The following is a 53,734-nucleotide window of genomic DNA, read 5'->3' as shown; positions in this document are numbered from 1 at the left end:
GGGAGGGCGCCACGAGCACGCCCACGCGGCGGTGCGCCCGGTCGAGGTCGCCGCCGTCGAGCACGCCGGGCAGCCGGACGCGCTGCCCGAACGGCTCGGCCGCCACCGCGACCCGCGCGGCGAAGGCGGGATCGGTTGCGCGCGAGCCCGCGAGCGTGAGCGTCCAGTCACCGTCCACCTGCGCGAGCGCGTCGAGCAGCACGTCCTGGCCCTTGTGCGGCGCGAGCACGCCGACGCACAGCAGGTCGCGGTGACCGACCGGACCGACCGCCGGCGGGCGCTCGTGACTGCCCGGCACGGCGACGATGACCCGCGAGCGCTCGACGAACCCGCGGCGCACGAGCTCCGCGGCGGTCCAGCGGCTCGTCGCGATGACTCCGGCGGCGGCCCGGAACGTCCGGCGCTCGGCCTCCACGGCGTCGGCCGTCGCGCCCGGGAACGCCGACGCCACCATGTGGGCCAGCACGACCGGATGCCCGCGCCGCGCCGCCGACTCGACCGCGGCGGGCGCCCATCCGGCCACGAGCCCGTCGACGAGCGCCACCCCGCCGCTCGGCAGCCCGTCGAGCGCCTCCGCGACCTGCTCCGCCTCCGCGGCCTCGGCCGTGCGCACCGCCCACCCGTGCCGGCCGAGCCCGTCGCGCACCTCCCGGTCGTACACGTTGCCCCCGCTCACCCGCGCCGGATCGTCGAGCCCCGCCGGCACGACGAATCGCAGCGCGCGCGCCGCGCCGGGCACGCTCACAGCGCCACCTCGTAGGAGGCCCACGCCACGTGCGACTCGTGCAGCGTGACCGCGATCCCCGTGAGCTCGGCCGGGGCGAAGTCGCCGGATCGCGCCCGGTCGGCCAGCCGATCGCCAAGCAGCTGGCAGAGCCGCTCGGTCGTCGTATTGATGCCGGCGAGGTCCGGTTCCTCATCCAGGTTGCGATACGACAGGGATGCCACCAGCTCCCCCAGCGCCCGCGTCGCCCGCCCGATGTCGACCACGATCCCGTCCGCGTCGAGCCGCTCCGCGCGGAAGGTCGCGTCGACGACGTAGGTCGCGCCGTGCAGCCGCTGCGCCGGACCGAACACCGCGCCGCGCAGGCTGTGGGCGATCATCAGGTGATCGCGCACGGTCACCGAGAATCCCGGCGTCACGGCGCTCATGCGGCACTCCAGTCGATCGTGTGGCAGAGGCCCGTGTCGGTGCCCGCGGCGAGCGCCGCCGCGACGTCCGGCAGGGCGGTGTACGGCGACGGGCCGCTCAGCAGCACGTCGAACGCCGGGTCGGCGAGCAGCTCGAGGGCGAGCGCGAGCCGCTGCCGCATCGTCCGGCGCTCCCGACGGGCGGACGCGACCGCGCCGACCTGGCTGGAGCGCAGCGTGAGCCGGCGGGAGTGGAAGTCGGCGCCCAGCTCGAGCGGCACCGGCCGGCTGCCGAACCAGCTCGCGACGACGACGTCGCTGTCGGTCGCCGCGAGCCGGAGCGCGAGCGCGAGCCCCGCGGGGGAGGCGCTGGCCTCGATCACGATGTCGCGGTCGGGGGTGGCGTCATCGGGGAGGCGAAGGCCGCGCCGAGGGCGGCGGCCATCGGCGCCTTGGCCCGGTCGACATCCACGAGCTCCACCTCGACGCCCGGGATGCCGGCCGCGAGCCGCGCGATGGAGCAGCCGATCATGCCCGCGCCGACCACCGTCACGCGGTCGCCCAGTCGCGGGGCGGCATCCCAGAGCACGTTCACGGCGGTCTCGACCGCGCCCGCGAGCACCGCGCGGCGGGCCGGAACGCCCGCCGGGACGGGCGTCACCGCGTCGGCCGGCAGCACCGAGCGGGACTGGTGCGGCGCGAGCGAGAAGACGGTGCGGCCGTCGAGCGGCCCGCCCTCCACGACGCCGACGGTGAGGTAGCCGTACTTCACGGGGAACGGGAACGCGCCCTCCTGGAACGGCGCCCGCATCCGGTCGCGCTCCGACGCCGGCACCTCGCCGCGCAGCACGAGGGTCTCGGTGCCGCGGCTGATGCCGGTCCACAGGGTGCGCACGAGCACCTCGCCGGCGCCCGGATCGCGCAGCGGCTCGGCGCGCAGTTCGCCCGTGCCGGGTCCGGTCGTCCACCACGCGACCCGCTCGGATCGCTCGCGCGAGTGAACCCTGCGCACCCCCGCACTCGTATCCACCGTGAACGCCATAACGGATACACGGAGGCGCCATGGCCCGGGTTCACCTCGCCCCCTGGGGATGGGTGCTGGGCGGGGGCGCGGCGCTCGCCGGCACCGACCTCGCCGCCGGCCTGTCACCGCTCGGCTGGGCGGCGGGCGCCCTCTGGCTGCTCGGCTCGACGACGCTCCTCACGATCGGCCTGGTGCGGCGCCGGATGCGCCGGTTCGGCCCGGCCAACGCGGTCACGGCCACGCGCTCGGCGCTCGTCGCCGTCGTCACGGCGCTGACGGCCACGTCGTTCACGCAGCCGATCCCGACCGCACTGCTCGTCGGCGTGACCGTCCCGGCGCTCGCGCTCGACGCGGTCGACGGGTGGATGGCGCGGCGCACGGGCACGGCCAGCGAGCTCGGCGCGCGCTTCGACATGGAGGTGGACGCGTTCCTGCTGCTCGTGCTGAGCGCGTTCGTCGCGCCGACGGTCGGCGGGTGGGCGCTCGCGATCGGCCTCCTGCGCTACGCGTTCGTCGCGGCCGGGTGGGCGCTGCCCTGGATGCGGGCGACGCTGCCTTTCCGCTACTGGCGCAAGGTCGTGACGGCCGTGTGCGGGATCGCGCTCACCCTCGCCGCGACCGGCCTGCTGCCGCCGGTGACCGACGCGGTCGTCGTCGGCGTCGCGCTCGCGCTGCTGGTCGAGTCGTTCGGCCGGGATGCCGGGTGGCTGATCCGGCGCCGTTCGACATCTCCGGCGAGCCCGCCTACGGTACCGGGATGGACACCGCCTCGATGATCCTGGGTGCCGCCCTCGCCTCCGTCGGCTGGATCGCCTGGACCGTGTGGTCCCGGTCCCGGAGGCCCGAGCAGGGTCGCGACTCCTCCGAGTAGGACCGGGCTACCAGCCGATCGAGAAGCCGCCGTCGCTCTTGATGAGCTGACCGGTCGTCCAGGCGCCCGCTGCCGCGCAGACCGATGCTCCCACAGCGTTCAGCGGGTCGCGAAGCCGCGGATCGCCTCGAGAACGCAGAGCGCGACGAGGCGCACGGTGCGGCCGTCGGGGGTGTCGAGGGTCGCATCCACCTCGGTCAGGTCGATCGAGACGACGCCCGGGTGCGCACCGGCGGCGCGCGCGGCGGCCCGCAGCTCGAGCGCCGAGATGCCGCCGGGCACCGACGCGGGGCACGCGGGCGCCACGGCGCGGTCGCACACGTCGACGTCCAGGTCGACGTGGATGGCGGTCCCGTCCGCGGCGACCGCGTCGAGCGCCGCGGTCATCGCGTCGCCGAGCGGTGTCGTCAGGAGCGCCGAGCGTTCGACGACGGTGATGCCGGCCTCGTCCGCTCGGGCGCGGTAGGCCGCGGAGTTGGCGAGCGGCTCGATCCCGAGCTGCGCGATCCGGCGACCCGGGATGCCGTGCTCGAGCACCTGCCGCACCGGCGACCCGTTCGACACCCCGTCGCGCAGGTCGTGGTGGGCGTCGACGGTCACGAGGGCGCCGGTCCCGCGGCCGAGCGCGACGGGGACCGCGGCCGCGTTGTCGCCGCCGAGCGCGATCACCAGCCGGGCGTCGAGCGCGGCGACGGCCGCCGTCGCGTCGGCGAGGGAGGAATCGGGGTCGACGAGGTCGCCCGCGTCGACGATCGTCAGCCCGGTCTCGACCGAGTACCGGCGAAGGGCGTCGCGCACGGCGGCGGGGGTGGTGTGGCATCCCCCGGGGTGATCGAGGTCGACCAGGTCGGAACGCCGACGATCGCGACATCGGCCCTCTCGCCCGGGGTCGGCGCGGGCCAGTCGCCGGCGCGCGGCCAGAGCGGGTCGTGATGCAGTTCAGACAACGCGCGCCCCTTCCGCCACACCGCCCGGGTGAGCGGCACGCCCGGCCGGTAGGCGAGGTGCGACACCGACGGTGCGTCGAGCAGCTGGAGGTCGGCCGGGCCGCCGACGACGAGGGTGCCGGTGTCGTCGCTGAGACGGAGCGCCCGGGCGCCGCCGCGGGTGGCCGCCCGCAGCGCCTCGTCGAGGGTCAGGCGCAGCTGCAGCACGGCGGTGGCGACGCAGAACGGCATCGAGGTCGTGTACGACGAACCGGGGTTGCAGTTGCTGGCGAGGGCGACGGTCGCGCCCGCGTCGATCAGCTCGCGCGCGGGCGGGAACGCCTCCCGGGTCGAGAGGTCGGTCGCCGGCAGCAGGGTCGCCACGGTGTCCGAGCCGGCGAGCGCGTCGATGTCGGCGAGCGAGAGGTGATTGCAGTGGTCGACGCTCGCGGCGCCGAGCTCGATTGCGAGCGCGACCCCGCCGGACTCGCCGAGCTGGTTGCCGTGCACGCGCAGGCCGAGCCCGCGGCGCGGCCGGCCGCCAGTACCTCGCGCGACTGGTCGACATCGAAGGCGCCCGTCTCGCAGAACACGTCGATGAAGCGCACCCACGGACGCACGGCCTCCAGCATCGGGCCGGTCACGAGGTCGACGTAGGCGCGCGGGTCGATGCCGGCGGGCACGACGTGGGCGCCCAGGAACGTCACGACGTCGGCGACCTCCGCCGCGAGCTCAGCGCTGCGACGCTCGGTCTCGACGTCGAGCCCGTACCCGGTCTTGGTCTCGAGGAACGTCGTGCCCTGGCGCTGCGCCTCGGCGCGCAGCCGGCGCAGGTTCGCCCGCAGGTCGTCGTCGCTCGCGGCGCGGGTGGCCGTCACCGTGGCCCCGATGCCGCCCGCGGAATACGCCCGCCCCGCCATCCGCTCCTCGAACTCCGCGGAGCGGTCGCCCGCGAACACCAGGTGCGAGTGCGAGTCGACCCAGCCGGGCAGCACCGCGCCCCCGGCCGCGTCGAACCTGCGGTCGGCGGCCGGCGCCGATGCCGCCGCGCCGATCCACGCGATCCGGTCCCCGTCGATCACGAGGGCCGCGTCGCGTCGACGCTCCTCCCCGTCGGCGAGCGTCGTCAGCTCGCCGATGCCGGTGATCAGCTCGGATGCCATGTGCGCGCCGCCCCGGGGCGTCCTCAGTCGCCCTCGAGCATGGGCACCCGCAGCCCGCGCTCCCGCGCGACCTCGGCCGCGTGCTCGTATCCGGCATCCACGTGGCGCATGACGCCCGTGCCCGGGTCGTTGGTCAGCACCCGCTCGAGCTTCTGCGCCGCGAGCTCGGTGCCGTCGGCGACGATGACCTGACCGGCGTGGATGCTGCGCCCGATCCCGACGCCGCCGCCGTGATGGATCGACACCCAGGTCGCGCCCGACGCCGTGTTGAGCATCGCGTTCAGCAACGGCCAGTCGGCGATCGCATCGGACCCGTCCTTCATGTCCTCGGTCTCGCGGTACGGCGAGGCCACCGAGCCCGCGTCGAGGTGGTCACGCCCGATCACGATGGGCGCCGACACGCGGCCCGACGCGACGAGCTCGTTGAACTTCAGGCCCGCGAGGTGGCGCTCGCGATAGCCGAGCCAGCAGATGCGGGCCGGCAGTCCCTCGAACTGCACCTTCTCCTGCGCCTGCGTGATCCAGCGCCGCAGCGCCGCATCCTCCGGGAACAGCTCGAGCACCGCCTTGTCGGTCTCGAGGATGTCGGCCGGGTCGCCCGAGAGCGCCACCCACCGGAACGGCCCCTTGCCCTCCTCGAACAGCGGCCGGATGTAGGCGGGCACGAAGCCGGGGAAGGCGAACGCGTCGGCGCAACCGCCGAGCCGCGCCCCGGCGCGCAACGAGTTGCCGTAGTCGAATACCTCGGCGCCGCGCCGGGAGAAGCCCACCATCGCCTCGACGTGGCGTGCCATGGATTCGTACGCGCGGGACGTGAAGCCGTCCGGGTCGGCGGCCGCGGCATCCCGCCAGTCGGCGACCTCGATGCCCTCCGGCAGGTAGCTGAGCGGATCGTGCGCGCTCGTCTGGTCGGTCACGATGTCGACCGGCGCCTCGCGCCGCAGCAGCTCCGGCAGCACCGCCGCGGTGTTGCCCACGACGCCGATCGACAGCGCCCGCCTCTCGGCGACCGCGGCCGCCGCGCGGGCGAGCGCGTCGTCGAGGTCGGTCGCCAGCTCGTCGAGGTAGCCGTGGTCGATGCGGCGCCGCAGCCGGGTCTCGTCGACGTCGATCACGATGACGACGCCGCCGTTCATGGTGACGGCGAGCGGCTGCGCGCCGCCCATGCCGCCGCACCCTCCGGTCACCGTGAGGCTCCCCGCGAGGGTGCCGCCGAAGCGCTTCTCGGCGATCGCGGCGAAGCACTCGTACGTGCCCTGCAGGATGCCCTGGGTGCCGATGTAGATCCACGAGCCGGCCGTCATCTGGCCGTACATCGTGAGGCCGAGGCCCTCGAGCCGGCGGAACTCGGGCCAGGTCGCCCAGTCGGGCACGAGGTTGGAGTTGGCGATGAGCACCCGCGGCGCCCACTCGTGGGTGCGGAAGACCCCGACCGGCTTGCCCGACTGCACGAGCAGGGTCTCGTCGGCCTGGAGGGTGCGCAGCGTGCGCACGATCGCGTCGAACGCGTCCCAGCTGCGCGCGGCGCGGCCGGTGCCCCCATAGACGACGAGGTCGTCGGGACGTTCGGCGACCTCGGGATCGAGGTTGTTCATGAGCATCCGCAGCGCGGCCTCGGTCTGCCAGCTGCGGGCGGTGAGCTCCGCGCCCCGCGGGGCGCGGACGGGTCGGGCGGCGGCCGTCATGCGTCCTCCTGGTCGGTCGGGACGGGGGTGGATGCCGCGAGCGGCATGAGCACGGGAGCGAGCGCCTCGCTCCCCACCAGCTCCACGACCGCCGCGATCTCGGGCGCGAGGAACCGGTCGGGCCCGGGCCCCGGCACGGCCGCGCGGAGGAGCTCGCGCAGGCGCGCGATCCCCGCGCTCGAGGTCAGCGGCGCCCGGAGGTCGAGCGCACGCGCCGCGGTGAGCAGCTCGATCGCGATCACCTGCCGCAGCCCGTCGACGGCACGACGCAGCTTCCGCGCCGCCGACCACCCCATCGACACGTGGTCCTCCTGCATCGCCGAGGTCGGGATCGAGTCCACCGACGCCGGCACCGCCAGGCGCTTGAGATCGGAGACCAGCGACGCCGCCGTGTACTGCGCGATCATGAGGCCCGAGTCGACGCCGGGGTCATCGGCGAGGAACGGCGGGAGGCCGCCGCTGCGGGCGGGGTCGAGCATCCGGTCGACGCGCCGCTCCGACATCGAGGCGACGTCGGCCGCGGCGATCGCGAGGAAGTCGAGCACGTACCCGATCGGCGCGCCGTGGAAGTTGCCGTTCGACTCCAGCCGGCCGTCGAGGGTGACGACGGGGTTGTCGATCGCCGAGCCCAGCTCGATGCTCGCGACCCGCTCGGCATGGTCCACGGTGTCGCGGGCGGCGCCGTGCACCTGCGGGGCGCATCGCAGCGAGTACGCGTCCTGCACCCGCGGATCGTCGGGACCGGCGTGGCTCGCGACGATCGGCGATCCGGCGAGCAGGGTGCGGATGAGCGTCGCCGAGCGCGCCTGCCCCGGATGCGGCCGCAGCGCCTGCAGGTCGGCGGCGAACACGCGGTCGGTGCCGAGCAGTGCCTCGATGCTCATCGCCGCCGCCGCGTCGGCCGCGTCGAGCAGCGCGCGCAGGTCGTGGATCGCGAGGCAGAGCTGGCCCAGCATCCCGTCGGTGCCGTTGATGAGGGCGAGGCCCTCCTTCTCGACGAGCTCGACCGGCTTCAGGCCGGCCGCGGCGAGGGCGTCGCCGCCGGGGATGCGCGTGCCGTCGGGCGCGACGGCCTCGCCCTCGCCGGTCGCGACCAGCGCGATGTGCGCGAGGGCGCGAGATCGCCGGAGCAGCCGAGCGACCCGTTCTCGTGCACCGCCGGCACGACGTCCGCGTCGAGCATGCCGGCGTAGAGCCGCACGACCTCCGGTCGCACACCGGTGCGCGCCGTCGCGAGGGTCTGCAGCCGCAGCAGCATCGTCGCGCGCACCACCTCGCGCTCCACGAGCGGGCCGGCGCCCGCGGCGTGCGAGCGGATGAGCGAGCGCTGCAGAGCCCGGCGGCGCTCCGGCGGGATCGACGTCGACGCGAGCGCCCCGAATCCCGTCGAGACGCCGTAGTGCGGCACGGGGTCGTCGGCGAGGCCGTCGACGATCGCCCGACTGGCCGCGACCCTGTCGAGGACGGCGTCGTCGAGAGTCACGCTCGCACGCCCGCGAGCGACGCGCACCACGTCCTCCACCGTCAGCGGCACGCCATCCAGCCGCACCCCGTCGTCGGCGTCGTCGTCCATGGCCCTCATTCCAGCCGACCCGCGCCCGTTCGGGATGCCACAATGGGCGGATAGCGTCCGGGATCCCGGACGCCTCGACGTCCCGACGCAGAGAGGCTGATCGAGATGACGCGAATGGCCGGTGTGCAACACGCCCACCGGGCATTCGCGTCAGATCGATCCCCGGCGCGAGCTGGCCGGCGCGGCGCCCGCGGCCGTGCAGGTGCTCGACGTGCTGCGGTTCCTCGCGGGGCAGCGCGGACCGGTCGCCGCCGCCGTGATCGCCCGTGACCTGCAGCTGCCGCGCTCCTCCGTCTATCAGCACCTGCGCGCGCTGCAGCACCTCGGCTACGTGGTGCACCTGCGCGAGGAGCGCCGCTACGCGCTCGGCATCGCCGCGTTCGAGCTCAGCTCGGGCTACCTGCGGCAGGAGCCGCTCGCCCGTATCGGCGCCCACCTGCTCGCCTCGCTCGTCGACCGGCTCGGCGAGAACGCGCATCTCGCGGTGCTGCACGGGCGCGACGTGCTCTACCTCGTCGAGGAGCGCGCGCCGCACCGGCCGGCCCTCGTGACCGACGTGGGCGTCCGGCTGCCGAGTCACCTCACCGCGAGCGGTCGCGCGATGCTCGCCATGCTGCCCGAGGCGCAGCTGCGCGCGCTGTTCCCGGATGACGCCTCCCTCGCCGAGCGCGGCGAGCGCGGCCCGCACACGGTCTCCGAGCTCCGCAGCGTGCTCGACGAGGTGCGCCGGCTCGGCTACGGCTTCGAGGACGGCGAGGTGACGGAGGGCATCGCGTCGGTGGCCGTCGCGGTCGCCGAACGATCGGGGTGGCCGGAGGCGGCGGTGACGGTCAGCTTCCCGTCCGACGCCATCCCGCCCGCCCGGCGGCCGGCGCTGGCGACGCGCATCCGCGAGTTCTCCGACGAGCTCGCCCGCCGCCTCGGCGCCGGGCCGCAGAGCGCGCCCGACTAGGGGGCGACCGCGGTGCGACCGCGCGACCGGGGCGCCGGCCACCAGAACGGCCGCCCGACGTGGATCGCGAGGGCCGGCACGAGCAGGGTGCGCACCACGAAGGTGTCGAGCAGCACCCCGAACGCGACGATGAACGCGATCTGCACGAGGAACAGGATCGGGATCGTGGCGAGCGCCGTGAACGTCGCCGCCAGCACGATCCCGGCCGAGGTGATCACGCCGCCCGTGGCGCGCAACCCCGCCACGACGCCACGCCGGTGCCCGAGTGCGGTCGTCTCCTCGCGCACCCGCGTCATGAGGAAGATGTTGTAGTCCACCCCGAGCGCGACGAGGAAGACGAAGCCGAACAGCGGCACCGACGCATCGGCGCCGGGGAACCGGAAGATCCCGTTGAAGACGAGCGCGGCGACGCCGAGCGTCGCGCCGTAGGAGAGCACCACGGTCGCCACGAGCAGCAGCGGCGCGACGAGCGAGCGCAGCAGGAGCACGAGGATCACCAGGATCACCGCGAGCACGATCGGGATCACCACCCGCAGGTCGCGCTGCGCCGCCGCGTTGGTGTCGAGGTCGAGCGCCGAGCTGCCGCCGACGAGCACGTGCGGATCGATCGCCCCGAGCTCGGATCGCAGCGCCGAGACGGTGCGCTGCGCCGCGGCGGAGTCCGCCGCGACCGAGAGCGTCGCCTCGATGAGCACCCTGCCGTCGACGACCTTCGGCTCGCCGCCCGGGCGCCCGCGCGCGCCGGTGAACACGGTCGCCGACGCGACGTGCCGCACGCGCGTCGCGGCCGCCAGCACGTCGGCCCGCACCCCTCGGGCGCGACGATGACCGCGGGCGTGCCGCTGCCCGCGTCGTAGTGCTTCGCGAGCTCCTTCTCGCCCGCCACCGACTGCGACGCCGTGAGCAGCAGGTCGCTCTGCGGCACGCCCGCGGCCTGCAGCCCGAACACGCCGGTCGCGAGGGCGCCGAGCACGAGCGCGGTGACGACCCACACCGTGCGGGGGCGACGGTCGACCAGACGGCCGACGGCAGCCCACGTGCGGCTGCGCTTGGCCGGCGCATCCACCGGGAGCACCCGCGGCACGAGCGGCCAGAACGCGGCCCGGCCGAGCAGGGCCAGGATCGCCGGCAGGGCCGTGGTCGCGGCGAGGAAGGCGAACGCGATCGCGATCGCCGCGACCGGCCCGAGACCCTTGTTGGAGTTGAGGTCCGAGAACCCGAGGCAGAGCACCGCCAGGATCACCGTCGCCGCGGAGGCGCCGATCGGCGCGATCGTGCGGCGCCAGGCACTCCACAGGGCGACGAGCGGGCTCGGCTCGTGCAGCAGCGCCTCGCGGTACCGCGCCACGAGCAGCAGCGCGTAGTCGGTCGCCGCGCCGATGGCGAGGATCGCCAGGATGCCGCGGCTCTGGCCGGTCACCGTGATCCAGTCCGCCTTCGCCATCAGGTACACGATCAGGATGCTGCCGGTGAGCGCGAACGACGACACCGCCAGCACGGCGATCGGCAGCAGCAGCGAGCGGTAGACGATGAGCAGGATCACGAAGACCGCGGCGAGCGCGACGAGCAGGAGCACGCCGTCGAGGCCGCTGAAGCCGGCGCCGAAGTCGGCACCGAGGGCGACCGGGCCGGTGACCCAGCCGCGCAGCCCGGCGATGTGCCCGTCGGTCAGCACGCCGCGCATGTGCCCGACGACCGTCGTGCCGTCGGCGCCCTCGTCGACGGAGACGATGAGCTGCAGCGCGCGCCCATCCTCCGACGGGATCGGCGGGCTCACCTCCCGCACGCCGGCGACGTCGCCGAGGTCGCGCGCCATCCCGGTCACCGCGGAACGGTCCGCGCCGGTGATGCCGCCGTCACGCACGAAGAGCACGGTCGCCGGCACGGTGTCGCCGCCGTAGAACGACGCCTGCAGGTTCTGCACCTTCGTCGCCTCGGCGGACGCCGGCAGGTACGACGCCTGGTCGTCGTTCTCGACCGTCGAGATCGTGCCGAACACCGGACCGCCGACCGCGCCGACCCCGAGCCATCCGCCGATGAGCAGCACGGCGAGCAGGAGCGCGATCACCCGGGCACGGCGCGAGGGGGCTGGCGCGGTCACGTGGTGTCCTCTCCGCACCGCCGGCGGGCGCCGGGCGCTGCGTCGATCATGGCGGAGGCGATCCGTCTCCGGTGCGCTTCTCAGCCCGGGACCAGCCCGGGATACTGAGGGGATGGCGTCCGAGGGGACCACCAGCGCACGCCCGGGATGGTCGGTGCGGGTCCGCATCCTCGCGAGCATCCTCGTCACCGCCGCCCTCGGGCTCGTCGTCGCGGGACTCGTCTCATACGGCTTGCAGCGCGGGGCGACCCTGCGCGAGGTCGATGCGCGGCTCACCACCGAACTCACCGAGGCGCGGCGGGTCGTCGGCGCGCAGAGCGGCGTGACCTCCACCCGCACGGCCCTGCGGCAGGTCCTGTCGGTCGCGGTGCCGCCGGAGGACGGCGGCACGGTCGGCCTCCTCGACGGCCGGGTCGCCTTCACGCCGGGCGTCACCGAACCCGTGCACCCCGAGAAGCTCGCGGGCTTCGCGACCCGGATCGCGAGGAGACCGCCGACGGCTCGGTGCGCAAGGGCACGTTCACGGCCGGTGACCGCTCCTACCGCTACCTCGCCGTGCCGGTCTCGGTCGCCGGCGACCCGGCGCGCGGCGTCTTCGCCGTCGCGATCGACCTGGGGCGGCGGCTCGAACCGGTCGACGGCACGTTCCGGGCGTACGCGCTCATCGCCGGGATCGTCGTCGTGGTGATCGGCCTCATTGGCTGGATCATCGCCGGGAGACTGCTCGCCCCGATCCGCCGGCTCAACGCGATGGCGCAGCGGATCGGCGCCGACGACCTGCGCGAGCGCATCCCCGTCGAGGGCGACGACGACGTCTCGGTGCTCACCGGCACCGTCAACTCGATGCTCGACCGCATCGAGACGGGCGTGCAGCAGCGCCGCGCCCTGCTCGACGACGTGCGGCACGAGCTCAAGGCGCCGCTGAGCGTGGTGCGGGGCGAGTTCGAGCTGCTCGACTCCGGCGATCCGCTGGTGATCGCCCAGGCGCAGCGGGTCGGTGTCGAGGAGGTGGACCGGATGGCGGCCCTCGTCGACGGCCTCACCGACCTCACGGAGGTGCAGACCTCCGCACTCGCCCGGACCCCGGTCGACGTCGCGGCCCTCACCGACGACCTGTTGGCGCGGGCCTCGACGATGTCCGGTCACGCGTGGCGAGTCGACGCCCGGGCCGCCGCGGTCGTGCTCCTGGATCGCGAGCGCATCATCCAGGCCTGGCTGCAGCTCGCCGACAACGCGGCCAAGTACGCCCCGCCCGGCTCACCGATCGCGATCGGCAGCGAGGTCGCCGGCGGCGAGGTGCTGCTGCGGGTCGTCGACGAGGGCACCCCGATCGCGCTGGCGGATCGGGACCGGATCTTCAAGCGCTTCGCGCGCGGCCGCGCAGCCGGCGCGCGCGGCGGATCCGGCCTCGGGCTGGCGATCGTCGCGGCGATCGCGGCGGCGCACGACGGACGTGTCACGCTGGGAAGCGACGCCGGCGGCAACACGTTCACGATCCACCTGCCGGCCCGGACCCCGGGGAGGGTGTGATGGCAGCCATCCTGGTCGCCGAGGACGACGACCATCTGGCGGCGCTCATCCGGCGAGCGCTCACGGCGGCCGGGCATCGCGTCGAGCACGTGAGCGACGGCGTCGCCGCGGCGACCGAGGCGCTCTCCGGCCGATTCGACCTCGTGCTGCTCGACGTCGGCCTGCCGCGGATGGACGGCCTGCAGGTCCTCGCCGGCATCCGGGAGGCGGCGCCCGGGCTGCCGGTGCTCATCGTCACTGCCGACAACGCGCCGGCGCATGTCGTCTCGGGACTGCAGGCCGGGGCCGACGACTACATCGTGAAGCCGTTCCGCTTCGACGAGCTCGTGGCGCGGGTCGAGACCCGGCTGCGCTCGGCGCGGACCACCGAGACATCGCTGGCCTGCGGCGGCCTCGCGCTCGACCTCGTCGCCCGCACCGTGTCCGGCCCGCTCGGCATCGTGAGCCTGCCCACCCGGGAGTTCGAGCTGCTCGAGTACTTCATGCGCCGGCCGGGGCGGGTGCTCTCGCGCGAGCAGCTCCTGCGGGACGTGTGGGGCTACGGAACCGGGCAGAGCTCCAACGTCGTCGACGTCTACGTGCGCTACCTGCGCCAGAAGGCGGGCGCGGACTGCATCCAGACGGTCCGGGGCGAGGGCTACCGGATGGCGGGCTAGGGCTTCGCGGCCGGCCCACCGGTGCCGCGCGGCGTTCCGCCCGCATCCGCCCCCTGATGCCGGCCCTTGTCGCCAGGCGGAACCGGACGCGCCGGCGCGGGAGCCACCGACTGCGCCGGCCCGGTCGGCGTCGCGGGTGACGCGGGCTGCGCGGGCGAGGCGGGCTGCGGGGGCGAGGCCGGGGTCGCGGTCGACGTCGAGGCCGGCGGCTGCGCGGGGAGGCCGGCAGCGCCGGGGACGCGGGGACCGCGGAGCTCGATGCGGCCGGAGTGCGCGAGGTCGCCGGCGAACCGACGCCGGCGACCGAGATCGCCGGCTGCTGCATCCGGATGCCGGGCTGGTCCCCCGGCCGATTCGTCACGATCACGGCGCCCGCCACCGACCCCACGGCCACCGAGGCCGCGACGATCGAGACGAGCGCGAGTCGCATGGGGTCATGGTGCCACGGACCTCGACGCGATCCCACGGGTCATCAGGAGATCCCCGGGCGTGACGGCTCAGGTGTGCGGCACGTGCTCGTGGGCGGTGTGCGCCGCGGGCTCCAGCTGGAAGGTCGAATGCTCGATGCTCACGTCGAAATGCTCGGCCACGCACGCCTGCAGCTGGTCGAGCAGTCGCGGCGCCCTGCCCTCCTCGAAGCAGCGCGGCTCGACGGTCACGTGCGCGGTGAGCACCGGCAGCCCGCTGGCGATCTGGGTGACGTGCAGGTCGTGCACGTCGTCGACGTAGGGCAGCGCGACGAGGTGGGTGCGTAGGTCGTCGAGGTCGAGGCCGCGCGGCGTCGACTCCAGCAGCACCGAGGTCGTCTCGCCGAGGAGCCGGATCGCACGCGGCAGGATCAGCACCCCGATGAGGATGGCGGCGATCGAGTCCGCCCCTGCCATCCGGTGAGCGCGATCACGGTCGCGGCGGCGATGACCCCGACCGAGCCGAGCGCGTCGCCCAGCACCTCGAGGAACGCGGCGCGGCGGTTGAAGTCCGCTCCGCGCCCCGAGAACAGCACCGCGACCGAGGCCACGTTGCCGACCAGGCCGACGACGCCGAACACCAGCAGGCCGCCCGCGGGGATCGACGGCGGTTCGACCAGGCGCTGGATGCCCTCCACGAGCACGAAGAGACCGACCGCCAGCAGCACCGCGGCCTGCAGCGTCGCCGCGAGCACCTCGACGCGCGCGAACCCCCAGGTGCGCCGGTCGGAGGCCGGACGCAGCACGAGGACCGACGCGAGCAGCGCGACCAGGAGGCCCCCGGCATCCACCGCCATGTGCCCCGCGTCGACGATGAGGGCGAGGCTGCCGGTGAGCACGGCGCCGACGATCTCGGCGACCAGGATGGCGGCGGTGATGCCGAAGGCGATCGCCAGGCGTCGACGACCGCCCGCGTGCGCGCTCGCGTGGGCATCGGCCATGCAGCCATCCTGCTCCGTCCTGGGAGATCGGTGACCCCCGAGTGCGCCGCGGCGCGCCGCCGAGCATGCTGGGGCCGTGCGCCCGACGGTCCGCCACCTGCTCGACCTCCTGTTCCTGATCGGCGTGGTCGTGAAGGGCCTCAACGGCGTCGCGGAGCTGGCGGGCGGTGCCGCGGCCGCGGTCCTGCCGGCCACGACATCGGTGTCGATCGCCCACGGGCACCTGCACGCGCACGACGTGCCGCTGCTTGTCGTCTTCCTCCTCGTGCACGGCGTCGTCAAGGTGGCCGTCGTCGTCGCCCTCATCGTCGGGGCGCTGCGCGTCTATCCGTGGGCGATCGGCGCGCTCGCCGTGCTCACGGTGCTGCAGATCGCCGACCTCGCCCTCCGGCCGTCGCTCGGGGTCGTGCTGCTGACGATCCTCGACCTGATCGTGATCGCGCTCACCTGGCGCGAGTGGCGCGCCCATCGCAGCCTGCGGCAGACGTTCGCGGCGACGGTCGCCTGGATCCGCCACCGCCCGGAACGCGCCGGGTGAGCGGTCAGGCGGGACGCTGCGGACGCACCCGGATCGGGCGCAGGAACGCGACGAGCGTCGACGCCGTGATCGCCCCCGCGCACATGATCGCGGCGAGCACGACGATCTGGAAGCGCCCCGCCTCCACCGGCGAGACCCCGCCGAAGATCGCGCCCACGAACGCCCCCGGCAGGGTCACCAGCCCGGTCGTCTTGGTCTGATCGGTGGTCGGGATCAGGGCCGCGTACACGGCGTCGCGCGCGATCCAGCGCGTCGCCTGCCACGGCGTCGCCCCCAGCGCGAACCAGCCCTCCAGCTCGTCCCAGCGGTCGTCGGCGAGCTCCAGCAGCCGGCGGCCGCCGATGGTCGCGATCGACATGGTGTTGCCGATGACGATCCCGCCGATCGCGAGCGCGTAGCGGGCGGTGAGCTCGAGCGCGCCGGAGGCGAAGACCACCACGAGCGCCACGCCGGCGCCCGCCGCCATCGCCGTGGCGACCATCCGGAGCCGGCCGCGTCCGCCGAGCCGCCGGGTCGCCACGCCGACCGCCACGCAGAACATCACCAGCAGCGCGAGCCCGACCCAGTACGGACTCGTGATGACGCCGGCCAGGATGACGCTGATCGCGGCCAGCTGCACGAGCCCCCGCAGGATCGCGAGCACCGGCGACCACGGATGCCGCGCCCGCGTCGCCGCGAGCACCCCGAACGTGACCCCGACGAGCACGACCACGCCGAGGAGCGTGCGCAGGAGGGTGGGAATGTCGATGACGCCGAGGCTAGTCGGCCGCGGGCGAACCCGGCTGCTGAGAGGTTTCTGGGGTCACCGCCGGGAGCATGGTCGCAGTTGCTCGCGCAATGGTCGGAGGTCGTCATGTGGTGGGTGCTCGGAGTCGTCGTGGGGACCGTGGTCGTGCTCGCCGCGGGAGGCCGATTCGTGATCGCCGTGCTCGCGGAAGCCGAGGCGATGGTCGACGACGACGACGGCGACGGCGACGGCGACGGCGACGGTCGAGTGCGGTGACGGAGGGCGCACGCATCACCGAAAGCTCGCGCGTCACCTCAGGCACCACGGAGGCGACATCTCAGAGCCGCCCGAGCCGGTACCCCTGCCCGCGGACGGTGGTGATGATGTCGGGGTCCGTCTTGCGCCGCACGTAGTGCACGTAGGTGTCGACCGTGCCCGGCCGGTCGTCCTCATCGAAGACCGAGCGCAGGATCTGCGGGCGCGAGTAGGTGCGCTGCGGGTGCTCGGCGAACAGCCGCAGCAGCTGATTCTCCCGCTCGGTCAGGATGTACCGGCCGTCGTACGGGGAGTAGATGGCGCGGTTCTCGGGGTAGAACTCCCACCCTCCGATCCGGATGAAGGGTCCCTCGCCGGAGAACACCCGCCGGATGGCACGCAACCGGGCGAAGAGCTCCCCGAACTCGAACGGCTTCACGAGGTAGTCGTTCGCCCCCGCGTCGAGCCCGCGCACCTTGTCGTGAAGGGTGCCGAGCGCCGTGAGCATCAGCATCGGCGTCGTGTTGCCCGCCCTGCGCAGCGCCTCGACCACGTCGATCCCGTCGGCACCGGGGAGGCGCCGATCGACGACCAGGACGTCGAAATCCTCGTCGCGCGCGGTCTCGAACCCCGAGCGGGCATCCACGCGCAGCGTGACCGCGTACGCCTCCTCGAGCACGTCGCGCATCACCGGGCCGAGCTTCGGGTCGTCCTCGATGAGCAGCAGCCGGGCCCGCTCGGACGGGGCGGCCTCGCTCATGGCGGCATCCTCCCCCGTCAGCGCACAGCCGCGCCCGAAGGCCGCGCCGCCCGCCTGAAGGTCTCTGCAGCCGGGATCCCGAGTGTGACGCGGAGACCGTGGGGCTCCCGGTTCGCGAGCTCGAGGGAGCCGGCGGCGCGGTCCGCGATCCGTCGCACGATCGCGAGGCCGAGGCCGGCGCCCTCCGTTGCCGGCGATGCCCGCGTGAAACGGTCGGCGGCGGTGGCGATGAAGTCGTCCGGGATGCCGGGGCCGTCGTCCTCGATCCTCAACTCGAGCAGCGTCGCCGTGCGCGCGAGCGACCCCCGGATCGTCGTGCCCGCGCCGCCGGCGGCGAGAGCGTTGCGTACGAGGTTGTCGATCACACGGCCGAGGTCGGTCGCCGAGATCGCATACGACCCGTCGCCGTCGGGCCGCTCGACATCGAAGTCGATCTCCGCGCCCGCCGGTGTCGCGAGCATGCGTGCGCGGTCCGTCGCGGCCGCGAACTCGTCGACGAGCTGCGGCCACGTGCTCGTGGGGCGCGTCGTGTCGGCCTCCAGGGTCGAGAGCACGAGCAGGTTGACCGCGAGGTTCGACAGACGTGCGGCGGTCTCGTCGATCTCTCTCAGGCGGTCGAGGTCGCCCGGATCGCGTTTGGCGAGTTCCAGCTGACCGCGCAGCACGGCGATGGGCGTGCGGAGTTCGTGGCTGGCATCCGCGACCACCTGCTTCTCGCGGGCGGCGGACGCGCGCACCCGCGCCAGGAAGGCGTTGAGCGTGACGGCGAGCGCCGACAGTTCGTCCTGGGCGCGCCCGACGGGGAGCTGTTCGTCGGACCCGATCGCCTCGAGCGTCTCGGCGCGGCGCCGCATGAGGGTCACCGGGCGCAGCGCCACCGTCGTGAGCACCCACGAGGCGACGCCGAATCCCGCCAGCAACGCCACCCCGCCGACCACGATGATGTTCGTGAGGTTGCGCATGACGATGTCGGTGGTCGATGACTCGTCGCGGGCCGCGACGATCCGCCACACCCCGTCGCTGCGCTCGACCTTGCGAACGACGAGCAGATACCGGGTGCCGCGGTACGAGGCGAAGTGCGAGCCGGACGACAGCCGATGAAGTTCCGGCAGCCGGTCGGAGATCGCGTCGGGCAGGTTGCTCACGCGCGCCGACCCGGCCGGATCGAGAACCACCAGCCGCTCCTCCCCGCCGGGCCGATCGAGGGCGGTGGGGTGGCTCCGCACCTGGGCGACATACGGCGTACTGGCGCCGTAGAGGATCTTCTTGTCCGAGTTGATCTGCGCCTGCTCCACCTGCTGCAGCAGCAGCGCGCCGGCGCCGACCAGCAGCACGGCCCCGGCGATCACGCTCCCGATGGTGATGCGCCAGCGCACCCCGAGGCGGCCCCACCACCTCACGCGCCGGCCTCGATCCGGTAGCCCTCGCCGCGGATCGTCACGATCGAGGTCGTGCTGCCCGCGCGCACGAGTTTCTTGCGGAGCGCGCTGATGTACTGCTGCACGGTGTTGGGGTCGATGTACTCGGCCGTGCCCCAGACCTCCTCCAGGATGTCGGCGACCGCGAAGGACCGCTCCGGACTCGCGACGAGCAGCCGCAGCACATCGAACTCGTGGGGACTCAGGGCCACCGCCCGGTCCCCGACGGTGAGCCGCCGGCGCGCCGAATCGAGCTGCAGGTCGCCGTGCTCGACGCGGATCCACAGGTCCGACGGGTCGCGGCGCAGCAGCGCCCGCAGCCGGGCCGCGAGCTCGGCGAAGCTGAACGGCTTGGTGAGGTAATCGTCGGCTCCGGCGTCGAGGCCGCGCACGCGATCGTCGACCGCGTCGCGCGCGGTCAGGAGCAGCACCGGCATCGAGCTGCCCGTGTCCCGCACCCGGCGCGCGAGTTCGAATCCGGACATCGCGGGCAACCCGACATCGACGACCGCCGCCGAGAACGGATGCCGCGCCAGCTCCACGAGCGCGTCGACGCCCGTGGCGACGAGCGTGGTGGCGTAGCCCTCGTCCGTGAGGCCTCGCTCGAGCGTGGGGCCGAGGTGCGCGTCGTCCTCGACGATCAGGATCGATCTCATGAGCCCTCCGGTGTCGCGACACTACCCCGCATCCGGTCGCGGATCGCCGCCCCAGCATCCCGATCGGGCTCTGAGACGACTCCCAGAAGAGCGAGGTCGTCCAGGCCACGCTGAAGGCTTTCGCATGCGCGACGAGCGCTTTCTGGGACGTTTCTGGGGCCACGGCTGATGTCCTGATCGCATGACCGCTCTCGTCTGCATCCCGACCTACGACGAGGCGCCCACGATCCGGGCGATCGTGCAGCGCACCCTCGCCGCCGTGCCGGACGCCCACATCCTGATCGCGGACGACGACTCGCCGGATGGCACGGGCGCGATCGCCGACGGCCTCGCGCGTGCCGACGCCCGGGTGCACGTGCTGCACCGCGCCGGCAAGCAGGGCCTCGGCGCTGCATATCTCGCGGCGTTCGCGTGGGGCAGCGCCCGCGGCTACGACGTGCTGGTCGAGATGGATGCCGACGGCTCGCACCGCCCGGAGCAGCTGCCCGCCCTGCTGGCGGCCCTCGAGACGCACGATGTGGCGATCGGATCGCGCTGGGTGCCCGGCGGATCGGTGCACGGCTGGCCGCTGCCCCGCCGCCTGATCTCGCGCGCGGGCTCGCTGTACGCGCGGATCGCGCTCGGCATCGACGAGCACGACGCGACGAGCGGGTTCCGCGCATACCGCGCCGACGCCATCCGGGCGATCGGGCCCCAGGCGATCGCGAGCGAGGGCTACAGCTTCCAGATCGAGCTGCTGTGGAAGGCGGTGCTCGCGGGCCTGCGCATCGCGGAGGTGCCGATCACGTTCACCGACCGCCAGCTCGGGCAGAGCAAGATGAGCACCCGCATCGTGCTCGAGGCGATCGCCCGGGTCACGCGCTGGGGCGTCGCCGGGCTGCCCACCCGTCGGCGACGCGCGGTCGCCCGCCGCGTGCGGATCGCTGCCCCGGTGGTGTCGCATGTCTGAGCGCGTCGCGACCGGCGCGATCCAGGTGGGCGGGCCGCGGAGTCCCGCGCTGCGGGCCGCCGTCGGGTCGCCGCGGCTGCGCGCGCTGCTCGGCCAGGGCGTCGCGTTCCTGGCCGTCGGCGGCGTCGGGTTCCTCGTCGACGTCGGGGTGTTCAACGCGCTGCGCGCCACGGTGCTCTCGCCCGAGCACGTCGCTAACGGCGAGCTCTGGGCCAAGGCGGTCTCGGTGTCGCTCGCGATCATCGTCAACTGGGTCGGCAACCGCTCGCTCACGTTCCGCCGGGAGCGTCGTCGCGGCAGCGGCCGCGTCGTGCTGCGGGAGGCCGTCGAGTTCTTCGTCGCGAGCCTGTTCGGCAGCGCGGTCGCGCTGGTCTGCCTCGTGGTCAGCCACGACCTGCTCGGCCTGCGCTCCGCGATCGACGACAACGTCTCGGCCAACGTCGTCGGCCTCGCCCTCGGCACCGCGCTGCGCTTCGCCCTCTACCGCCTCTGGGTGTTCCGCGCCGACCGTCCGCGATCCGAGGCCGACCTCCTGCCCGGCTCCGGCTCCGGCTCCGGTTCCGTGCCCGGCTCCAGTTCCGGTTCCGAAATGCAGGACCGGCGGGACGCCGCGGCCGCCATCACGGCTCCGGTGTTCGGCGCAGATCGGGCCGACTCCTTCATTTCGGAAGGAGACGACGAGGGCGGGGCGACGGGCGGGGGCGCGTTAGGGGTGAGGCGGCCGTCGTGCAGGTGCGCGACGCGGTCGGCGCGCTCCATGAACGCGGGGTCGTGGGTGGTGACCACGCCGGCGACGCCGTTCTCGTGCACCAGCTCGACCACGAGGTCCATGACCGCGGATGCCGTGGCGCTGTCGAGCTGACCGGTCGGCTCGTCGGCGAGCAGCACCCGCGGCTCCGCGGCGAGCGCCCGAGCGATGCCGACCCGCTGCTGCTGCCCGCCGGAGAGCTCGTCCGGATGCTGCAGCCCGTGCTCGGCGAGCCCCACCCGCTCGAGAAGCAGCGCCACGCGTGCGGACCGCTCGTCGCGGCCGACGCCCGCGAGCCGCAGCGGGAGTTCGACGTTCTCGGCCGCCGTGAGCGCGGGCAGCAGCCCGAAGCGCTGGAAGACGAAGCCGAGCAGCCGGCGCCGGATGCCGACCAGCTCCGCCTCGGGCGCCGCGGTCGTGTCGACCCCGTCGATCACGATCGTGCCGAGGCTCGGCCGGTCGAGCGTGCCGAGCAGCGTAAGCAGCGTCGTCTTGCCCGCTCCGGACGGACCGCGGACGACGAGCAGCTCCCCCGCGGTGACGTCGAGGTCGATGTCGCGGCAGCCCGCGACGGCCGCGGGCCCCGTGCCGAACACACGGGTCACGCCGCGCACGCTGATGATCGGGCTCATCGCTTCTCCCCCGCTGCCGGATGCGCCCCGCCGCGGTCGGGATGCACCCGCACGTGATCGTCCTCGAGCGTGAGGCGCACGAGCTCGCGCAGGCCGAGCCGGTGCACGTAGTCCGAGGGCAGCTGCAGGCGGCCGACGGCGTCGATGACGGTGAAGGTCTCGGCGCCGGTGCGGTCGGCATCCCGCAGCACCTCGGTCGACGTGCGGCCGTCACGGATCTGCACGGTCCGGCGCACGTGCTCCGACACCGCCGGGTCGTGCGTGACGATGAGCGCGGTCACGCCGAGCCGCTCATTGACGGAGCGGATCGCCTCCAGCACCTCCGCCGACATCGCCTCGTCGAGTTCGCCGGTCGGCTCGTCGGCGAGCAGCACCTGCGGCCCGTTCGCGAGGGCCACCGCGATCGCGACGCGCTGCTGCTCGCCGCCGGAGAGCTGCGCCGGCCGCCGGTCGGTGTGCGCCTGCACGTCGAGCAGTTTCAGCAGCTCGTCGGCGCGCCGCGTCCGGTCGCGCCGGCCGGCCAGCAGCATCGGCAGCTCGACGTTCTCGCGTGCGGTCAGGTAGGGCAGCAGGTTGCGCTCGGTCTGCTGCCACACGAAGCCGACCGCGCCCCGCCGGTACGCCAGGCGCTGCTTCGAGGAGAGGGCGGTGAGGTCGTAGCCGGCGACGGTCGCCCGGCCGGCGCTCGGCCGGTCGAGACCCGACAGGATGCCGAGCAGCGTCGACTTGCCCGACCCCGACGCGCCGACCATGGCCACGATGTCGCCCTCGCCCACCCGCAGCGTGAGCCCCTGCAGCGCCTGCACCTCCACGCCCTCGCCGCGGTAGATGCGCACGAGGTCGGCGCAGTCGATCACGTCGGCCGATCCCGGGGGCGGCGGAGCCGTCGTCGTCATGGTCATCGCTCCTCTCCGAGCGTCTGCAGCCCGGCCGTCGCGGGACGGTGCTGGTCGAGCACCACGGCCACCGCCGCCGCGACGACCGCCGCGACGAGGAAGCCGAGCAGGGCGAGCGCCGTCGCCGGCACGTCGATCACGAGCGCCGGCGGCACCGTGGATCCGACGAAGCCCGCGGGGTCGATCGTATGCAACACGATCGCCGCCAGGCCCGCGCCGGTCAGCGCTCCCACGACGACGCCGATGACGGCGGTCGGGGCGAGGTCGGCGAGCACGAGGCCCGCGGTCTGCCGGCGGTCGAAGCCGAGAGCCCGCAGGATGGCGCCGCGGCGCAGCCGCTCGGCGGCGCCCGCCGCGAGGGTCACCACGAACACGCCGAGGCACAGCAGCGCCGCGAGGATCGTCGCGGCGAGGATCGTCGCGCGCACGGCCTGATCCAGCGGCGACCCGACGTTCGTGCCCGCGGTCCGCACGGACGCGTCCGAGCCGGCGGCCTCCCGCGCCGCGGCGGCGACGGCCGCGCGGTCGGCGTGCGGCGCGACCCGCAGGAGCACGCCGACGGTCACCGCCTCGGGCGCGGCCTTCGGCAGGCTCGCGCGATCCACGAGCACCCAGCGCGGTTCGGTGAGCACGACGCTCACCTCGTCGGAGTCGACCGGGTGCAGCGTCAGGGTCACGCGGTCGGGATCGGAGATCGTCATCGTCGCGGGCGGCGTGTCGATGCCGCCGACCACGGCATCCCGGCCGTGCGCGTCGGCCAGCGCCGAGTGGTCGATCCCGCGCTGCACCGATGCCAGGGCCGCGGGATCGGCGAGGTACACCGCCGCGGGCGTGGAGCCGACCGGCTGCGGGGGCAGCACGGCGATCGTCGCGTGCGCCGCGACGCCGGGGATCGCCTCGAGCGCACGCACCTCCTTCGCGCTCAGCCGGGTGCTGTTGATCGCGACGTCCGCGCCGGTCTGGCGCAGCGCCGCCTGCTGCGAGCCGTGCTGCTGGGTGGCGACCATCGTGAGCGAGAACACCGACATCCCGACCCCGATGACGAGAGCGAAGAGCGCCCACGCGGCGCCGCGCCAGGCCGGCCCCGTGCCGGATGCCGCGACCAGCCCGACCGGCCCCCGGCCGCGGCGCAGCAGCGCCCCGAGCCACCGGATGCCGGCGGGTGCGATCCGCAGCACGATCACGGTCACCGCGACCGCGAGCAGCAGCGGTGCCGCCTCCACGAGCGGATCGGCGCCACCCGCCGCACCGACCGGCCCGCGCGCCGCGACCAGAACGAGGGTGAGCGCGGCGACGAGCACGATCGCGCCCTCCGCGACGAGGCGCAGGGCGCGCAGCGCGGGCGACGTCGCCCCGTCGCCGTACGACGGGGAGGCGAGCGCCGCGGCCGCGATCGGTGCCGCGAGCGCGCACAGGGCGGTGGGCACGAGCGCACCGGTCCACGAGCCGCCGCCGGGGATGAGGAGCACGGCGAGCGCCGCGCCCGCCACCGCGACCGGCACCGTCCACACCGCGGTCTCGGCCGCCGCGAGCAGGCGGAGCTGCCATCCGGAGCCGCCCCGGCCGCGCACGAGCGCGCCGGCCGCGCTCCGGCGCAGCCGCAGCAGCCGCAGGCCCAGCAGCAGCACCGCCGCGAGCGCCCCCGCCGGGCCGAGCGCGAACAGCGCGATGAGCGCGATCGACGGCGCGGCCCGCGCCGAGAAGGCGACCAGCTCCGCGGGCAGGTCGGTGCGGAATGCCAGGGTCTGCGGGGCGCGCGGGATGTCGAGCGCCGACGGCTCGACCGCGAACCGCCGCACCTGTGCCGCGACCCGTGGCGCATCGCCCGCGGTGATCGCCGACGCGTCGACCGGGTACCAGGCTTCGATCAGGTGGCCGGTGAGGGTGGGGGCGATGGCCGGCCACGATGCGTCGTCGACCCAGAGCGTGGAGTAGTAGGTCGTGTAGGAGCCGTCCCTGCTCGGTTGCGCTCCCGCCTCGGCACGGCTCGCATCGAGCGACCAGAACGCGTCGCCGGAATCGCGCGGGGCGACCGTGCCCACGAGCACGGCCTGCCGTGCCGGCCTGGTGCCGATCGTCTGGCGCTGTCCCGGTTTCCAGTGCATCGTCGCCGCGCCCTCGGCCGACATCACGACCTGCAGCGGACCGCCCGCGCGCACGGCGCCGGGCCAGCGACCCGAGACCAGCCGTGCCTCGTCGCGCAGGCCGGGGCGGCCTCGAGCGCGAAGCGGAAGCGCGCGTTGCTGGCCGCGGTCGCGGTTCCCGCGCCCGCGAAGCCGCCGGAGCCCTCCCCGACCGCCCGGCCCACGAACGCGCCCGGCCCGACGACCCGGCCGAGACTCGCGAAGCTCCCGTGGATCTCGTCCAGGCGATTCTGCAGGCCCGACCAGATCGGCTCGACGCTGCGGGTGTCGGTCCCGGGGTCGTAGGCGCTGTCATCGCCGAGCACCGCATTCAGGGCGATCCGCCCGTTGCCGGCGTGCGCGAGACCCTGATGCAGCGCCGTCGTCAGGACGCCGTCGGTCGCACGCGGTCCGCCGACCGCCAGGATCACGCCGACCAGGACGAGCAGTGCGACGAGCGCGGAGACCCCGGGGGCCACGCGGAGTCCGCGCAGCGCCAGGCGCGCCGGGCCGAGCCGGGTCATCGCCGCACCTCCTCGATGCGCGGGCGTTCGGCGAGCCGCCGCACGACCCTCTCCTGCACGACCAGTCCGACGACCACGCCCGCCACGAGCGCCGCGGCCGCCACGGTCAGCCCGAGCGGATCCGCCGCGATGGGCGCGACGACCTCCGCTTCGATCCCCGGTGCCGCGGCATGCGCGAGCTGGGGCACGGTCAGCACGACGGCGATGATCGCCGCCACCGCCCCGACCACCCCCGCGTAGCCGAGCACCGCGAGCAGCTCGATGCGGGCGGCGAGCCGCTGCAGCCGCGATCCCGCGCCGAGCGCCCGGAGCACCGCGATCTCGGCCGACCGCGCGCGCAGCAGGGCCGCGACCGCCGTCGCGATCGCGAGCAGCGCGAACAGCACCGTGCCGGCCGCGGCCGTCACGCTCGCGACAATCGCCGGCAGGGCGAGCCGGCCGACGGTCGCGGCGGGAGCCGGCATGGCGGTGATCGCGGGGTCGGAGGCCGTGAGGCGTGCCGCGGCGCCCGTCGCGTCGGCGACGGCGAACCAGGCATGATCCGGCCGCGGCAGGTCGGCCCCGGTGCGCAGCTGCGCCACCTGCAGCGTGGGCAGGTCGACGAACACGCCCGACGGCCCCGGGGCGCCGATCGTGTGCGGCACGACGGCGGCCACCCGCACCGGGATGCCGCTCGCCCCCGCGTCGAGGGTGGCGCGGGCGCCCGTGCCGAGGCCCGCCGCCGCCGCGAGCGGACGCGAGACCGCGGCCGGCACGACCGTCGTTCCGGTGGGCATGAGCCGCCCGAGCTCGGCGCGACCTCCCCCGGCGTCGAGGACGCCCGCGACCGTCCAGCCGAGCGGGCCGGAGGCCGCCGAGCCCGTCGCCGGCCGGTACGCGTGCGTCAGGGCCCACGCCTCCGGGGAGCGGCGACCGGGTCGACCGCGACCGACAGCCCGGTGACGGGGCCCGAGGACTGCACCGCCGCATCGAGCGCGACCAGCCGCCAGGCCGCCGCGCCCGGCGTCATCCGGGGCAGGCGTGCTTCCACGGTGCCGGGCTCCTCCGCTCCGGGTGCGGCGATCCGCGCACCCGGGAGGTCGATCCGCACGGCCTCGCCGTCGGAACCCACGAGCCACGCGGTGAGGTCGAGCCGGGCGTCGTCGGGGGCCGTGCCCCGCGCGTCGAGCCGGAGCCGCAGCCGCCCCGACCCGGTCAGCGGGATGCCGACCTCCTCCCGGCGAGCCCGGCGAGCGCGGGGAGAGCGGCCAGGTCACGATCCTGCAGGGCGCCCAGCCGGGCGACGGGCGCCGCGGTGAGCGTCGCGGCGAGGTCGCCGACCGCCACCTGCTCGGTCAGCGCCGGCGCCGATCCGGCTGCGTGTGCGATGCGCGCGAGTCGCGCGACGTCGGGTGCCGGCGTGCCCGCCGCGACCGACGCCGCCCCCGGCACCTCGACGTCGACGTCGCCGCCGGTGACGAGGCGTCCCGCATCGCGCAGGAAGCCGGCGGAGCTCGCGACGGCGCCGGCGGCGAAACCGGAGGCGCCGACCGCGAGCGCGACGAGCACGAGCGCGCCCGCCACGAGGCCGGGCCGGCGGCGCAACCGGCGGGCGGCGAGCGGCGCGGCGACCCCGTCCCGGCGGCGGGCGACCGCATCCCACGCCGCGGCGAGCGGTGCGCTCAGCAGCAGACCGGCGACCACCAGCGCGGCGATCACCAGGGCGGGGGCGAGCTCGGCCGCCGGGTCCGCGCCGACGCCCGCACCCACGAGCCGTGCGACCCCGACGATCGCGAGCACGCCGAGCAGCGCCGCGCCCGCGACACCCGCGACCCGGCCACCGCGTCCGCCGCCCGCGTGCTCCGGCGCCGCCGCGAGGAACGAGGCGACCACCACCACGAGCAGCGCGCCGGTCGTCGGCACGAGAAACGGCAGGACGAGCTCGAGCACCCCTGCCGGCGGCGCGACCACCAGCAGGAGTGCCTGCGCCGCGACCCAGCCGACCACGGCGCCCGCGAGCACCGGCAGCAACGCGGCGCGGAGATCGCCGCCCGCGATCTGGGCCCGTGCGGCGCCGCGCGCGCGCAGCAGCTCCGTCTCCTCCGTCCGCACCTCGGCGAGCAGCCGCACCAGCAGCAGGAGCGCCAGGAGCGCGCCGGCGGCCAGCAGCGCGACCGGCACCGGCACGACGGCCGCCGCCGCATCGGCGCCCCTCCGCAGTGCGGCGACCGTGCCGGCACCGCCGCCCTCGAGGTGCGCGAACGTCAACGACCCGGCGGCGCTCGCCGCGAGCCGCGCGTAGCCGGTCGCGAGGGACGGCAGCTGGGCCGCGTGGACGCGCGCCGGGTCGGGTGCGATACTCCACCGCGCGGTCAGCTCGATGCCATCGGCGGCGAGTTCGGCCGGCGAGAGCACCACTCGCGCGACGGTGCCCGCCGAGCCGGCGCCGATGCCGTTCCAGATCGGGGCTCGCGGACCGGTCGGGCGCCACACGGCCGCGACCGTCAGCTCGCGGTCCCCCGCATCCGTCAGAAGTCGCAGCGTGTCGCCCGGGGAGACGCCGAGCGCGCGCCCCCGCCTCGTCGATCGCGAGCTGCCCGCGGTCGACCCGGTGCAATCCGGATGCCGCCGCCCGCAGCGCGGCGTCGTCGCGCAGCGGCAGCACCGTGCGGTCCGCCCCCGCGAGGCGCACCGGGTCGCCCACCGCGCTCGACGAGATGGTGAGGGAGCGGCGCCGAACGCCCGGCGGATGCGGCTGCGAGCGGCGGCATCCGCAGCGGCGGAGTCGGTCGCGGCGTGCCGCTCCCACACCATCGACCCGTCGACCGCGGAGGCGGACCGCAGCGCCGCCCGCACCGCGACGTCGGGCTGACGCGCGGCGACGCCGACCGCGATGGTCGTGCCGAGCACCGCGACGAGCACGACGCCGCCGAGCGCACGACGCAGCCAGCGCTGCGTGGCCGCGCGCCGGCGCCAGAAGACGAGCATCCTGCCGATTATGGAGCCTGTTCACCGTGACACGGGTGCGCCGCCGCGGGTTCCGCATCGTTCGGGGAGGTCGGCACCGATACTGAGTCGTAGCCTCGTCGAGCGGATCCCCGGCCGCGTGGGGATCCGATCGACCAGAGGAGCACGACATGAGCGACATCGGAGTTCTGCGGCTGCCCCGGACCATCGAGTTCGGGTGGGGGCCCGCGCCGCCCTGCCCCGGATCGTCTCGCCCCTCGGGCGCCGGGCATTCGTCGTCGTCGATCCCTTCCTGGCGACGACGCCGGCGTTCCGCGAGGCGGTCGCGGCGCTCGAGGCGAGCGGGATCGAGACGCACGTGCACACCGATGTGCTGCCCGAGCTGCCGGTGGACTCGCTGCAGGCCTCCGCCGAGGCGGCCCGCGCGGTGCGCCCCGACGTCGTCATCGGCTACGGCGGCGGCAGCGCGCTCGACGCGTCCAAGCTCGTCGCGCTCCTGCTCGCGCACGGCGGAGCGCTGCCGGACTACTACGGGGAGAACGCGGTGCCCGGCCCCGTGCTGCCCCTGGTCGCGGTGCCCACGACGGCCGGCACGGGGTCGGAGGTGACACCGGTCGCGGTCGTCGCGGACCCGGCGCGCGCGGTCAAGGTGGGCATCTCGAGCCCGTACCTCATCCCGACGGCGGCGCTCGTCGATCCGGAGCTGTCCGCCGCTGCGCCCGCGGGTGTCACGGCGCACGCCGGCATCGATGCCCTGGTGCACGCGGTCGAGTCCTTCACCGGTCGCCCCCTCGAGCCCACCTGGTCGACGACACCACCCGTGTTCGTCGGCCGCAACCTGCTCACCGAGCCGTTGTCGCTCGAGGCGATCCGGCTCATCGGCACGTCGATCGAGTCCGCCGTCACGCATCCGACCGACCGCACCGCCCGGGAGGACATGGCGCGCGGCAGCCTGCTGGCGGGGATGGCCTTCGGCCCCACCGGCACGCACCTGTCGCACGCGCTCCAGTACCCGATCGGCGCGCTGACCCACACCCCGCACGGCCTCGGGACGGGGCTCATGCTGCCGTACGTGCTGGCCGCCTGTGCAGCCGCGATCCCCGAGCAGCTCGCCCTCGTCGGCCAGGCCCTCGGAGTCGACGGGAGTGCGCAGGTCGCCATCCGGCGGATCGCGGACATCGATCGCGCGATCGGCCTCCCGCACTCGCTGCAGGACATCGGCCTGACGCGCGAGCAGCTGCCCGGGATCGCCGAGCTCGCGCTGGGCTCGGCGCGTTTGATCGCGATCACCCCGGTCCCCGTCGACGCCGCGCTGCTGGAGCGCATCCTCGAGGCGGCCTGGTCGGGCGACCTCGCGTCGCTCCTCGACTGAGCCGGGCTACTCGGGCAGCTCGGTGCCGGCCTGCTCGGCGACCAGGTAGCGCGCGTACCAGTCCGGCCAGTCGGGGTCCTCGGCCCCGGTGCGCTTCTCGTGCTCGCCGTGCGCAGCCGCTGCCCGGCGCAGCGCCGCGGCCAGGTCGTCGGCGTCGGCGTACCGGGTGGGACCGACCACCCTCCCGGGCAGCCGGGTCGTGATCTCCTGCAGCACCCAGGTGTTGCCGTCGGGATCGGCGAACGACGCGAAGGTGCAGTACGCCCGGTCCTGCGGATCGCGCCCCGGTACGCGCTGCTCCTCGCCGCCGTGATGGAACACGCCGCCCGCGTCGTGCCACGGTCCGTCGACCTCGACCCCGCGGCCGCGCAGGTCGCCCAGGCACGCGTCGAGGTCGGTCACCGTGAGCATGATCGCCTCGGTGGATCCCGGGGTCGCGCTCGTCACGCCGGTGCCGAAGATGACGGAGGCCTCCGATCCCGGCGGCGTGAACTGCAGCACGCGGAAGTCGGGGCCGGTCGCGAAGTCCGCGTCCTCTCGCCATCCGAGCGAGGAGTAGAACGCCTTGGCCCGGTCGGCGTCGGCCACCGGCAGCACCACGACCTCGAGCTTCTGATCCATGACGACCTCCCGCGATGAGGGTGTGAGGCGTCCATCGTCCATCTCCGAGACGCTCGAGCACCAGAGCCGCGGTGAACCGCCGGGCCCGCCGCCGCGTGTTCATGGGTGACGCCTCCATCGGGGAGGCCGGGACGAATCGGGGTATCGGCGTGGTCGCAAGCACGAGAGCATCGGGGATCTGGCGGATCCTCACCGGGATCCTCCTCATCGTCGTGGCGCTGTTCCACCTCTACCTCGTGGTCGTGGCCCACGTCGGCGGCACCCTCGGGGTGCTGTTCGTGCTGCAGTCGATCGCCGCGCTCGTACTGGCCGTCGCCCTCTTCGTGACCCGCGGCGTCCTGCGCCGGATCGTGCTGGTGCTGAGCCTGCTCTTCCTCCTCGGCAGCCTGGCGGCTCTGCTGCTCGCCCTCACCGTGGGGTTCTTCGGCATCACCGAGGTGTGGACGTTCACGCTCGTGCCGGCGACGGTGGTCGTGGAGGCGATCGGCATCGTCGTGGCGGCGATCGCGACCGCCGTCATGCTGCGCCGTCGCGCGGCGTAGCAGGCCGGGACGCCGGTACACGGCCGACGACTGGCGTCAGGCGCGGCGCCAGCTCGCCGCGTCGACCGGGATGCCGGCCCGCTCGAACGCGAGCACGGCCGCACCCAGCCGTCCGGCCTCCGCTCCGAGCGGCGAGACCACGATGGGCGGGCACTCCCGCCAGGTCAACGTGCCCGTGATCGAACCGCGCAGCGGCTCGAGGAGCGCGTCCCCGGCCGCCGCGACGCCGCCGCCGAGCACCACGAGTGCCGGGTCGAGCAGCGCGACGATCGACAGCACTCCCCGCCCGAGGGCGGTGATCGCCTCGGCCCACACCGCGTCGGCATCGGCGTCGCCCCCGAGCAGCCCGACGATCTGCTCGGCCGTCGCCGGACGACCGGTGCGGGCGGCGTAGCGGCGGGCGATCGCGCCGCCCGAGGCGTACGCCTCCACGCAGCCCTCCTGCCCGCAGGCGCAGCGCTCGCCTCCCGGGATCACCGGCAGATGGCCCACCTCGCCCGCGGCGCTCCCGGCACCGACGACGAGCTCGCCATGGACGACGAGCGCGGACGCGATGCCCGTGCCGAGCTGCACGACGGCGAGGTCGCGCACGCCGATCCCGGCGCCGCAGCGGAGCTCGCCCACTCCGGCGCCGCGCACGTCGTGGGTCACCACGGCGGGCAGGCCGAGTGCGTCCTCCGCCAGCTGCGCGAGCGGCAGATCGCGCCAGTCGAGGTTGACGGCGATCCGCACCACGCCGCCCGGGTCGACGATGCCGGGCGAGACGATGCCGACCGCGACCGGGTTCGTGCCCACCCCCGGAGCGGCCGCCGCGAGGCGGGATGCCACCTCGAGCACGGTCCGCTCCGCCCCCGGCCGTGGGGTCGGCGCGATCTCGGTGGCGCGCACCACCCCCGCGGCATCGACGAGAGCGCCCTTGATCGTCGTTCCGCCGACATCGATCGCGATCACCGCCGGTGGCGCAGACGTCATGGTCGCCACGCTAGCCAGTCCCGGCCGCCGACGGGGACCGCCGGACGCCGGCCGGCGTCAGGGGCGGATCATCGTGACGCCCGGTCCCGCCGATCCACGCGACCCGAGGGCGACGAGTGCCGCGGGCACCTCCTGGAGCCCGATGCGCCTCGAGACCAGCGACTGCGGCCGCAGGCCGCCCGAGCGCGCGAGCTCTAGCAGGCGCGGGTAGTCGGCGGCGGCCATGCCGTGGCTGCCGAGCACCGTGAGCTCCCGGGCGATGACCTCGCCCATCGGCACCGGAGGTTCCGGAGGCAGCAGCCCGATCTGCAGGAGCCGGCCACCGCTCGCGAGCGTGCGCAACCCGGTGGCGAGGGTGGCGGGGCGTCCGAGCGCCTCGACGACGACCTCCGGGGCGCCGCCGGCGGCATCCCGGATCGCGCCGGGCACCGCGGGGTCGTCGAGCCCGGCGATGTCGACGGTCGCCGCCGCGCCCGCGCCGCGGGCCAGCTCGAGCGCCGCCGCGGAGACGTCGACGGCGATGACCCGCGCGCCGAGCGCCGACGCGATGAGGATCGCCGACAGGCCGACGCCGCCGCAGCCGAGCACGGCCACCGTCTCGCCCGCACGCAGCCGCGCGCGATCGACCAGGCCCCGGTAGGCGGTCGCGAACCGGCATCCCAGCAGCGCGGCGCCCTCGGGGTCGACGTCGTCGGGCACGATCACCGCGTTCACGTCGGCGTTGCGCACGAGCACGTACTCGGCGAACGAGCCGTCGTAGGTGAAACCCGGCTGCTGCTGGAACCGGCACACCTGCGCGCGCCCGCCGGTGCAGTCCTCGCACTCGCCGCAGCCGCACACGAACGGCGTCGTCACCCGCTGCCCGGCCTCGACCCGTCGCACCTCGGCACCGACGGAGGCCACTACGCCGACCAGCTCATGGCCGGGGGTGTACGGCGGATGCACCGTGTCGTCGGCACCGGCCCAGGCGTGCGCGTCGCTGCGGCAGAGTCCCGTCGCCTCGACCCGCACGAGAGCGTCGCGCGCGCCGGGCTCCGGCACCGGAACCTCCCGCACGGTCGGCAGCTCGCCGAACCCCCGACCCGGACGGCGCGCATCATCACGCTCCCATCGTCGTGCCTCGCGCGGTGCGCTCGCTCCGTTACCGAGGCATCGTGTTGATCACGAGCCCGATGTGGGTGAAGAAGTTGAGCGCACCGAACAGGAGGAAGGCGAGGCCGCTCAGCCCGAGGCAGAGTCCGGTGACCCATTCCAGCGGCGTGAACCGTTCACGTTCCGCGAGCCGGTCCGCCGTGAACGGGAAGAGGATCGCACCGACGCCGCCGAGCGCGAAGAGCCCCGACATGAAGATGGCCTCCACCCACGGCCACGAGGCGAAGGCGCCCGAGATGGGCTCCTCCGGCGGCGCCGCGAACAGCTGGAAGACGAGCCCGGCGATCGCGATCGCGATGAGGGAGAGCCCGAGCCCCCACACGAAGATCGAGAGCGGCGCGACGGCATCCGCGAGATCGCGCGCCGGTCCGGATGCCGCATGCCGGGCGGCACCGCGGCGTGCCCAGAGGAGCACCGCTCCGCCGAGCAGCAGCACCCCGAAGGCGAGGCTCGGCTCGCCGAAGATGATGTCGTCGAACGGGAAGTACTTCGCGAACGGCCAGGTCAGGGTCATGTGCAGCCCCGTCGCCGCGAGGATCAGCCCGAGCACGCCGAAGCTGACCGCGTACCCCTCGTGGTGCACGGGCCGGCCGCGGATGAGCCGCCGCCCCAGATCGACGATCGTGAGCATGGCCGCCCCCGCGGCCACCGACATGATCGTGTTGTAGGTCGGCATCTGCGTCCAGTCGACCGTGAGAGCGGCGTCGGTCGGGATCATCAGCGCACTCGGCGCAGCAGCATGAGCGCGGCCCCGTAGACCAGGTGCGCCCGGAACAGGTGGCGCGCCCGCTCGCCGTCACGATGGGCGGGGGCAGCACCCCGAGCGCGGGCGCGATCACCTCGTAACCGACGAGCCACAGGATGACGGCCGCCGGCAGCGACGACGGCGGCCCGAACCGGCGCAGCAGCACCGCGAGCACGCCGCCGCTCGCCCCGATGCCGAGGTGCAGCGCCGTGCCGGCCGCGGACACCTGCTCCGCCGACCATCCGGGCCGCAGCCGCGCGACGATCCGAGCCGGCGGGGCCGTGCCGATCGCCTCGCGGCTCTCGCCGCCGAGCATGTAGGCGCTCATGACGACGGTGGCCGCGACACCGGCGCCGACGGCCGCGGGAAGACGTGCGGAGCGAGCGGACATGCCTCGACCCTTCTGTGCCGGGCCGCGGCGCGCAAGGCGGACTCGCGATCGCCCAGGAGACACGCGGGAGGTGGCTGGACGTCACGTCCGAGAGCCGTCCGCCGTCACCGACCGCTGGCTACCGTCGACGGATTCCGACCGAAAGGACGAGCAGATGACGACCGTGGAGAAGTCCATCGACGTGGACGTGCCGATCAGCAGGGCGTACGACCAGTGGACCCAGTTCGAGACCTTTCCCGAGTTCCTCGGCGGGGTCGAGCAGGTGACGCAGCTGGACGACACCCACCTGCACTGGAAGGTGAAGGTCGGCGGGGTCGAGCGCGAGTTCGACGCCGAGGTGACCGAGCAGCATCCCGACGAGCGCGTCGCCTGGCGCTCGACCGACGGCACCACCCACGCCGGCGTCGTGACGTTCCACCGCCTGGGCGATGCCACGACCCGCGTGAACGTGCAGCTGGACTGGGAGCCCGAGGGACTGGTCGAGAAGGCCGGCGCCGTGCTGCAGGCCGACGACCTCCAGATCGGCCGCGACCTCGACCGGTTCAAGGACTACATCGAGAGCCGCGGATCGGCCGACGGCGCGTGGCGCGGCGACGTGGATCGCGCTCCGGACGCCGACGGCCGCTGAGGCGGCGGGGCCGCGGCGAGGCGCGCCGCGGGGATCAGGCGGCGGCCTGCGTCGTCCGGCGCAGACGCGGTCGGCGCAGACGGCGCACGAGCGGGAGGCCGCTCTGCGCCGTCCTCGACGGCGCCGTCTCGAGCCGCTGCCGCGCCCCGTCGAGCGACCCGTTGACACCCACGGGGGCGCCACGGCCGTCGAGCGCGACGAAGCGGTTCTCGATCCGTTCGACGGTGCCCACGAAGTCGCCGCCCCGCGACGCGACCCAGAGGTCGTCGGTCACGGCGGCCCAGAGGATCGGATCCGACGATTCGGTGGCACTGCTCATGTCGTCACGCTAACTTCGCCCGCCGACGACCTCGAGGGTCTTGCGCGACGGGCCCGTAGACAGTAAGTGAACGTGCGCGCGCGGGGTGGCTGCGAGTCGGCTGCGACGGCGCACCGGGCGGCGAGCGGTCCGCTTAGCGTCGTCGGCATCCACTCACCAGTTGGGAGGCCGTCATGTGGAGCAAGGTCATGATCTTCGTCGCGGGTGCCGCCGTCGGATGGCTCGTCGGAGCCCGCACCGGACGGCAGGCGTACGAGCGGGTCGCCGGACGCGCTGCCGAGGCGTGGCGGTCGCCGGGGGTGCGCAGGGCGACCGGCACGATCCGCCGCGCCGTCCGCGACAGGGTGCCCGGCGTGGGCGGCGCCGCGAGCGATGCGCTCGAGGCCGCGGCGGAGGGCGCCGACCGATTCGCTGACCGGCACGCGGCGGACGGCGACCGATGACCGGGGCGTCGCCGATCCGGTCGGACGCGGTCGACATCCAGGACACCCCGAGCCCGACTCCGGATCACCGAGCCGAGCTGATCGACGGGCCCGCGGCCGGCGGCTTCCGCGCGATCGATGTCGACGACACACCCCCGGCGACCCTCGACGTCGAGCTCGACGACGGCACGCATGTCGCGTACATCTACTTCGGCCGCCGCGGCGAGCTCGATCCCCACGCCTACGCCTACGGCTGGGACCGGCAGCCGCCCGCCCTCGAGCCGATCACCTGACCGCGGCGGCCGGCCCCGTCAGGACTCGGGGGCCGCGTGATCGAGGTGACGGACGATCCGGTCGACGAGGTGACGGACGAACTCGACGTCGGCGGGCACGAACGTGCCGTCCGCGTCTTCGATCGCGATGCTGTGCTCGACGAGCGGGCCGACCCCCAGGCGCGCCGACAACGCGTCGTTGAGGGAGAGCAGGTGGTCCGCCTCCCGGCTCCACGCCGGATCGCCCCCGTGGCCCTCGCGCCGACGGTGCAGTCGTCGCGCGCAGATCGAGAGCTCGCCGAGTGCCTGCAGGTACGGAGTGCTGAGCCGCCCCAGAATCGACGGCTCGGCAGGATGCGACATGCTCCGAGCGTCGCTCGCGCGCGCGTGCCGCGGGACAGACAACAGGCAGATCCCAGGCTGCGGCCGGATCCGCGCCTCAGACCGCCGACGCGAGGAACGAGGTCAGGGCGCCCAGCGCTCCCGGCGCCAGCCGGTAGTAGGCCCAGGTGCCGCGTTTGCTGCGCGTGAGGAAGCCGGCATCCATCAGGATCCGCAGGTGGTGCGACACGGTCGGCTGCGACAGGCCGAGCGGGTCGGTGAGGTCGCACACGCACGCCTCGCCGTCGTCGTGGGCCGCGATCATCGACACGATCCGGATGCGGGCCGGATCGGCGAGCGCCTTGACCGAGCGGGCCAGCGACTCGGCGTTGGCGGCGCTGATCACCTCGCGGGTGATGGGGCGCAGCACGCCGACAGATCACGCAACGGGATGAGCTCGGCGACCGGCATGCACCGATTCTCGCAGATACATTGACAAACGTCGATGTTTAACGCGACGCTCGGTGCATCGACACCCGTCGATGGAGAGGAGGATCGCACCATGAACGAATGCTGCGACCCGACGATCTGCGTGCCGGGCTCGGACTGCGAGACCGACTGCTGCTGATCGACCCGTCCGGGCCGTCGGCGCGCACGGCGACCCGGACCCCTCCCGAGATCGGAGATCCCCGTGCCCGACGCCACCGTGCTCTTCGTCTGCGTGCACAACGCCGGCCGCTCCCAGATGGCCGCCGGCTACGCGCGGGTGCTCGGGCGCGGGCGGCTGCGCGTGCTCTCGGGCGGCACCGAGCCGGCCGAGGCCGTCAATCCGATCGCCGTCGCCGCGATGGCCGAGGACGGCATCGACATCGCACCGGCCGTGCCGTCGATCCTCGACGTCGGCGACGTGCGCGCCGCGGATGCCGTGATCACCATGGGCTGCGGCGACGCCTGCCCGGTGTTCCCCGGCATCCGCTACGAGGACTGGGAGCTCGCCGACCCGGCCGGCCTGCCGCTGGAGGCGGTGCGTCCGATCCGCGACGACATCCGGGCGCGGGTCGAGGCCCTGGTCGCCGAGCTGGTCGGCTGACGGGACCGGCTCAGGCGACCTCGAGCGCCTCGTACGCCGGGGTGAGCGCCTGCCAGCGCGGCTTCCACTCCGACCCCTCGCCGGCGAGCAGGTGGCCGAGGTCCTCCAGGTGCACCTGCCATCCCGCCCCGTAGAAGTGCAGCTTGTCGACGGGCAGTCCGCGCTCCTCGACCACGAGCCGGGTGCGCGCCCCCTCGGCGGTGAGGGTCGCCTCGACCTGGGTGCCGTCCTCGAGACCGGTGAGCAGCAGCCGGTGCGGCTCCTCGCAGGTCTCCACGCGCATCGGACCCTCCCACTCGCTCGTGAACCGGGCGTGGAAGGTTCCGCCGAGTCGCAGGTCGCCCTCGACCACGGCGATCCAGCGCGCCAGACGCTCCGGCCGCGTGAGGGCCGACCAGAGGTCGTCGATGCCGGTGTCGTACAGGTCCTCGACCCGCACCGCCCCGAGCCTGTCGTCGATGCGCCGCATCGTGCCGATGATCCGGTCGGTCATGTCGCTCTCCGTTCTCTCCTGCCGCGCGCCACCTCGGTGTGCAGCGCGGCGAGTCGTCCCTGCCACAGCGCCCGGTAGGGCGCCAGCCATTCGTCGAGGTCGGCGAGCGGCTCGGTGCGCAACCGGTAGATCCGGCGCTGCGCCTGCTGTTCGACGTCGACCAGCCCGGCCTCCCGCAGCACCCGGAGGTGCCGTGAGACCCCGGGCGCGCGATCGGGATCACCGCGGCCACCTCACCGGCCGTGGCCGGGTGCTCGCGCAGCAGCTCCACGATCGCGCGCCGATGGCCGTCGGCCAGGGCCTGCCACATCGCATCCATCGGCACCAACGTATCAACTCGTGTACGTAACCACAAGGGTACGCATGCGGTCAGGGACGGGAGCCCGCATCCGCGTACTGGGGCGGGCACGTGCCGCCCGGCGTCGTCGCCAGCTCGTAGTGCCACATCTCGTTGGCGTAGATCTGGCACAACCCGTATCGGGATCCGTGCTGCTGCATCCAGCTGTCGGCGTCGGTGTACCCGATGTCGACCGCGTCGCCGCTCAGATGCCGCGACGACGTGCCGGCGGCCACGTACTCGCTCGCTTCCTGCGCGCCACCGCGCGCGACGGCCTGGTCGCGCAGCCAGTCCTGATAGCGCTGATCGCGCCAGCCGCTCGTGACGACGAAGGCGACACCGTCGGCCTCGGCATCTCGTGCCGCCGCGTGCAGCGCATCCCGCAGCGAGGGTCGCAGGCGGGTGAGCGCGGGCACGTCGTCGAAGGGCGAGATCGGCGCCTGGGGGTCGACGTAGCCGTCGGCCGCATCCGGAGCGTCGCCCGCCTCCGCGACCGCGGTCACGAGCGGGCTCGCGAGCGCGAAGCACACCGCGACGAGGCCGGAGGCCACGAGCAGGGCGACGGCGGGACGCCATCGCCTCGGCGTCTCACCCGTCGAGCGGCGCGAACGGGAAGCGGAGGCGAGGGGATGCTGCATCCTCGATGGCATCAGAGCAGCCGTCTCGCCGGCGTTCGCGGTTTCGGATACGTGCGCGATAGGCGCCTCAGCGGACCGCCCGCGGCGCCGGGAAGGTCACCCGTGCGGTGAGCCCGCCCTGCGCTCGCGGCACCAGCCGCAGTGCCGCGCCGTGCACCTCCGCGATGCGCGCGACGAGGGCGAGCCCGAGGCCGCTGCCCTCGCCGGCCGCCCGGCCGGCTCCCGCGGCGACCCGCCCCGCCCCCGCACGAAGGGCTCGGTCAGGGTGCCCACCACCTCCGGCGGCACGACCGGTCCGGTGTTGACGACCGTGACCTCGACCGCGCCCGAGTCGTCGGAGCGCGTCGTCACCTCCACGTCGCCGCCCGGAGCGTTGTGCCGGATGCCGTTCAGCACGAGGTTGCCGACGAGCTGGCGCACGAGCGCCGTGCGCCCGTCGATGTCGCCCTCGCCGAGCGTCGTCGTGACGCTCACCCCCGACGCCCGGGCGATCGGGCGCAGCTCCTCCACGACGTCGGCCGTGAGGTCCGCGAGATCGACCGGCTCGTCGAGCACCTCGGGCAGGTAGTCGAGCGACGCGAGGGTCAGCAGTGCCGCCACCGTCTCGGCACCGCGACGGTTCGTCTCGTCGAGCCGGCGCAGCAGTTCGGGCATGTCGACCCCGTCGGGGTCGGCCTGTGCGACATCGATCATCGAGCGGCTGATCGCGTACGGGGTGCGCAGCTCGTGGGACGCGTTCGCCGTGAACCGCCGCTGCTCCTCGAACGCGTGCTGCAGGCGGTCGAGCATCGAGTCGAACGTGTCGGCGAGCTGGTGGAACTCGTCGTGCGGCCCCGTCATCGCCACGCGGTCGTCGAGCGACCCGGCGGCGACGCGCTGCGCGACCGCATTGATGCGCCCGAGCGGTCGCAGCATCCGGCCGCTCAGCAACCAGCCGCCGACCAGGCCGATCACGAGCAGCACTCCCGCGACCTGCCAGAGCCGTGGCCACACGGCCCGGAACAGGTCGTCGCGCCCCGGCAGGAATCCGTCCCTGCCGCGCAGGCCTGTGGCGAGCGGCACGAAATGCAGCACGTAGAGGATGAGCGCGAACATCGCGGCCGCCGCGACGAGCAGGAAGACCGCGTAGCTCAGGGTCAACCGCATCCGGGCGCTCATCGGGCCGCCCCGCTCGCATCGTCGCGATCGGGGTCGCGATCGGGGTCGGCGAGCCGGTACCCGACGCCCGCGACGGTCTGCACGACGGCCGGATCGCCCAGTCGCTTGCGCAGCGACGAGATCGTGATGCGCACGGCGTTCGTGAACGGATCGGCGTTCTCGTCCCACGCGCGCTCGAGCAGGGTCTCGGCGCTGACGACCCCGCCCCGCGCCTGGATCAGCAGATGCAGCACCGAGAACTGCTTGCGCGTGAGTGCGACGTACCGGTCGTCGCGATAGACCTCGCGGCGGAACGGGTCGAGCCGCAGCCCCGCGAACTCGAGCACCGGCGGCGCGCCCTCCGCGGGCCGGCGCGCGAGCGCGCGCAGCCGCATCACGAGCTCCCGCATCTCGAACGGCTTCGTGACGTAGTCGTCGGCGCCGAGCTCGAACCCGGTCACCTTCGCGTTCAGGCTGTCCGCCGCGGTGAGCATCAGGATGCGCACCGGCAGCTGCTGCTCGACGATCCGGCGCGCGACCTCGTCGCCGTGCACGACCGGGATGTCGCGATCGAGCACGACGGCGTCGTACTCGTTGACCGCCAGCGACTCGAGCGCCGCGCCGCCGTCAGCCGCGAGGTCCGCGGCGATCGCCTCGAGGCGCAGGCCGTCGCGGATCGCCTCCGCCAGGTAGGGCTCGTCCTCGACGATCAACACGCGCATAGCGCGGATCTTAGGCAGCCGTCCTTATCGCGGGCGTATCCGCCGGGTCGCGGGGCTACGGTGACCGCATGACGATCGAGGACTTCGCCGCGCACACCCGTGTGCTGACGCTCCTCACCGCCGACTTCGCTCGCGCCGTCCCGGACGATCGCTGGGACTTCACCCCGTCGCCGGCGGGGTCATCGGGTCGCCCGCCCGCGCCGGGCCGCCTCGGCGACGGCTTCGCGCCGTTCTCGAAGCAGCTCCGGCACGTCGTCTGCGTGCGCGGGGTGTATGCCGACGCCCTTGCCAACGGCAAGGTCGACTGGTCGCGCAAGAACGAGCACTACGGCGGACCCCTCTCCCGTGCGGCGCTCCTGGAGGGCCTCGACGAGCAGCAGCAGAGGCTCGGTGCCCTGCTGGGCGATGTCGATCCCGCCATCTCGATCGATTGGGACGGCTTCCCGTACACGTTCGACCTGTTCGCCGGCGAGTTCGTCCAGCACGAGGCGATCCACCACGGGCAGTGGAGCGTCTACGCCGCACTCGGAGGCTTCGACACCCCGCCGAGCTGGCAGGATTCCTGGGGCCTCTGACCCGCGGCGCCGGGATGCGCGATCAGCGGCGCTGCAGGACGGTCCGTGCCATCTGCAGCGTGGGGTAGTCGCCGAGCCAGACGTCGGCGGCGTCGCGGGTGCGGAAGCGCCATCCGTACTCGGCGATGCTCCCGATGTGGTCCTCGCCGTACAGGCCCCACCAGACCCCGGGTCGAAGCTGCTCCCACCGGTATGCGGGAGCTGAAGAGATGGTCATGATGACCCGATTTCCGTCGGGGTCCGCTGGTCGACGCCCCGGCTGTTCTAACCCCGGAGAATGCGATGTCCGGTAGTCGAAGGCTATCCGCGGCGACGGTCGCCGCCCAGGGGTTGACTATCGCGCGGCGGTGGGGGTGGGTCCGGGTAGCGTGAGGAAGTGAGCACCGAGACCCCCGCCCCGCCCACGGGGATCTGGACCGGTTCCCTGCTCTGGATGACCCTCGGCGCCAACGCCATCATCTTCCTGGCGGCGTTCGACGCCCTCGCGGTCACGACGATCATGCCGACGGTCGCCCGCGACCTCGACGGGGCGACCCTGTACTCGGCCGCGTTCTCGTCGACCCTGGCCGCCGGCGTGATCGGCACGGTCGCATCCGGAGCCTGGGCCGACCGCCGCGGTCCGGTCGCGCCGCTCGTCGCCGCCGTCGCGGTGTTCGTCGGGGGCCTCGTCGTCGCGGCGACGGCCGGCACGATGCCGCTGTTCGTCGTCGGCCGCTTCCTGCAGGGCCTCGGCATGGGCGCCGCGATCGTCGCGATCTACGTGATCGTGGCCCGCGTCTACCCCGCACGAGTGCACACCCGGGTCTTCGCGACCTTCGCCGCGGCCTGGGTCGTGCCCGGCCTGGTCGGCCCGGTCGCCGCCGGGGCGGTGGCCGACGGTCCGGGATGGCGCTGGGTCTTCGTCGGCGTCAGCGTCTTCGTGATCGTGGCCCTCGTCGCGATCGGGCCGTCGCTTCGCCGGTTGCGCGGGGCGCCCATCCCGGCCACGGACGGGGAGGTCGCCCGCCCTCCGGCGAGCGCCGCCCGGATCGCGCGCGATCTCGTGCTCGCGACCCTGCTCGCGTTCGCGGTCGTGGGCATCAGCACCGCCGAGGAGCTGCCGACCTGGGTGGGCTGGATCGTGGCCGCCGGCTGCGTCGTCGCCGCGATCCTGCTCTTCCGGCCCGTGCTGCCGCGCGGCACGCTGACCGCCCGCCGCGGCCTCGGTTCCACGATCCTGCTGCGCGGTGCGATCGCCGCCTCGTTCTTCTCGACCGAGGTGCGCCTGCCGTACCTGCTCCAGGCGCACTACGGCATGAAGCCCTGGGAGGCCGGCCTCATCCTCACGGTCGGCGCGGTCTCGTGGGGGCCGCGTCGGTCCTCCAGCCGCGGCTGGCCGGGCGGGTCTCCGAGACGCGTGCGTTGATCGGGGGCGCGCTGCTGCTCGTGCTCGGGATCGGGCTGCAGCTCGCGACCGCCGCGCTCACGCTGCATCCGGCCGTCGTGGGCGTCGGCTGGCTGATCGCGGCCGGGGGCATGGGCACGATCTATCCGCGCCTCAGCACCATGATGCTCGGCTACTCGGCTCCCGCCGACCAGGGCTTCAACAGCTCGGCTCTCAGCAACATCGAGTCGGTCGGCGGCGCGACCGCCATCGCGCTCGGGGGTCTGCTGTTCGCCGCGGCCGGGGCACCGCCGGCGCCGGGTTCTCCACATCGATCCTGCTGTCGTTCGCGATCGCGGTGCTCGCCGTGCCGATCGCGTTCCGCGCCGAGCACCCGCGCGAGGCGGCCCGTGTCTCCGGATGAGCTGCGCGCCTGGTACGCCGACTACCTCGACGTGTGCAACCGCCACGATCTCGCCGAGCTGCGCACGCTGCTCGACCCGGCCGTGCGCCGCGCGCACCTCCCGGGCGGCGCCGACGCCTGGATCGACGACCTGCGCGATCTGTTCGACGCGTTCCCGGACTTCCGGTGGAAGCGGGTGAGCGTGCTCGTCGAGGACGACCGGCTCGCCGCCCACCTGCGCGCCGGGGGTACGCACCGCGGAACGTTCCGCGGCATCCCCGCGACGGGGCGACACGTCAACGTCGCGGAGTTCGCCATCTACCGGATCGCGGAGGGGCGCATCGTCGAGTACGCCGGAACCGCGGACGGAGCCGAGCTGCTCGCGCAGCTGGGCTGACGCCCGGTCAGGCCGCGCTCAGCTGCTCGACGATCGCGACCCCGCGCCGGCGCAGCCGGATGGTCGCGGCACGGCCGAGCAGTCCCGCGGCGAGCAGACCGCTCGCGACGCCCACCGGCACCGCCGCCCACTGGGTCGCCGTCGAGCCGGTGATCGCCCCGGCGATGAGCACCGCCGCGGTCGGCGCGGCGGTCAGCAGCGTGAGGACCATGGCCGCGTAGACCTTGACCGGCCAGGCGGGCGCCGGACCGCCGTTCGCATCGAGCGGCAGCACGGCGACGAGGGAGGCGATCGGCAGGAGGCCCGTGGCGCCCCCGACGATCGCCGGCAGCAGGGCGAGCACCCACGGCCACGCCCAGCCCTGTGCGCTGAGCGTCGTCAGCACGATCGTCGCGATGAGCGCATAGGGACCGACCAGGAGCAGGAACGCCCCCTGACGGCCGCGGATGTCGGCGCGCGCCGCGCCCGGCACCATGAGGGTCAGACGCAGGGCCAGACCGTCGGAGCCGTACAGGTTGCACCCTCCGGCCCCGGCGATGACGACCGACAGGATGCCGGCGAACGGGAGCAGGAACCCCGTGCCCTGACTCAGCTCCGGCACGATGCACACGCCGAGCCCGATGATCGCGGCGATGACGAGGAACGTGAGGCGCAGCGGATCGCGCGCCCACATCCGCAGCTCCTTGCTCACGACCCCGCCCACCGGCGTTCCCGGGAGCAGGCGCCGTCGGGTGGCGCGGCGGCGGCTCGTCGCGGCCAGGTCGCCGTCGAGCCGGCGCGACAGCACGGCCGGCCAGACGAGCGTCAGCGCGGCGAGCAGCAGCACCGATCCGGCGAGCGGCAGCACGGCGCCGAGCAGGTCTCCGGTCGTCGTCGCCCTGACCGCGTCGGCGGCCCACCCCGTCGGCAGGATGCCGAGGATCAGCCCGAGCGCCGGCACCGTGCCCGCGATCAGCGCGGCGGCGACCGACGGCAGGAGGGTGCCGACGACCGCGACGAGACTGATGACGACGGCCACCACGATGGTGCCCATCGCCCGTCGCTGCTGCGAGGCGGGTGGCATGAGCGCCTCGACGACCGACACGAGCACGCTGCTCAGCAGGACGGTCAGGATCGCGCCGAGCGCGCCGACCAGCGCCGGACCGACCCCGCCGTGCGCACCGAGGGCGACGAGCGCGCCGAACGCGATCGCCATGACCACGAGCGCCGGATCGAACAGCCCCGTCACCAGCAGGCCCCGCGCGAGGGTGCGGCGCGGGATCGGCAACGGCCGGAAGAGCTCGAGGCGCGGGGTCGACCCGCCGCTGAACGCGGCGTAGGCGACCCGCCCGACGACCCAGACCGTGACGACCGCGGACACGACGGCGGCCCCCGAGGCGGCGGTCGGATAGGCCGGGACGCCGACGAGCAGGCTGCTGAACGCGGAGAGCAGACCCGCGGCTACGAGGACGATGGCCGACGCCACGCCGAAGCGGGTCGACCGCCGGTGCGCCGCCATCGCGGCACGCATCCGGATCAGGAGGCGAACCACGACAGCTCCGCCCGGTCCACCGACGTGCCGACCAGGTCGGCGAACGCCTCGTCGAGCGTGTGCCCGCCACGGACCTCGTCGAGGCTTCCGGCGGACCGCACCCGCCCGTTCGCGAGCACGGCGACGTGATCGCACAACTGCTCGACGAGCGCCATGACGTGACTCGAGAACACGATCGTGCCGCCGGAGCGGATGAATCCGTGCAGGATCGAGCGGATCGTCGACGCCGAGACCGGATCGACCGCCTCGAACGGCTCGTCGAGCACCAGCACATCGGGTCCGTGCAGGAGCGCGACGGCGAGCGCGATCTTCTTGCGCATCCCCGTCGAGTAGTCGGCGACGAGCCGACCGGCGGCATCCTGCATGTCGAGCACCTGCAGCAGCTCGGCCGAGCGCGCCGTGACGACCGCCGGGTCGAGCCCGCGCAGCAGCCCCAGGTACCCGAGCAGCTCGGCACCGGTCAACCGCTGCGGCAGCGATTCGGCATCCGGCAGCACACCGAGCACGGTCTTGGCGGCGACCGGGTCGCGCCAGACGTCGTGCCCGAGCACCGTCGCCGTGCCCCGGTCCGGGCGCAGCAGACCGACCGCCATCGACAGGCTCGTGGTCTTGCCGGCGCCGTTCGGCCCGACCAGCCCGAAGAACGAGCCGCGCGGGATGGTCAGGTCGACATCGTCGACGGCGACCTTGTCGCCGAAGGTCTTGCGCAGTCCGTGCAGCTCGAGCGCGGCGGGTGCATCCGGGGCGTTCATCGCCCTCCTCATCTCCTGGTCAGCGCGTGACGACGCGCCCGTACAGCTGGGCCAGCTCGGCGCCGAAGGTCGCGAGCTCGAAGTCGGGGTCGGCGCGCATGGCCGTGGTGGCGGCATCGATCGCGGCGCGCAACGCGATCGCGGTCGTGCGGGTCGGCAGCTGCGCGAACTCGCCGGCCGCGACCCCGCCGTCGAGGATCGCCTGCAGGGCCGCGACCGCCTCCCGATGCGAGTCGCGGAAGATCTGCTCCACGCCCGGCGTCGCCCGGGCATTGGCCAGCACCTCGGTGAGCGCGATGATCTCCGCGCGGTGCTCATCGAGGTAGGCGAGGTTCGCGACGATGTACGAGCGCAGCGCCTCGGCGTAGGAGGACGCACCCTGGATCCGGGGGTCATCCACTCCGCCGCCTGCTGCAGCACGTGCCGGACGACCTCCTGCAGCAGCTCCGCCTTGCCGGCGAAGTGGTACGAGATGACGCCCTTGCTGATCCCGATCTCACCGGCGATCGCCGACAGCGCGGTGGCGGCGAACCCGCGGCCGGCGAGCACCGTGACGGCGGCCGACACGATCTGAGAGCGCCGGGCGGCCTCCGTGAGGGAGCCGGACGGCTGGCGGCCGGCGCTGTTTGACCGCATGGTCAGAAATTAGCACGCTCGGTCAGATCGCGCCGGCCGGCCCTCCGGCTTCGTCCGATGCCGGGGAGGGCGAGGCGGCGGCCGAGCGGCGGAACCGTCCGGGGACTGCCCGATCTCGCCGCGGAAGGCGCGCGAGAAGCTCGACTCGGAGCGATAGCCCACCATCGCGGCGACCTCGCTCACGCTGAGGTCGGCCGAGGTCAGGAGGTCGGCGCCCGCGATGATCCGCACCCGCGCCAGGAAGTGTCCCGGCGTGGTCCCCGCCTCGCGCCGGAAGCGACGCAGGAACGTCGCGCGCGACATCCGCCCCACCGCCGCGAGCCGCTGCATCGGCCACTCGTCGCCGGGGGCGTCGAGCACCGCGTCGATGACGCGCGCGATGTCGGGGTCGGCCGCACCGGTCCACACCGGAGCCTCCGCGGCGGCGCGCGCCGTCCGCAGCACGTAGGCGAGCAGCACCGTGCAGAGCGAGCTCATGACGGCCGCCGTGCCGCGCCCTCGTCGAGGGCCTCGGTGCGCAGCAGGGCGCTCAGCGCCGAGAGCAGCGGCTGCTGCTCGGGCGAGCCGAGCGAGACCCGCAACGGCGTCGGCAGGCTGTCGAACAGCACCGCGCCCGCCCCCGGCCCGTACGTGTAATGCCCGCAGTACAGATCGATGGCCGGATGGCCGCCGCCGACGCTGCGGGTCGTCACGAAGACCGGGCCGCGGGTCTCGATCGTGCCGGTGGGGCGCCCCTCCCCGGGCGTCGTCACCCGGTGCGACGATCCGCTCGGCACGATGACGACGTCGCCCGCGGTCAGCTCGAGCACGACGTCGCCCACCTCGAATCGGCACTCGCCCTCGAGCAGCACGTGGAAGGCCGCCTCCCGCTCGCCCTGCCGGTCGATGTCCATGACCGTCGCCGGCGCGAGCAGGCAGTGCTTGTCGAGGGCGGCATCGAGACGGGCCATCCGCAGCAGGCGGCTCAGGGCATCCACTCTTGACACTCTGGGACAGGAAGTCGAGATTGTCCAGCGGGTGCGGCTCACACGCGCGCGGCACCATGGGGACATGGATCACGACAACCAGCTCACCGCCGACGTCATCGTCATCGGTTTCGGCAAGGGCGGCAAGACCGCCGCGCGCGTGCTCGCGGATGCGGGCAGGAGCGTCGTGCTCGTCGAGCGCTCCGCGAACATGTACGGCGGCACCTGCCCCAACGTCGGCTGCGTGCCGAGCAAGATGCTCGTGCACTACTCCGGCGAGCGCCGCCTCGAAGACGACGCCCAGGAGTTCTTCGCGAAGTCGATCGCCGGCGTCCGCGAGCTCACCACCGCGTTCCGCGCCGGCAACTTCGCCGCCATCGACGGCCGGCCCACCGCGATGGTGCTCACCGGCACGGCCCGGTTCCTCGACGAGCACACCGTCTCCGTCGGAGAGGGCGACGATGCCGTCACCGTCACGGGCGCGACGATCCTCATCAACACGGGATCCGAGGCGATCGTGCCCGCCGTGCCCGGCCTCGCCGAGAGCACCCGGCTCGTCAGCAGCACGGAACTGATCCAGAACGACCACCTGCCGCGGCGTCTCGTCGTCATCGGCGGCGGGTACCTCGGCCTCGAGTTCGCGTCGATCTACCGGCACTTCGGGGCCGAGGTCACCGTGCTCGAGAGCGCCGAGCGGCTGCTGCCGCGGGAGGACGACGACGTCGCGGCAGCGGTGACCGGCATCCTCGCCGGCGACGGCATCCGGATCATCACGGGGGCGACCGTGCTCGACGTGCGCGACGAGGAGGCCGGATCGATCGTGCGCTACGAGGTGGACGGCGACTCGGGCGAGGTCGAGGCCGACGCTCTGCTGCCCGCGACGGGGCGCCGCCCCGTGATCGAGGGGCTCGGTCTCGAGGCCGCGGGGGTCGAGCTGACCGAGCGGGGCGGCATCCGGGTCGACGAGCACCTGCGCACGAGCCGGCCGCACATCTTCGCGCTCGGCGACGTCAACGGCGGCGAGCAGTTCACCTACATCTCGCTCGACGATGCGCGCATCGTGCTGGATCAGCTCCTCGGATCCGGCGAGCGCGCCACGACCGACCGGGTCGCCGTGCCGCACACGCTGTTCACCACCCCGCCGCTCGCGACGGTCGGGCTGACCGAACGGCGCGCCCGCACCGAGGGGCGGCGCGTCCGCGTCGCGCGCGAGAACGTGGCCGACATCGTCGCGATGCCGCGCGCGTACGCGATGGAGGAGACGCGCGGGCTCATGAAGTTCATCGTCGATTCCGACACCGACCTGATCCTCGGGGCCGCGCTGCTGAGCATCGACGCGCAGGAGCTCGTGAACACGGTCGCGCTCGCGATGCGCCACGGCATCACGGCCACCCAGCTGCGCGACTCGATCTACACGCACCCGAGCTCGACGGAGGCCTTCAACGAGGTCTTCGACAACATCGTCTCCGAGGCCTGACTAGCCTGGAGAGGTCATGACCCGGCTGCGACCCTCGATCACCGCGCTCGCGGCGGTGCTCGGGGGTCTGCTGCTGTTCGTCGCGCTGCTGGCCGGGCACTGCCCCCGGCCCATCCTGGCTCCGCATCCCGCGACCGCCGCGATCGCGGCCGGGACCGTCTCCCCGCGGATGCCCTGGCGGTTCCCGCGAACCCGTCCTGCATCATCCAGACCCCGGCGATGGTCGCCGCCTCGCCGACCACCCCGGCGCACCCCCGCAGCTGGTGTCGGTCGACGACGGCGCCGGCTCGACGACCGGCGCCGGCATCGCGCCGACCTCCGCGTCCTCCCGCGCGCCGCCGCCGCACGGCGTCCCCTCCACGATCGATCTCTGCGTCCTCCGGGTGTAGTCGGGCGCGGCCTGTGCCGTGCCCGACATACATCCGATCGACCGGAGATCACTCGAATGCCCGACCGTCCACCCGTTCCGTCCCCCGCCGCGTTCGCCACCCGCCGTCAGCGCATCGCGTACGAGCGCACCCACCGCGCGACGCGTCCGGCTCGTCCGGAGCGCCCCGTCCGTCCGGAGCGCTCGGCGCGCCCGCGCCACCGCCCCGCCCACGCCGTGCTGGCGGCCGCGAGCGCCCTCGGCCTCATCGCGGTCGCCGCTCTGCCGCTGGTCACCGACATGCAGGACCCGGCGCGGGCCGCCCCGCGCCTCGCCACGGGCACCGGCACCCCGCAGGCCGTCGTCCGCGGCGGCGACGTCGCCGTGCCCGGCGCCCGCGACGGCTACTCGGCCAGCCTGCCGGCGCCCGTGCTGCGATCGGCGACCATCGGCAGCGAGCTGCTGCTCGACACCGGGCAGCTCACCGACCAGCCGTGGGCGCTCCCGGTCGCCGGGCGCATCACCGACGGCTTCGGACCCCGCCCCGACCGCCCGGTCGCCGGGGTCAGCGCCTATCACGAGGGCACCGACCTCGCGACCGCGTGCGGCACGCCCATTCACGCGGCCACGGCCGGCACGGTCGTGCAGGCCGGCTGGAACGGCACCTACGGCAATTGGATCCTGCTCGAGCACGGCGACGGCATCCAGACCGGCTACGCGCACATCGAGAACGGCGGCATCGAGGTCGCGATCGGCGACACCGTGAGCGCCGGCCAGGAGATCGCGCGGGTCGGGTCGACCGGGGCGGCGACCGGATGCCACCTGCACTTCGAGACCCGGATCGACAGCAAGGCGGTCGATGCGGTGCCGTTCATGGCGCGCCGCGGCATCCGGCTCGGGTAGCGATCGCCGTCCCACGCGCGGGTGGGATCGTTACGCGCGCGGACCCCAGCGCTCGTCCGCGGGTTGCTCGCCCCGCTGCACGGCGGCGACGTACGCACGGTCGACCTCGATGGGGGGCGATCTCGCCTCCCGTCGCGACCGTCCCGTGCCCGGGGATCACGGCATCCATCCCCGTCGCCGCGTCGGCGAGCAGGTCGAGCGCGGCCGCGTACTCGCCGGCCCCGTCGGCGCCCGCCATCCCGAACATCGGCACCAGCACGTCGGAGAGCATGTCTCCCGCGAGCAGCACGCGACGGTCGGCGAGCAGCACGGCCGCGTGGCCCGGCGCGTGGGCGTCGTGCACGATGAGCTCACCGGGCAGCGGTCCGCCGTCCGCCGGGAGCGGGGTGATGATCCCGAGCAGGTCGAGCGGGATGCCCGGGGCGCTCTCCGCCGCCATCTGCCGCCCGCGGTCCCGGGCCGAGGCGGCGATCCCGGCGTTCACGGCCGTGCCGTAGCGCGGCACGTCGCCGAACCGGGGATGCCACAGCAGGTGGTCCCAGTGCGGATGCGTCGAGAAGCCGGCCACCACCGGGATCCCCAGCGCGTCGACGTCGTCGGCGAGGTCCTCCAGATCGGCGCCGGCGATGCCCGGATCGACGAGGATCAGCCCGTCGTCCGCGCGGACGACGGTGGTGTTGCTCGACACCCACTCGCTTCGGCGCACCCACACGCCGTCGGCCACCTCATGCAGCATCCGGTCCTCCCCGGCTCGTCCACGCTCCTTCAGAGACGACCTCCACCGTGTCGTCCGCCACGACGATCGCGGTCTCGTCATCCATGACGTACGCGGGCAGCCCGACCCGCTCCGCCCACCGCTCGGCGTGGGCGAGCGTGTTGGTCGGGAAGACGTCGAGGTGCGGGAAGATCGCGAAGTCCACGACGCCGAGGGTGCGATCGTCGGGCGCGAGCGGCCATTCGACGAAGTCCTCGCCGATCCGCGGCGTCATCACCATGCTGCCGGCGCTGATCCCGACCCACACCGTGTCGGTCAATTCGGGCAGCAGCTCGGCGAGCCCGGATTCCCGCATCCAGTGGCACAGGTAGGTCGCGTCGCCGCCGTCGACCAGCAGCACGTCGGCATCGCGAACCCAGTCCGTCCAGCGGTCCGTGCCCATGCTCGGCAGGGCGGTGAGCTCGAGCACGCCGACCGACGCCCAGCCCAGACCGGTGAGTCGCGGCGACGCGGAGTCGTCGGCGATGAAGCGGCGCACCGATGCGGGCCCGCACATCGGATGACCCCATTGCGCGGTCGGGATGCAGAGCGCATGGCACGCCGCGATCGGCTTGCCGAGGAGCCGGACGAGCGCCTCACGGATGCTCGGGTTGGTGACCCCTCCGGAGGTGAGCAGCAACTTCACGGCATCAGCATGTCACCCGAAGTGGACAGCGTCCACATGCGGGCGTGCGCCCGTGTCAGCCGGCGTCGAGCTCCTCGCGCCGCCGGCTGAGGAACGCGACCTCGGCCGTGTTGCCGGTCAGCTGCATCGCGGCGTCGTACGCCGACCGGGCCGCGGAGAGGCGACCCGACCGGCGCAGCAGGTCGGCGCGCGCCGCGTGGAACGAGTGATACCCGGACAGTGCCGGCTCCAGTGCATCCAGGATCGCGAGCCCCGCGCCCGGCCCGTCGCGTTCGGCCACGGCGACGGCGCGGTTGAGCTGCACGATGGGCGAGTCGTCGAGCCGCCGCAGCTGGTCGTAGAGGGCGACCACCTGCGCCCAGTCGGGGGCGTCGCCGTCGGTGTGCACGGCGTTGACGGCCGCGAGCAGCTGGTACCGGCCCGGCGCGACACCGGAGGCCAGCCGCTCGCGCACCAGGGCCTGCCCCTCGGCGATGAGGGCGGCATCCCACCGGCGCCGGTCCTGCTCGCCGAGCGGCACGAGCTCGCCGGATGACGACACCCGCGCCGGGCGACGCGCGTCGGTCAGCAGCATGAGACCGAGCAGACCCGTCGTCTCGCCGTCGTCGGGAAGCAGCCCGTGCAGCAGCCGCGTGAGCCGGATGGCCTCGCCCGTCAGCTCGGCGCGCACCGGCTCGGCGTCGGGCGAGGACGCGAGATAGCCCTCGTTGAAGATCAGGTAGAGCACCGCGAGCACCCCCGTGACCCGCCGTGGCAGATCGTCGGCGGTCGGCATCCGGTACGGGATGCCCGCTGCCGCGATCTTCGCCTTGGCCCGCGTGATGCGCGCCCCCATGGTGGTGTCCTGCACGAGGAACGCCCGCGCGATCTCGGGGACGTCGAGGCCGCCCACCATCCGGAGGGTGAGCGCGACGCGCGCCTCCATCGCGAGTGCCGGGTGGCAGCAGATGAACAGGAGCCGCAGGCGGTCGTCGTCGATCGCGCCGACGGGCTCGGGATCGCTGTCGTACACGAGCCTCGCCTCCCTGTGTCGCGCGTCGCGGTCGCTCTCGCGCCGGATCCGGTCGATCGCCTTGCGGGTCGCCGTCGTCGTGAGCCAGGCGCCGGGGTTCGGGGGATGCCGTCCCCCGGCCAGCGCTCGGCGGCGGTCGCGAAGGCCTCGGCGGCCGCGTCCTCCGCGATGTCGAGGCTCCCGAAGCGCTTGGCGAGGGTGGCCACCACCCGTGCCCACTCCTCGCGGTGGGCGCGGGTGAGGGCATCCCGCGGGTCGATCACTCCGCCGGCGGAGGAAGCAGCGGGCGCACCTCGAGCCGCCGGTTGCAAGCCCTCGAGCCCTCGGTCATGAGGGACAGCGCGACGTCCAGGTCGGGCGCCTCGATGATCCAGAAGCCGGCCGCCCATTCCTTGGCCTCGACGAACGGCCCGTCGGTGAGGATGGGCTCCTCGCCCCGGGCGTCGACGACGGTCGAGACGGTCGGGTCGGCCAGCCCGGCCGCGAACACCCAGTTGCCCCCGCGACCAGCCGCTGGTTGAAGGCGTCGATCGCGACCGCCTCCTCGGCGGTGCCGGATTCGCTGCGACTGTCGATGACGTTCACCAGGTACTGCATCCCGAAATCCTGCCCTGTGCCGGATGCCGGCGCTACTGCGCCGCCCGGGGGCGCGGCCCGGCGCCCTCCGGCACCTCCCCGTGCAGGTGCGGCTCGTACACGAGCTTCATCGTCCGGCCGTCGAGCACGGTGGACTCGACCAGGTCGAGGTCGAGCTCGGCCCCGCCCTGGAAGAGCGCCGCCTCGCCGGCACTGCCGGAGACGGCGGGGAACATCATGACCTCGATGCGGTCCACGAGGCCGGCGGCGAGCAGGGCGCGATTCAGCGAGATGCTGCCGTGCGAGCGCATCGGCACATCGGTCGTCCGCTTGAGCCGTTCGATCGCCGTCACGGCGTCCTCGTCGATGACCGTCGAGTTCCGCCAGCCGAGCGGCTCGTCGCCGAGCGTGCGGGAGAACACGATCTTCGGCAGCTCATTGAGGCTCGGGTAGTACGGCTCGTCGAACATCGTCACGAACTTCCGGAACTGGCGGAAGGTCGTCGCTCCGAAGACCAGCACCTGATCCTGCGCGAACGTGCGCACGCGATCCTCGACGACCTCCGGTCCCTCCTTGCCCCAGTAGCCCGGCCAGCCCCGGGCCATGCCGTAGCCGTCGAGGCTGCAGAAGAAGTCGACCGTCAACGTGGTGCTCATGATGCTGCTCCGTTCGCGCCGCCCCCGGTGGGCGGCTTCACTCCTGCTACGAACGGGATCGGCGGATTTCGACAGGTCTGCGAGGACTCACCCGAGAAAGATCCGCGCCTCCCACGCCTGTAATGCATCGAGACGCGCGTCCGCCGGGCGGCCGACGTTGCCGAACAGGAAAGGCGCCGCCGACACTGACATCTGCACGTCGGCGATTCCCGCGATCGCCACGACCTCGCCGGACAGGTTCGCGATGACGACAAGACGCCGGTCGTCGAGGTCGCGACGGTAGGCGAACACCTGCGGATGCCCAGGCGCGAGCAACTCGAATCGGCCCGCTGCGACCACGCGTTCCTCGTGTCGG

At 74.1% G+C, this 53,734-nt stretch carries 60 protein-coding genes and 8 pseudogenes (2 of these 68 running past the window's edge); 21 read left to right on the top strand and 47 right to left on the bottom strand.

Annotated features, from left to right (window positions below):
* The 4 genes in view from QQK35_RS11545 to QQK35_RS19785 are tightly spaced (each overlapping or abutting the next) and all read right to left on the bottom strand, a layout consistent with a single transcriptional unit that may run on beyond the window.
* Positions 1–745: the 5' portion of a glycosyltransferase family 4 protein gene (locus QQK35_RS11545; protein ID WP_284254296.1), read on the bottom strand. 278 nt of this gene lie to the left of the window's left edge; 745 of the gene's 1,023 nt are visible here — the first part of the coding sequence; it begins with the start codon at positions 743–745; the stop codon falls past the left edge of the window.
* Positions 742–1,152 carry a 6-pyruvoyl trahydropterin synthase family protein gene (locus QQK35_RS11540; RefSeq protein ID WP_284254295.1) on the bottom strand — a complete coding sequence of 137 codons (411 nt, stop codon included), beginning with the start codon at positions 1,150–1,152 and terminating at the stop codon, positions 742–744. The genes QQK35_RS11545 and QQK35_RS11540 overlap by 4 nt, the downstream gene beginning before the upstream one ends.
* On the bottom strand, positions 1,149–1,514 hold the full coding sequence (locus QQK35_RS19790; RefSeq protein ID WP_348534932.1) for an MDR/zinc-dependent alcohol dehydrogenase-like family protein: 366 nt from the start codon (positions 1,512–1,514) through the stop codon (positions 1,149–1,151). The genes QQK35_RS11540 and QQK35_RS19790 overlap by 4 nt, the downstream gene beginning before the upstream one ends.
* Complete coding sequence (locus tag QQK35_RS19785; protein ID WP_348534931.1) at positions 1,511–2,143, bottom strand: MDR/zinc-dependent alcohol dehydrogenase-like family protein; 633 nt, start codon at positions 2,141–2,143, stop codon at positions 1,511–1,513. The genes QQK35_RS19790 and QQK35_RS19785 overlap by 4 nt, the downstream gene beginning before the upstream one ends.
* Positions 2,144–2,193: 50 nt before the next feature.
* On the opposite strand from QQK35_RS19785, the gene QQK35_RS11530 reads away from it, so the two are divergent.
* A complete protein-coding gene (locus tag QQK35_RS11530) occupies positions 2,194–2,931 on the top strand; it encodes a CDP-alcohol phosphatidyltransferase family protein (protein ID WP_284254294.1) in 738 nt (245 codons plus the stop codon).
* Between the two features lie 194 nt (positions 2,932–3,125).
* Here the strand turns inward: QQK35_RS11530 and QQK35_RS11525 are convergent, their stop codons facing one another.
* The 4 genes and pseudogenes from QQK35_RS11525 to hutH form a co-directional block, all read right to left on the bottom strand.
* Positions 3,126–3,824 (bottom strand): arginase family protein, encoded by a 699-nt coding sequence (locus tag QQK35_RS11525; protein ID WP_348534930.1) that lies wholly within the window; start codon positions 3,822–3,824, stop codon positions 3,126–3,128.
* 155 nt (positions 3,825–3,979) lie between these two features.
* Positions 3,980–5,115, bottom strand: a pseudogene (gene hutI / locus QQK35_RS11520) (imidazolonepropionase); the annotation flags it as partial.
* Positions 5,116–5,138: 23 nt separating this feature from the next.
* A complete protein-coding gene (gene hutU / locus QQK35_RS11515) occupies positions 5,139–6,800 on the bottom strand; it encodes a urocanate hydratase (protein WP_284254293.1) in 1,662 nt (553 codons plus the stop codon).
* Positions 6,797–8,382, bottom strand: a pseudogene (gene hutH, locus QQK35_RS11510) (histidine ammonia-lyase). Before hutH ends, hutU begins: the two are co-directional and overlap by 4 nt.
* 112 nt (positions 8,383–8,494) lie before the next feature.
* Between hutH and QQK35_RS11505 the strand changes: the two are divergent.
* On the top strand, positions 8,495–9,325 hold the full coding sequence (locus tag QQK35_RS11505) for an IclR family transcriptional regulator (RefSeq protein ID WP_348534929.1): 831 nt from the start codon (positions 8,495–8,497) through the stop codon (positions 9,323–9,325).
* On the opposite strand, the pseudogene QQK35_RS20485 reads toward QQK35_RS11505, so the two are convergent.
* A pseudogene (locus tag QQK35_RS20485) lies at positions 9,322–11,426 on the bottom strand (MMPL family transporter). The gene QQK35_RS11505 and the pseudogene QQK35_RS20485 sit on opposite strands and share 4 nt — an antisense overlap.
* 112 nt (positions 11,427–11,538) lie before the next feature.
* Here QQK35_RS20485 and QQK35_RS11490 point away from each other — a divergent pair.
* The 3 genes from QQK35_RS11490 to QQK35_RS11480 are packed head-to-tail and all read left to right on the top strand — an operon-like array spanning position 11,539 to position 13,612.
* Positions 11,539–12,114, top strand: a complete 576-nt coding sequence (locus QQK35_RS11490) for a hypothetical protein (protein ID WP_284255785.1) — start codon at positions 11,539–11,541, stop codon at positions 12,112–12,114.
* On the top strand, positions 12,108–12,956 hold the full coding sequence (locus tag QQK35_RS11485) for a HAMP domain-containing sensor histidine kinase (protein ID WP_284255683.1): 849 nt from the start codon (positions 12,108–12,110) through the stop codon (positions 12,954–12,956). The genes QQK35_RS11490 and QQK35_RS11485 overlap by 7 nt, the downstream gene beginning before the upstream one ends.
* A complete protein-coding gene (locus QQK35_RS11480; RefSeq protein WP_284254291.1) occupies positions 12,956–13,612 on the top strand; it encodes a response regulator transcription factor in 657 nt (218 codons plus the stop codon). The genes QQK35_RS11485 and QQK35_RS11480 overlap by 1 nt, the downstream gene beginning before the upstream one ends.
* 497 nt (positions 13,613–14,109) lie before the next feature.
* Here the strand turns inward: QQK35_RS11480 and QQK35_RS11475 are convergent.
* Positions 14,110–15,020, bottom strand: a pseudogene (locus QQK35_RS11475) (cation diffusion facilitator family transporter).
* A gap of 76 nt (positions 15,021–15,096) precedes the next feature.
* Here QQK35_RS11475 and QQK35_RS11470 point away from each other — a divergent pair.
* Entirely contained in the window at positions 15,097–15,558 is a 462-nt protein-coding gene (locus QQK35_RS11470) for a DUF2127 domain-containing protein (protein ID WP_284254290.1), read from the top strand.
* Positions 15,559–15,562: 4 nt separating this feature from the next.
* Here the strand turns inward: QQK35_RS11470 and QQK35_RS11465 are convergent, their stop codons facing one another.
* The gene (locus tag QQK35_RS11465) at positions 15,563–16,270 is read right to left on the bottom strand and encodes an ABC transporter permease (protein WP_284254289.1); all 708 of its coding nucleotides are present in this window, start codon (positions 16,268–16,270) and stop codon (positions 15,563–15,565) included.
* Between the two features lie 114 nt (positions 16,271–16,384).
* Between QQK35_RS11465 and QQK35_RS11460 the strand changes: the two genes are divergently transcribed.
* Positions 16,385–16,561, top strand: coding sequence for a hypothetical protein (locus QQK35_RS11460; protein WP_284254288.1), 177 nt, complete (start codon positions 16,385–16,387; stop codon positions 16,559–16,561).
* Between the two features lie 61 nt (positions 16,562–16,622).
* On the opposite strand, the gene QQK35_RS11455 is transcribed toward QQK35_RS11460, so the two are convergent.
* From QQK35_RS11455 to QQK35_RS11445, 3 genes are read right to left on the bottom strand one after another with little or no spacing between them, the layout of a single operon-like run.
* On the bottom strand, positions 16,623–17,300 hold the full coding sequence (locus QQK35_RS11455) for a response regulator transcription factor (protein ID WP_284254287.1): 678 nt from the start codon (positions 17,298–17,300) through the stop codon (positions 16,623–16,625).
* A 17-nt stretch (positions 17,301–17,317) separates the two neighbouring features.
* Positions 17,318–18,649, bottom strand: a complete 1,332-nt coding sequence (locus tag QQK35_RS11450; protein WP_284254286.1) for a sensor histidine kinase — start codon at positions 18,647–18,649, stop codon at positions 17,318–17,320.
* A 47-nt stretch (positions 18,650–18,696) separates the two neighbouring features.
* Positions 18,697–19,374, bottom strand: coding sequence for a response regulator transcription factor (locus QQK35_RS11445; RefSeq protein WP_284254285.1), 678 nt, complete (start codon positions 19,372–19,374; stop codon positions 18,697–18,699).
* Positions 19,375–19,555: 181 nt separating this feature from the next.
* On the opposite strand from QQK35_RS11445, the gene QQK35_RS11440 reads away from it, so the two are divergent.
* The gene (locus QQK35_RS11440; protein ID WP_284254284.1) at positions 19,556–20,323 is read left to right on the top strand and encodes a polyprenol monophosphomannose synthase; all 768 of its coding nucleotides are present in this window, start codon (positions 19,556–19,558) and stop codon (positions 20,321–20,323) included.
* A pseudogene (locus QQK35_RS11435) lies at positions 20,316–20,762 on the top strand (GtrA family protein); the annotation flags it as partial. The gene QQK35_RS11440 and the pseudogene QQK35_RS11435, both read left to right, overlap by 8 nt.
* A 41-nt stretch (positions 20,763–20,803) precedes the next feature.
* On the opposite strand, the gene QQK35_RS11430 reads toward QQK35_RS11435, so the two are convergent.
* The 7 genes from QQK35_RS11430 to QQK35_RS11400 form a co-directional block, all read right to left on the bottom strand.
* A complete protein-coding gene (locus QQK35_RS11430; RefSeq protein WP_348534928.1) occupies positions 20,804–21,703 on the bottom strand; it encodes an ABC transporter ATP-binding protein in 900 nt (299 codons plus the stop codon).
* Positions 21,700–22,599 (bottom strand): ABC transporter ATP-binding protein, encoded by a 900-nt coding sequence (locus tag QQK35_RS11425; RefSeq protein ID WP_284254283.1) that lies wholly within the window; start codon positions 22,597–22,599, stop codon positions 21,700–21,702. Before QQK35_RS11425 ends, QQK35_RS11430 begins: the two co-directional genes overlap by 4 nt.
* Before the next feature lie 2 nt (positions 22,600–22,601).
* The gene (locus QQK35_RS11420) at positions 22,602–24,728 is read right to left on the bottom strand and encodes an ABC transporter permease (RefSeq protein WP_284255682.1); all 2,127 of its coding nucleotides are present in this window, start codon (positions 24,726–24,728) and stop codon (positions 22,602–22,604) included.
* Positions 24,728–25,246, bottom strand: a complete 519-nt coding sequence (locus tag QQK35_RS11415) for a hypothetical protein (RefSeq protein WP_284254282.1) — start codon at positions 25,244–25,246, stop codon at positions 24,728–24,730. The genes QQK35_RS11420 and QQK35_RS11415 overlap by 1 nt, the downstream gene beginning before the upstream one ends.
* The gene (locus tag QQK35_RS11410) at positions 25,243–26,022 is read right to left on the bottom strand and encodes a hypothetical protein (protein WP_284254281.1); all 780 of its coding nucleotides are present in this window, start codon (positions 26,020–26,022) and stop codon (positions 25,243–25,245) included. The genes QQK35_RS11415 and QQK35_RS11410 overlap by 4 nt, the downstream gene beginning before the upstream one ends.
* 107 nt (positions 26,023–26,129) lie before the next feature.
* On the bottom strand, positions 26,130–26,357 hold the full coding sequence (locus QQK35_RS11405; RefSeq protein WP_284254280.1) for a hypothetical protein: 228 nt from the start codon (positions 26,355–26,357) through the stop codon (positions 26,130–26,132).
* 83 nt (positions 26,358–26,440) lie between these two features.
* Positions 26,441–28,213, bottom strand: coding sequence for an FtsX-like permease family protein (locus tag QQK35_RS11400; protein WP_284254279.1), 1,773 nt, complete (start codon positions 28,211–28,213; stop codon positions 26,441–26,443).
* A gap of 196 nt (positions 28,214–28,409) precedes the next feature.
* Between QQK35_RS11400 and QQK35_RS11395 the strand changes: the two genes are divergently transcribed.
* Positions 28,410–29,564, top strand: a complete 1,155-nt coding sequence (locus tag QQK35_RS11395; RefSeq protein ID WP_284254278.1) for an iron-containing alcohol dehydrogenase — start codon at positions 28,410–28,412, stop codon at positions 29,562–29,564.
* Positions 29,565–29,570: 6 nt separating this feature from the next.
* Here QQK35_RS11395 and QQK35_RS11390 read toward each other — a convergent pair whose 3' ends face one another.
* Positions 29,571–30,227, bottom strand: coding sequence for a VOC family protein (locus QQK35_RS11390; RefSeq protein ID WP_284254276.1), 657 nt, complete (start codon positions 30,225–30,227; stop codon positions 29,571–29,573).
* A gap of 107 nt (positions 30,228–30,334) precedes the next feature.
* Here QQK35_RS11390 and QQK35_RS11385 point away from each other — a divergent pair, with 107 nt between their 5' ends.
* Positions 30,335–30,727: a hypothetical protein gene (locus QQK35_RS11385; RefSeq protein WP_284254275.1), complete on the top strand. Its 393-nt coding sequence runs from the start codon at positions 30,335–30,337 to the stop codon at positions 30,725–30,727.
* A 36-nt stretch (positions 30,728–30,763) separates the two neighbouring features.
* Here the strand turns inward: QQK35_RS11385 and QQK35_RS11380 are convergent, their stop codons facing one another.
* The 3 genes from QQK35_RS11380 to QQK35_RS11370 all read right to left on the bottom strand — a co-directional run bounded on the left by QQK35_RS11380 (position 30,764) and on the right by QQK35_RS11370 (position 33,569).
* Positions 30,764–31,699, bottom strand: a complete 936-nt coding sequence (locus tag QQK35_RS11380) for an ROK family protein (RefSeq protein WP_284254274.1) — start codon at positions 31,697–31,699, stop codon at positions 30,764–30,766.
* Between the two features lie 57 nt (positions 31,700–31,756).
* The gene (locus tag QQK35_RS11375; RefSeq protein ID WP_284254273.1) at positions 31,757–32,755 is read right to left on the bottom strand and encodes an alcohol dehydrogenase catalytic domain-containing protein; all 999 of its coding nucleotides are present in this window, start codon (positions 32,753–32,755) and stop codon (positions 31,757–31,759) included.
* Positions 32,756–32,840: 85 nt separating this feature from the next.
* Complete coding sequence (locus QQK35_RS11370) at positions 32,841–33,569, bottom strand: DUF981 family protein (protein ID WP_284254272.1); 729 nt, start codon at positions 33,567–33,569, stop codon at positions 32,841–32,843.
* Positions 33,570–33,712: 143 nt separating this feature from the next.
* On the opposite strand from QQK35_RS11370, the gene QQK35_RS11365 reads away from it, so the two are divergent.
* Positions 33,713–33,916, top strand: a complete 204-nt coding sequence (locus QQK35_RS11365; protein WP_284254271.1) for a hypothetical protein — start codon at positions 33,713–33,715, stop codon at positions 33,914–33,916.
* 225 nt (positions 33,917–34,141) lie between these two features.
* Entirely contained in the window at positions 34,142–34,615 is a 474-nt protein-coding gene (locus QQK35_RS11360) for an SRPBCC family protein (protein WP_284254270.1), read from the top strand.
* A gap of 34 nt (positions 34,616–34,649) precedes the next feature.
* On the opposite strand, the gene QQK35_RS11355 is transcribed toward QQK35_RS11360, so the two are convergent.
* A complete protein-coding gene (locus QQK35_RS11355) occupies positions 34,650–34,934 on the bottom strand; it encodes a hypothetical protein (RefSeq protein ID WP_284254269.1) in 285 nt (94 codons plus the stop codon).
* A 173-nt stretch (positions 34,935–35,107) separates the two neighbouring features.
* On the opposite strand from QQK35_RS11355, the gene QQK35_RS11350 reads away from it, so the two are divergent.
* Entirely contained in the window at positions 35,108–35,377 is a 270-nt protein-coding gene (locus tag QQK35_RS11350; RefSeq protein ID WP_284254268.1) for a hypothetical protein, read from the top strand.
* Complete coding sequence (locus QQK35_RS11345; RefSeq protein ID WP_284254267.1) at positions 35,374–35,649, top strand: hypothetical protein; 276 nt, start codon at positions 35,374–35,376, stop codon at positions 35,647–35,649. The genes QQK35_RS11350 and QQK35_RS11345 overlap by 4 nt, the downstream gene beginning before the upstream one ends.
* Positions 35,650–35,667: 18 nt before the next feature.
* Here QQK35_RS11345 and QQK35_RS11340 read toward each other — a convergent pair whose 3' ends face one another.
* Complete coding sequence (locus tag QQK35_RS11340) at positions 35,668–35,991, bottom strand: hypothetical protein (RefSeq protein WP_284254266.1); 324 nt, start codon at positions 35,989–35,991, stop codon at positions 35,668–35,670.
* 76 nt (positions 35,992–36,067) lie between these two features.
* On the bottom strand, positions 36,068–36,379 hold the full coding sequence (locus tag QQK35_RS11335) for an ArsR/SmtB family transcription factor (RefSeq protein ID WP_431311807.1): 312 nt from the start codon (positions 36,377–36,379) through the stop codon (positions 36,068–36,070).
* Between the two features lie 261 nt (positions 36,380–36,640).
* Between QQK35_RS11335 and QQK35_RS11330 the strand changes: the two genes are divergently transcribed.
* Positions 36,641–37,039 (top strand): arsenate reductase ArsC, encoded by a 399-nt coding sequence (locus QQK35_RS11330; RefSeq protein WP_284254265.1) that lies wholly within the window; start codon positions 36,641–36,643, stop codon positions 37,037–37,039.
* Positions 37,040–37,049: 10 nt separating this feature from the next.
* Here the strand turns inward: QQK35_RS11330 and QQK35_RS11325 are convergent, their stop codons facing one another.
* From QQK35_RS11325 to QQK35_RS11305, 5 genes are all read right to left on the bottom strand, one after another.
* The gene (locus QQK35_RS11325; protein WP_284254264.1) at positions 37,050–37,532 is read right to left on the bottom strand and encodes an SRPBCC domain-containing protein; all 483 of its coding nucleotides are present in this window, start codon (positions 37,530–37,532) and stop codon (positions 37,050–37,052) included.
* Positions 37,529–37,714, bottom strand: a complete 186-nt coding sequence (locus QQK35_RS19780; RefSeq protein WP_348534927.1) for a hypothetical protein — start codon at positions 37,712–37,714, stop codon at positions 37,529–37,531. Before QQK35_RS19780 ends, QQK35_RS11325 begins: the two co-directional genes overlap by 4 nt.
* Positions 37,715–37,901: 187 nt before the next feature.
* Positions 37,902–38,507, bottom strand: coding sequence for a D-alanyl-D-alanine carboxypeptidase family protein (locus QQK35_RS11315; protein WP_284254263.1), 606 nt, complete (start codon positions 38,505–38,507; stop codon positions 37,902–37,904).
* A 96-nt stretch (positions 38,508–38,603) separates the two neighbouring features.
* The gene (locus tag QQK35_RS11310) at positions 38,604–39,653 is read right to left on the bottom strand and encodes a sensor histidine kinase (RefSeq protein ID WP_284254262.1); all 1,050 of its coding nucleotides are present in this window, start codon (positions 39,651–39,653) and stop codon (positions 38,604–38,606) included.
* Positions 39,654–39,661: 8 nt separating this feature from the next.
* On the bottom strand, positions 39,662–40,366 hold the full coding sequence (locus QQK35_RS11305; RefSeq protein WP_284254260.1) for a response regulator transcription factor: 705 nt from the start codon (positions 40,364–40,366) through the stop codon (positions 39,662–39,664).
* 68 nt (positions 40,367–40,434) lie between these two features.
* Here QQK35_RS11305 and QQK35_RS11300 point away from each other — a divergent pair, with 68 nt between their 5' ends.
* The gene (locus QQK35_RS11300) at positions 40,435–40,941 is read left to right on the top strand and encodes a DinB family protein (RefSeq protein ID WP_284254258.1); all 507 of its coding nucleotides are present in this window, start codon (positions 40,435–40,437) and stop codon (positions 40,939–40,941) included.
* A 22-nt stretch (positions 40,942–40,963) separates the two neighbouring features.
* Here QQK35_RS11300 and QQK35_RS11295 read toward each other — a convergent pair whose 3' ends face one another.
* Positions 40,964–41,158, bottom strand: coding sequence for a hypothetical protein (locus QQK35_RS11295; RefSeq protein WP_284254257.1), 195 nt, complete (start codon positions 41,156–41,158; stop codon positions 40,964–40,966).
* A 159-nt stretch (positions 41,159–41,317) separates the two neighbouring features.
* Here QQK35_RS11295 and QQK35_RS11290 point away from each other — a divergent pair, with 159 nt between their 5' ends.
* Positions 41,318–42,346, top strand: coding sequence for an MFS transporter (locus tag QQK35_RS11290; protein WP_284254256.1), 1,029 nt, complete (start codon positions 41,318–41,320; stop codon positions 42,344–42,346).
* Positions 42,343–43,104, top strand: coding sequence for an ester cyclase (locus QQK35_RS11285; protein ID WP_284254255.1), 762 nt, complete (start codon positions 42,343–42,345; stop codon positions 43,102–43,104). The genes QQK35_RS11290 and QQK35_RS11285 overlap by 4 nt, the downstream gene beginning before the upstream one ends.
* A gap of 7 nt (positions 43,105–43,111) precedes the next feature.
* On the opposite strand, the gene QQK35_RS11280 is transcribed toward QQK35_RS11285, so the two are convergent.
* From QQK35_RS11280 to QQK35_RS11260, 6 genes and pseudogenes are all read right to left on the bottom strand, one after another.
* The gene (locus tag QQK35_RS11280) at positions 43,112–44,635 is read right to left on the bottom strand and encodes a hypothetical protein (RefSeq protein WP_284254254.1); all 1,524 of its coding nucleotides are present in this window, start codon (positions 44,633–44,635) and stop codon (positions 43,112–43,114) included.
* The gene (locus QQK35_RS11275) at positions 44,620–45,387 is read right to left on the bottom strand and encodes an ABC transporter ATP-binding protein (RefSeq protein WP_284254253.1); all 768 of its coding nucleotides are present in this window, start codon (positions 45,385–45,387) and stop codon (positions 44,620–44,622) included. Before QQK35_RS11275 ends, QQK35_RS11280 begins: the two co-directional genes overlap by 16 nt.
* A gap of 19 nt (positions 45,388–45,406) precedes the next feature.
* On the bottom strand, positions 45,407–45,787 hold the full coding sequence (locus QQK35_RS11270) for a TetR family transcriptional regulator C-terminal domain-containing protein (protein ID WP_284254252.1): 381 nt from the start codon (positions 45,785–45,787) through the stop codon (positions 45,407–45,409).
* Between the two features lie 89 nt (positions 45,788–45,876).
* Positions 45,877–46,023 (bottom strand): annotated as a pseudogene (locus QQK35_RS20480) (hypothetical protein); the annotation flags it as partial.
* A 9-nt stretch (positions 46,024–46,032) separates the two neighbouring features.
* Positions 46,033–46,500 (bottom strand): helix-turn-helix domain-containing protein, encoded by a 468-nt coding sequence (locus tag QQK35_RS11265; protein ID WP_284254251.1) that lies wholly within the window; start codon positions 46,498–46,500, stop codon positions 46,033–46,035.
* On the bottom strand, positions 46,497–47,000 hold the full coding sequence (locus tag QQK35_RS11260) for a cupin domain-containing protein (RefSeq protein WP_284254250.1): 504 nt from the start codon (positions 46,998–47,000) through the stop codon (positions 46,497–46,499). Before QQK35_RS11260 ends, QQK35_RS11265 begins: the two co-directional genes overlap by 4 nt.
* 73 nt (positions 47,001–47,073) lie before the next feature.
* On the opposite strand from QQK35_RS11260, the gene QQK35_RS11255 reads away from it, so the two are divergent.
* The gene (locus QQK35_RS11255) at positions 47,074–48,465 is read left to right on the top strand and encodes a dihydrolipoyl dehydrogenase family protein (protein ID WP_284254248.1); all 1,392 of its coding nucleotides are present in this window, start codon (positions 47,074–47,076) and stop codon (positions 48,463–48,465) included.
* A gap of 445 nt (positions 48,466–48,910) precedes the next feature.
* A complete protein-coding gene (locus tag QQK35_RS11250; protein ID WP_284254247.1) occupies positions 48,911–49,735 on the top strand; it encodes a M23 family metallopeptidase in 825 nt (274 codons plus the stop codon).
* On the opposite strand, the gene QQK35_RS11245 is transcribed toward QQK35_RS11250, so the two are convergent.
* From QQK35_RS11245 to QQK35_RS11220, 7 genes and pseudogenes are all read right to left on the bottom strand, one after another.
* Positions 49,704–50,471, bottom strand: a complete 768-nt coding sequence (locus QQK35_RS11245; protein ID WP_284254246.1) for an MBL fold metallo-hydrolase — start codon at positions 50,469–50,471, stop codon at positions 49,704–49,706. The two genes, QQK35_RS11250 and QQK35_RS11245, sit on opposite strands and share 32 nt — an antisense overlap.
* A complete protein-coding gene (locus tag QQK35_RS11240) occupies positions 50,461–51,135 on the bottom strand; it encodes a Type 1 glutamine amidotransferase-like domain-containing protein (protein WP_284254245.1) in 675 nt (224 codons plus the stop codon). Before QQK35_RS11240 ends, QQK35_RS11245 begins: the two co-directional genes overlap by 11 nt.
* Before the next feature lie 4 nt (positions 51,136–51,139).
* A pseudogene (locus tag QQK35_RS20475) lies at positions 51,140–51,184 on the bottom strand (hypothetical protein); the annotation flags it as partial.
* A gap of 6 nt (positions 51,185–51,190) precedes the next feature.
* Positions 51,191–52,147, bottom strand: a complete 957-nt coding sequence (locus QQK35_RS11235; protein ID WP_348534926.1) for an RNA polymerase sigma factor — start codon at positions 52,145–52,147, stop codon at positions 51,191–51,193.
* A gap of 259 nt (positions 52,148–52,406) precedes the next feature.
* Positions 52,407–52,637, bottom strand: coding sequence for a YciI family protein (locus QQK35_RS11230; protein ID WP_284254244.1), 231 nt, complete (start codon positions 52,635–52,637; stop codon positions 52,407–52,409).
* Positions 52,638–52,776: 139 nt separating this feature from the next.
* The gene (locus QQK35_RS11225) at positions 52,777–53,379 is read right to left on the bottom strand and encodes a dihydrofolate reductase family protein (protein WP_284254243.1); all 603 of its coding nucleotides are present in this window, start codon (positions 53,377–53,379) and stop codon (positions 52,777–52,779) included.
* 87 nt (positions 53,380–53,466) lie between these two features.
* A pseudogene (locus tag QQK35_RS11220) lies at positions 53,467–53,734 on the bottom strand (alpha-glucosidase) (it continues 1,483 nt past the right edge of the window).

Source organism: Pseudolysinimonas kribbensis, assembly GCF_030161895.1.
Classification (GTDB): domain Bacteria; phylum Actinomycetota; class Actinomycetes; order Actinomycetales; family Microbacteriaceae; genus Pseudolysinimonas; species Pseudolysinimonas kribbensis.
The sequence above is the reverse complement of the archived record's forward strand: the minus strand, read 5'-3'. Positions and strand labels throughout refer to the sequence as shown.

What these genes read in the sequence shown, in the direction of transcription:
- QQK35_RS11275 (WP_284254253.1), bottom strand. Translation starts at nt 45,387, where the DNA reads ATGAACGCCCCGGATGCACCCGCCGCGCTCGAGCTGCACGGACTGCGC.
- QQK35_RS11380 (WP_284254274.1), bottom strand. Translation starts at nt 31,699, where the DNA reads ATGACGTCTGCGCCACCGGCGGTGATCGCGATCGATGTCGGCGGAACG.
- QQK35_RS11530 (WP_284254294.1), top strand. Translation starts at nt 2,194, where the DNA reads ATGGCCCGGGTTCACCTCGCCCCCTGGGGATGGGTGCTGGGCGGGGGC.
- QQK35_RS11340 (WP_284254266.1), bottom strand. Translation starts at nt 35,991, where the DNA reads ATGTCGCATCCTGCCGAGCCGTCGATTCTGGGGCGGCTCAGCACTCCG.
- QQK35_RS11295 (WP_284254257.1), bottom strand. Translation starts at nt 41,158, where the DNA reads ATGACCATCTCTTCAGCTCCCGCATACCGGTGGGAGCAGCTTCGACCC.
- QQK35_RS11440 (WP_284254284.1), top strand. Translation starts at nt 19,556, where the DNA reads ATGACCGCTCTCGTCTGCATCCCGACCTACGACGAGGCGCCCACGATC.
- QQK35_RS11345 (WP_284254267.1), top strand. Translation starts at nt 35,374, where the DNA reads ATGACCGGGGCGTCGCCGATCCGGTCGGACGCGGTCGACATCCAGGAC.
- QQK35_RS11400 (WP_284254279.1), bottom strand. Translation starts at nt 28,213, where the DNA reads ATGCTCGTCTTCTGGCGCCGGCGCGCGGCCACGCAGCGCTGGCTGCGT.
- QQK35_RS11425 (WP_284254283.1), bottom strand. Translation starts at nt 22,599, where the DNA reads ATGACGACGACGGCTCCGCCGCCCCCGGGATCGGCCGACGTGATCGAC.
- QQK35_RS11325 (WP_284254264.1), bottom strand. Translation starts at nt 37,532, where the DNA reads ATGACCGACCGGATCATCGGCACGATGCGGCGCATCGACGACAGGCTC.
- QQK35_RS11445 (WP_284254285.1), bottom strand. Translation starts at nt 19,374, where the DNA reads ATGAGATCGATCCTGATCGTCGAGGACGACGCGCACCTCGGCCCCACG.
- QQK35_RS11265 (WP_284254251.1), bottom strand. Translation starts at nt 46,500, where the DNA reads ATGAGCTCGCTCTGCACGGTGCTGCTCGCCTACGTGCTGCGGACGGCG.
- QQK35_RS11390 (WP_284254276.1), bottom strand. Translation starts at nt 30,227, where the DNA reads ATGGACGATGGACGCCTCACACCCTCATCGCGGGAGGTCGTCATGGAT.
- QQK35_RS11245 (WP_284254246.1), bottom strand. Translation starts at nt 50,471, where the DNA reads ATGCTGCATGAGGTGGCCGACGGCGTGTGGGTGCGCCGAAGCGAGTGG.
- QQK35_RS11420 (WP_284255682.1), bottom strand. Translation starts at nt 24,728, where the DNA reads ATGTCGGCCGAGGGCGCGGCGACGATGCACTGGAAACCGGGACAGCGC.
- QQK35_RS11430 (WP_348534928.1), bottom strand. Translation starts at nt 21,703, where the DNA reads ATGAGCCCGATCATCAGCGTGCGCGGCGTGACCCGTGTGTTCGGCACG.
- QQK35_RS11455 (WP_284254287.1), bottom strand. Translation starts at nt 17,300, where the DNA reads ATGAGCGAGGCCGCCCCGTCCGAGCGGGCCCGGCTGCTGCTCATCGAG.
- QQK35_RS11315 (WP_284254263.1), bottom strand. Translation starts at nt 38,507, where the DNA reads ATGCAGCATCCCCTCGCCTCCGCTTCCCGTTCGCGCCGCTCGACGGGT.
- QQK35_RS11490 (WP_284255785.1), top strand. Translation starts at nt 11,539, where the DNA reads ATGGCGTCCGAGGGGACCACCAGCGCACGCCCGGGATGGTCGGTGCGG.
- QQK35_RS11310 (WP_284254262.1), bottom strand. Translation starts at nt 39,653, where the DNA reads ATGCGGTTGACCCTGAGCTACGCGGTCTTCCTGCTCGTCGCGGCGGCC.
- QQK35_RS11415 (WP_284254282.1), bottom strand. Translation starts at nt 25,246, where the DNA reads ATGACCCGGCTCGGCCCGGCGCGCCTGGCGCTGCGCGGACTCCGCGTG.
- hutU (WP_284254293.1), bottom strand. Translation starts at nt 6,800, where the DNA reads ATGACGGCCGCCGCCCGACCCGTCCGCGCCCCGCGGGGCGCGGAGCTC.
- QQK35_RS11250 (WP_284254247.1), top strand. Translation starts at nt 48,911, where the DNA reads ATGCCCGACCGTCCACCCGTTCCGTCCCCCGCCGCGTTCGCCACCCGC.
- QQK35_RS11355 (WP_284254269.1), bottom strand. Translation starts at nt 34,934, where the DNA reads ATGAGCAGTGCCACCGAATCGTCGGATCCGATCCTCTGGGCCGCCGTG.
- QQK35_RS11350 (WP_284254268.1), top strand. Translation starts at nt 35,108, where the DNA reads ATGTGGAGCAAGGTCATGATCTTCGTCGCGGGTGCCGCCGTCGGATGG.
- QQK35_RS11540 (WP_284254295.1), bottom strand. Translation starts at nt 1,152, where the DNA reads ATGAGCGCCGTGACGCCGGGATTCTCGGTGACCGTGCGCGATCACCTG.
- QQK35_RS11410 (WP_284254281.1), bottom strand. Translation starts at nt 26,022, where the DNA reads ATGCCCACCGGAACGACGGTCGTGCCGGCCGCGGTCTCGCGTCCGCTC.
- QQK35_RS11305 (WP_284254260.1), bottom strand. Translation starts at nt 40,366, where the DNA reads ATGCGCGTGTTGATCGTCGAGGACGAGCCCTACCTGGCGGAGGCGATC.
- QQK35_RS11480 (WP_284254291.1), top strand. Translation starts at nt 12,956, where the DNA reads ATGGCAGCCATCCTGGTCGCCGAGGACGACGACCATCTGGCGGCGCTC.
- QQK35_RS11365 (WP_284254271.1), top strand. Translation starts at nt 33,713, where the DNA reads ATGACGGCCGCCGGCAGCGACGACGGCGGCCCGAACCGGCGCAGCAGC.
- QQK35_RS11300 (WP_284254258.1), top strand. Translation starts at nt 40,435, where the DNA reads ATGACGATCGAGGACTTCGCCGCGCACACCCGTGTGCTGACGCTCCTC.
- QQK35_RS11255 (WP_284254248.1), top strand. Translation starts at nt 47,074, where the DNA reads ATGGATCACGACAACCAGCTCACCGCCGACGTCATCGTCATCGGTTTC.
- QQK35_RS11370 (WP_284254272.1), bottom strand. Translation starts at nt 33,569, where the DNA reads ATGATCCCGACCGACGCCGCTCTCACGGTCGACTGGACGCAGATGCCG.
- QQK35_RS11225 (WP_284254243.1), bottom strand. Translation starts at nt 53,379, where the DNA reads ATGAGCACCACGTTGACGGTCGACTTCTTCTGCAGCCTCGACGGCTAC.
- QQK35_RS11360 (WP_284254270.1), top strand. Translation starts at nt 34,142, where the DNA reads ATGACGACCGTGGAGAAGTCCATCGACGTGGACGTGCCGATCAGCAGG.